We start from the raw sequence: 57,671 nt of genomic DNA on the forward strand, positions 1-57,671 counted from the left end.
AGACTTGAATTTTTCATATGTATTCTCCTTAAATTTAAAATATAAAAGCCGGGGGAGGATATCCCCCGACTACTGTATTAGCGTGCTTCGCCTTCAGATTGCATACCATTGAATGTCCATTCTAGAGATAGAGAGTCCCCTTGGAAGTGGTTTTGGTCTTCTCCATTATCTACAAACTCATACTGAACGTAGAGCGTGTCAGAAGTATTAGCAGCCAGTTTTCCACCACGTTCTGCGAACCATGGTCCAAAGATGTTCCCTTCAATAACATCAGGACTCATAGACTTTAACTCTGATAGAGTCGTAGAATAAATAGGAGCGTCCAGCTTGTCCGCGTTGAACAGGAAGTTAACACGAATATGATCACCAAAATCATTTCCATTATTGTTTCCAGCACCCGTGACTGTATAATCTGTAGCCAGTTCAATAGAACCGATATCCAAGCTTCCACCGTTCACCAAATCAAATGAACGTACCATCGTGTCTCCCGGCTTAAGATTATCTACTGAAATGACAGTTGTAGGTTGAGCGGTTAAATCCAATGTACCAGCCGCGAAGGATCCGCTAGCCTCTGCTGAATCACTGAAGTAGGCAAATGTTCCCCCTCCGACCAAAGACAATCCCAAAGCTGCTGATGCTACACCCAACCCTAATTTCTTTTTCAAACCCATACAAACTTCCTCCCTTTGAAAAATATGTGATATATTGAATCCTTGCTTATGTACAAGGAGTACAACCATTGATCAAACTTTTGCAGATTTTTCTTCTGTTTCTTCCTTCTTCTCTTCAATCTTCGAAAGCTCACGCCAGATTGAGATGCAGCCATAACCAAACAACCCAATGCCCGGTACAACCAGTAGAAGCAGTGATCCAAGTTTTGAATTCGCAAAATCCATCATGTAGCCGATATAAGGAATGGTGAATCCTGTATATTTACCCATCACATTTGGCGCCAGGACAGGTTCTAAATCGACCCCGTCGTTGTTGTCGCCTTTAGTTATATAAGAAACGTTTTCCCCGGATCCTTTCACTTCCATAACCCTGTGAGTAACCAGGACATTTTCCTCACGTAAGAAAGTGATGATATCTCCTTCTTTATAAGCCGTGCCATCTTCTGTTGGTTCAACAGCGATGATGGACCCCGTTTGAAAAGTAGGTTCCATTGATCCGGAAAGAACAGTTTTCAACTGATATCCCATAAACGTCGATTCGCCGCCGGAAACCTTAGATATTCCGACAATAACCACCATGAAAATTAGTACACCATAGAGTACAAAAGTCACCAGATTACTTAGTATCCTTTTCATGTGCATCCCCTTTTTCGCTGTCTTGACTGGACTTTTCTACATCTTCCTTGGTCACGGCTGCATCCACATCACTTGCCTTTTTCTTCTCTTCAGTTTCCTGCTCCTGGCTCGTCACAGAAGCTTCTGAATCACTTTCTTTTTCATTTTTCTCTTTTTTCTCTTCAGGTGTGGAAGAATCTACTGATTGATTCGAGGTTCCTTCTGAAGTTGCGGTATTGTCATCTTCTTCCGTTATATCTGTTTCTGAAGACTTGGAATTTTGCTGATTATCCTTAGGTTCTGATTGAGTATCTGTTGGTTCCTGGTTATCCTCAGGGGGTTTCTCGGATTTTTTTTGAGAAGACCCTTTTTGATCATCTGTTTCTGTATTGGCTTTACGTTCTTTTTCTGCTGCTTCAGATTCTTTTTCCTTTGCCTCAGCTGCTTTAGCGGCAGCTTCTTCAGCCTCTTCCTCTTTCTTCAATTTTTCAATTGCCTTTTCAACATTCTCCAAAGAGGACTTCACTTCTTGTTTTTTTGCATTCATTTCCTTTTTGCTGGTTTCTATCTTTTCCTCAGAACTAATAATCTTATCTTGAAAGGAACTTTCCATGTGTGTAAGTGTCGACTCCCCTATAACCGGCGTATCGGACTGTGTAAATTGATTATGAGAAAAGTAATTCAGGAGGTCGTTTACTTGTCTATCGTCTAAACCATGTTCATTAAAAGCTTCTACTAAATTCTGACCTGCAGATGGGTAAGAGCCTTGCAAGCAGGAAGATATCGTTTTTTCAGGAAGGCTGGAAATCACCTTTAAACTCTCATATACAGCCATACTGTCTGCTTCTAGAATTTTCCGTGAACCTCCCAGTTCTTTTTCTAAATTTTTAAGGTCATCCATGGCTTTATCTACATCTTCAACAAAGTTATTCATACGTTTTTTTTCATTAAGCAATTCATCGACCGAATATTGATCAATATCATCGATATCCTTAAAGTCACCGGAATAACTGTTTACTTTCGGAATTTCATCGAAATGGATATTATATTCATCTACAAGTTTTTTCAATTCCTGCAACTGCTCATTTATGTATGCAGGGAACACCTCGCATGCCTGAATTTCTGAGGTAGATGTATCTTTACTGTTAAAAGCTCCGAAGGTACTTCCCACCAAATGAGAACTTGCTCCAACAATTAAAGAACTGACGGCCACACCTACTGTCAACTGCTTCGTTTTTTTCAATGCTTTCATTCTCCATTGTTCTTTAAATTTAGCCCTTTTAGACTGCAGAGGATTTCACCCCTTTTTGGAAGCGTGTCGTTCTTTCGAGCTACACTTCGTTCTTTATAAAGAATTTGTAACCTGATTATATAGCCCTTACATCCTAAATGGAAATCCCTGAAAAAGGCTTAATTTCTTGATAAAGAACATCAAATCATATTTTTTCAATAAATTACTCCTTTTACCATATAAAAGGGACATTTTTCATGTTTGTGCGTTCTTTATATAGAATGGTATAATACATCATTTCGATAAAACCACCTACATTATCCCCTTAATAAGACTAAATCCACCATCGATTCACATTCATTTAGAAGTCAGAAAAACAGCAAAAAATGCGTCTTCCAAATTAGGAAAAACGCATCATCTCATAAACTATTTAAGTCATCCATACCTCCAGGTAGCTGGATATAATTGGATTTTAATCAATCTAAACTGGACAACTGTAAAAATTCAGCCTCGCAATCATGATCTTTACCAAAGATATGACTTCCTCCGAAACAGCCTTCGTCCCTCCAAGGGCAACCCCTCTTTCAAATACCTTCTGATTCAGCAGATAGCTCATTTCTACAGGAAGACTGTCTGTTTTTGTTAAAATGACCGCCCCGTTGTTTTTTGCGGCGAGCACCGATCCTGTTAATGCATCCGGAAAGCTGTAACCGGTGGCGATGTAGACATTGTCTGCGTCCATTTGAAACCTTCGGATAATTTCAGCCGATGTGCGAAAACGGTTATTTCCAGAGACACGCGTGGCATCAGGCAATTCGTTCATCACTTCATCACTGACCACCGACGAACCTCCGATCACAAAGGAATGATCAACAGAACGGAGAGCTTCCCTGGTAACCTCCGGCAGGGAAGCGGTACGCGTCAACAAAATCGGGTGTCCTTCCTGGCCGGCATAGGGAGCAATGGAGAGAGCATCGGGAAAATTATCGCCGTAGACAACAAATGCTGTATCCGATTTCTCCATCCGTTCTGCAATCTTTGCTGCTGTTTCATAGCGGTCTTTTCCGCCAATCCGCTCAATAGTAAGTCCCATTGCTTTTACTTCTGTTACAACTAATTCAGAAATGACACCCCTGCCTCCAAGAATGATAACTTCGGATGCCTTCAAGCGCTCCATTTCAGCGCGGGTCGTGTCAGTCAGCCGATCTTTTTGTACCAAAAGAATGGGAGCGTCGATTTCTTTTGCCAGAGGTCCGCCTGCAAGCGCATCGGGAAAGTTGTATGCCGTGGATAGGATCACAGTATCCGCTGTTTTCCAGCCTGACTTGGAGATTTCTACAGCTGTTTCGAAGCGGTTGGATCCGGCCAGACGGTCTTTTTCTTCTGCATGTACCCTAGGTGATACTAGCATCATAAAGAATAAAATCACACTTATTAGAACTGATAATAACTTCATTACATCCTCCTATAATGTTTTTCATTAAACATATATATTTTTATAATTTACTCATAATTAACAACCACAATATATATATCGGTAAAAAAGACAGGGGAATAAAAAATATACATGAGAATATTTTCTCATAATAGGTTGCCGCCCCCCTATATAGTATTATAGACTTAGTTATAAAGAATCATAAAAGGGGTAGTTATATGGGGTTTTTAAAAGAACTTGGAAAAGGGCTTGGAGACATTGTAGGTACTGTTACAGGGGAGCCAGTTAAGTGGGTTGGTAAGAAAATATCTGAAAAAGGAAATAAAGAAGCTGGAGAGTGGATTAGTGGAGTTGGAAAAGGGATCCAAACCTCTACAAAATTTGCAGGTGAGAGAATAGGGGAAACGGCCAGTGGCATTTACGGACTAGCTGAAAGTACAATAAAGCAAGACTCTAAACATCAAGCTAATGCATTTAAAGATTTAAATGACGGGGTGGGAAAGACCTTCCAAGGAGTTGGAAACACTATCAAACATACAGCTACTAATATTTCTGAAGTAGCGAATGGTGTTGTGGAGGGTGATGAAAAAAGATGGAAGGAGGGTTTGAAAAATGTCACTACTACTGCCGCTGTTGGAGTTTTAGGTGTTAGCATACTTGATGCGGGAGACGTGATTGATATAAATGGCAGCGAAAGTGGAATACATAGCAATCAAGTAAGTTCTCTCGACAGCACCCCAAATGAATACGATCCAACAGAAAAGACATCGATAGAAAACCCGAACACTCATCATGTAGATGCTCATTATGTAGAAGGGCATTGGAGAGATGGCCAATGGATAGAGGGATACTGGAGAGATGGGGATGGAAATACAGATATAGACACTTATGCCGGATACGAACAATCAAATCCAGATTACAAAGCGTAAATAATTATCTCCCTTACATAACGAAAGTCCCTAATAGTTAAAAAACTAATAGGGACTTTCCCATAAAACAAGCACCATCCTTTCTTAACAATTGAGGAGGGTGCTTGTTTTAATTTAGTGATATTTTTATGTTTCGTGAATAAACACAACTATGCTAATCATATTTGTTAACAATTATTAAACAGCTAACATTAATAGAGTGAGCAATAGCTTTCTTTTCTTATTCAAAATGAAACATCATGCAAACTATTTGCCATTTCGAGATGACTTATAACATGAAAGTAAGAAAAACGAAAAAATACACATCCATTAGAGTTTTAACAAGTCCACTTTAAAAAGAACAATAAGATTATTACCATCCATATGGCACACCCATTTCCCCTATCATCCGGTCAATCATACTCATCATCACGATCAAAAAGAAAAACGCCATCGCCACATTCGTCATTATGACGCCGTAAAACACATCCAGACCTTTAGCTGTTCCACCCGATTGAATCGAGAATAAAAGGGCCGTACTTGCCGTTACGTATAACGCAATACTCACAAAAAAGAAAAACGTCCCGACCGCATTCATTGATAGCAGCATAAACAGATTGGCAACTAGAAGTCCGGTCACAGGAAGAATGACGAGCGACCCGTATTTTGCCAGGACGCTCATATAAGTGATCTCTACCCGCATCCATTTGCCTACACCAAGGTTGACCGCGATAAACATCGCTAAAAAGAGCAGTTGATAGAGGAAAGGCTGCAGGACGAGAACACCAAAGAATACATCCGGCACAGCATCACCGAAGGTCCACACAGCCGCGTTTCTGGCCGCTAAATAAGAAAAGAACGGCATGAGAAAAGCGAGCAGCAGCAAAGCAATAAAACCATTCGCTCGCTGGGAAGCATCCGCCCGCTGACTGGCCCGAAACGGTTCCTGCAGCGCTTGAAGGGCAAAACGGTAAAACTGACGCCCTGTCTGTTTAGCCGTTTCTGTATAATCCTTCTGCGGAGGTAATGCAGCCGCTTCCACAGTCGATGCCGACGCATGCTCCGCAAGAACAGAGGCCCCGCATTTTCCGCAGAATTTACTGTCTTCATTCAATGGATTTCCGCATGTCGCACAATGCATAACATCCCAATCCCTTCATTAAAAATTATCCATCCGAACGATTGGTTTCATTGATCGCTACCTCTTCAATTTTCCATCTGTCGCCCTCTTTCACGACGGTATAATCCTTCGTCCGCTCGTAGTGCGTTTTTTCTCCTTCCGAGTCGGTAAAGATGAACGCTTCATCCGTTGTCACCACATAGCCATCCACTCCATAAGCAGTAGATTTCACAATGTTATTCTCCGTAAACGCATAGGTGAAGCCTTTGCCGGAGATCCCGTCCAAATAGTCCTTAAACTCAGCGGAAGCCTGACTGCCATCCTCGAGGAAAGGAGCAATCATCGAGAAGTCCTCCGCATTCAACGCTTCTTCATAGACCTCCCGGAAATCGAGCACGTGATCCTCGGCCGCTTCGGAGTCATCCGATTCCGGTACGTATTCAAAGACCGATTCCTCCGGTTCCTCCAGTTCTTCCTCAAAATAAAAACTCAGCTCACCCCAGTAGTCGCCATCCTCCGTACGGATCTGTCCGGACTTGACCACCTCTTTCTTATCGTTTGTCCACTCCGCATGAAGGGCCAGCTTGTTTCCGTCCGGCACAGGACCGATGACTCCCAGCTCATTCAGCGACTTCTTCGTACTCTTTCCGTTGACAAAAAGAATCGCTTCCGGCTGGTTGGTATCGACATCATACGTAGTCCCTGCAAAATATAGTTCCATATAATAATCCGATTCCTCCGCCAGCACCTGGTATTCCCACGTTTCTTTGAAACTTCCATATACGTTCGATGCCTCCCCCTTCACCTTATACAGACCAGGGTAGGCTTTGACCGTGACTTCGTCCTCTCCAGCATTCTCCACGGTGATTTTTTCTTTGCCGACTGTAAAGGAAGCCTCGTCCATGTTCGTTAAGAATCTGATCTCAGTCGGAACCGCTTCAATTTCATACGTCTTGTACATCCCAGGGATTACGGCTGTCTTTTTGACAGACAAAATCGGGCTGCCGTATTCATCGCGGATGATGGTATCGAACCGCTGTTGTCCGCTGACGGCATCCAGCATCTGCTCACGGATGGTCTCCCAGTCGTTTTCCTTCAAATACTGCAGGTATTCCTTCTCATTCAGCCATGCTTTTTCATCCAGGGACAACTCACTTACAAAAGCCGCCGCATCATTATTCGTGACCGCACGATCCATCGCCCGAATCTTCGTCGTCGGGTCAAGCATCGATGACAAAATCAAATGAGCAGTCAGCAGCACAACAAAAACCGCCCCTATCGAGATCAGCGTGATTTTCTTTTTCCGCGGCATCGGTGGTCTCGGTGCTTTAGCTTCCGACCGGGTCAGCGGAGCATCCTTGGGTGCACCACATTCGGTACAAAAGGTTTCTTCCCCGCCCATCTCATGACCGCAGTGTTTACATACTTCCATCCAGCGACCTCCCTCGCCCTTGAAGGTGTTTCCCCGCCTGCTATGTACCTTCCTCCCTTCACCTGATTTAGTTCCATATAATGGGGAGTAATTAACTATACTCAAACGGCCGGGGGTGTATGACTGTCCCTTTTTCCATAAAAAAGAAGAGGACATCCCTCCATGGGACGCCCTCTTCTTCCTATTCCTCTATTTACTTTGTAAACTTCACGCAGACCGGCTCGGGCACGAATACATCAGATTGAACAAGCGTCAGCCTGCCGGTTGATTTGTCCCGCTCGAACAACGTCATCGTGTTGGACTTCTGATTCGTCGCAATCAGGAACTCCTCGGAAGGATCCATCACGAAATCACGCGGCCAGTTCCCTTCTGTTGAGGTCCACTCTACAAAAGTAAGTTTCCCTGTATCCTGATCGACTTCGTAAACGGCGATGGAATTATGCCCGCGGTTGCCGGCATAAACAAACTGTCCATCTGAAGAAATATGAATGGCACTGCCATCATTGGTTTCATCAAAGTCCTTAGGGATTGCGGCAATGGCCTGCTGCTCGGTGAAGCTGCCATCCTTCTCATCGTAATGAAGCACAAGCACTTCTGAGCTGAGCTCCGTCATCACATAGGCATACTTTTTGTTCGGATGGAAGGTGATGTGGCGAGGGCCGGAACCCGGTTTCGTGTTGAACACCTGTACCTGACTCAACTCGTCATTGTCTACGGCGTAAGTGATGACACGGTCGCTGCCAAGGTCAATCGCTATCACGTATTTTTCATCAGGGGTAAAGCCTGCATAGTGCATGTGCGGCTTTTCCTGACGCTCATGAGGACCGGTCCCTTCATGCTCCACGATTGAAACTGCAGGATTCAACGATCCATCTTCATTGGTCAGGTAGGAGACCACTTCTTTTGTATGATAGTTAGCCGTGACAACATTGTTGTTCAAATGATCCACACTCACGTGGCACGGTGGAGATCCTGCAGCTGTCTGAGCGTTCAACTTCGTGAGTTCTCCCGTTTCTTCATTGATGGAAAAGGACGTGACGCCACCATTTTCTCCGTCTTTGGAAACCGCATAAAGATTCTTTTGATCATCACTCACGGTGACGTACGTAGGGTTCTGCAGTTCTGCAGCCAACTGAACGTTTTTCAGTTCCTTAGTATCTGTATCAAGCGTGAACTGATAGACGCCTTTACTTTCCTGTTTGGTGTACGTACCGATGTAACCAACATATTCCGGCATAGTAAAACTCCTTTATTGGGGTAATATAAATGAATTTCCGAATTAATTATCTCATAAACTCCCGCAGTCCTAAATCAATACCATCTTTCATAAGTCAAAGTACTTGGTTCACATTTATAAAAACACTCCTGTACACAACTGCTTGAAGCACACAAGCAGCTGCCGCATTTACTTTATCCAACCAACCAAGTAAACTTTATGTAATTACCTATCTTAAAGGAGTTTTCCCCTGTGAATGAAGACCAGCAAACGGTACTGACATTATTCAAACAAAAGCAGACCGACTATGACAAACATATGGAGGCCATCACCCATATATGGGAGGAATACGGTCGGAGAAAACAGCCTGTTATTCAGGATCCTTACTGCTTCGCCGCAGGACTTGAGTACCTCGCTTCAAAAACGTTCCTAGGACCCAAAATTTCGCAAAAGGCATGTGCAGACAAGTATGGCGTCACCTCCCACAAAGTGTCCCAGGCGTACCGCAGGCTCAGTGATACGGCAGGAGATATCATATCTTCCTACTGGAGGGCGGCCGTTGAAGGAAGGTTCCAGACACCGCCCCCAAACTCTAAGCTGTTGGATGAACTGGTTGACCAAGTTCTCCACATGCAGACCTATTCCGGTAATTTCAGCACGGAACTTACCATGGACCAGCGTTTTATGCTCGGGGACCTCTTTTCCAGTTTTTATGGGGCGTCCTTTCAAGAGAAAATCGAATTATGCGTAGAATTGTTTACGATCCACCCGTACCATCCAGACCTTTACATCATTCTCGCAGAATTCTCCCCGTATAATCACAAGAAGAAAAAGATACTGACAAAAGCCATGATCAATGGAGAAAACGCGATGGATCCTTTTATCATGAAAGATTTAACAGGAGAACTCTGGATGGAGGTTGATGCCCGTCCGTATTTACGTGCAAAAGCGGCGTATGCTGAACAGTTGATCCGTGAGTACGACATTGACGGAGGGATCCTTCATTACCGCGAACTGCTGCGATTGGATGAGGGGGACAACCAAGGAATCCGGTATAGGCTTCTTCCGCTGTACTTAGAACATGGATACTACACAGAAGCCAGGGCTTTACTAAATTCCATACAGGAATCCGATACCTTCTTCCTGTTTTATGAAGCCATTCTTGCTTATTTAACAGAAGGGCTGACAAGGAGAACAAGAATTCTCCTTCAAAAAGCCGATCATCACAATCCCTATGTGAAGGAGTTCGTTCTTCACCCCAAGAAACGTCCGGAGGATCTGCCCGACTATTATGGGGTAAGGGACGAATCGGAAGCCGCCGTCGTTGCCGCCGATACGCTCTGGGTATGGAACCAGCATAAATCCTTTACCCAGGCTTTTCTTGACCTTTCATAAATTAAAGAGCCACCATCCACTGCGTAATCATGGATGGTGGCTCTTTTTCGGTGGCACGAATTGGATTTCCGGCATTCAGCGTGAATATCATATAGACAGGATAAAATTACAAATTCAAAAGGTATAAAGTCTTTAATGATCCCTTTCGTCATAAAATGAATCGTTCATTAAACGAAAGGGTGAGAGCATGCCTGATTTCTGTACAAACTGTGGAATGAAATTAAAAGCAGACACTAATTTCTGTGAGAATTGCGGCCAAGATTTCAGTTCATCCATCCCAGCTGTCTCTGAAAACCAATCCAAAAGAAAAAAGTCGGCCTTATTTTTTTGCCTGGCCGGATTCCTTCTGATTTTTATTGCCGGTTATTACAGTTGGGACCACTTACGTGCAAAGAACCTTGATCAAGAAGTTTTAGTTAAACCGGAGAAAGGCAGCGTTCTGGAAGTTGAAGAAGAGAGAAATGAAGACGCGCCTCCAGCATCTCAGGAGAGTGAAGTTGAACATACAAGCGAACCGGAAACTACAGAAAAATCTGTGGAGAATAAAGAAGACCCTTTGGCTCGTTATGAGGAAAAATTAAATAATCTGGCAGATGTCCATCCTTTTGACCTTGGTACATGGACGTTGAACAAGAACGCGCAAGAGATAGAGTTATCGATTGAAAACCCTGACAGCAACGGTATATTTACTTTATATCAATTGTACGACACAGGCGAATACGATGTGTTAAGAGCCTGGGCTCAAGAAGTTTTTTACATAGCTCAGGAGATAGAAGAAAGCACAGGAAGCAATACATCCATTTCTATTTCGACCACCTGTGATCATCAAGTTCCAGAAACCATGTTTCCATCAGACATGCTTTCCTATTCCGGCTCCTGTGGATACTCCCTTCCTATTCTTTACGGGGATACCAAAGAAAATCTTACTTTACTGTTACACACGAAAGTATTCAAAGAAGAGGAAGAGCTGTTATCGAGAAGCTTTCACGTACCATCCATAGTGAATTCCATTAAAGCTGAATACAGCCACATCAATGAAAACCAGAACCTTTACACTCAAGAAACCGCTGCCCCTGATGTGACAGAGTATATCAATGAAAACCGGGTACGCAGGAAATTAGTTGAACAGAAATTGGATGGGTCCACCATTGAATCATTTTATACGGATAATGGCGAACTTTTCTTTATCTACACCGAAAAAGATGGGGAGGAGGACCGCTATTACTTCAGTGATGGTCTATTGATACGGTGGATCGATTCAAGTGGGAGGACCATTGATGCAGGGATTGAAACCGAAGAATTCTTGAAACTTAATCATTACTGGCAGGAACAACTTATGAAGTGGAAAGAGAATGACTTTTATTAAATGTGTTAGATTGGTAAAAATCTAATTTGGGAAGTAAGTATGTTAATCACATATCTCATGTGTTCTTTTGGATTTATCTAATGAATTTTTCACCCCCCTCTAGTAATAAGGAGATTTAAAGAAAGGAAAGATATATTAAATATTTTCAAGTCGATGGGGTAAATTCTTTTGTCCCTTATAAAAGGGGGTGCCACAATATGGGCAACACCCTTTTATCTAATTACTTAACGAACGATTCTCCTTAATCATTTTGATCAAAGGGAAAAACAAGGAAATCGCAGCCAAACTGAGCAAAATCAGAGAAATCGGTCTCGTAAAGAATATTGTATATAAGGAATCGCCGCTGATCACCAAAGCCCGCCGGAAGTTTGACTCCGCCATCGGTCCGAGAATCAATCCCAAAATGAGCGGCCCTAATGGATAATCGAATTTCCTAAACAGAAGTCCGATAAATCCGCTTATGAACATCACCCATACGTCGAATACGCTGTTGTTCAGAGCGTACGCACCGACGATACTGAATAGGATGACTGAAATCCAGATGAATTCTTGCTTAAGCAACAATATTCTTGAAAACAGTTGGGCTCCGAACAAGCCAATAATAATGACGAATATATTTGAAACCAGTAAGAGTCCGAAGATGGTGTGAACGATATCTGGGTTTTCCACAAGCAGATTGGGACCCGGCTGCATCCCGTACATCATAAGCGAGCCGATAAGAATCGCAGTGACTGCATCGCCCGGAAGGCCGAGTGTCAACATGGTCGTAAAGGCACCGCCAATAACGCCGTTGTTCGCAGTACACGTAGCAGCTAGGCCGCTGAGCGATCCATTGGTGAATTCTCCTTTCTTCTTATCCTTAGCAAACTTCTTACTCTGCTCCCACGTAACAATCGACGCTATATCTCCACCCGCACCAGGAATGGCTCCTATGAAAGTGGAGACAATGGAGGACATGGCAAAGGGCTTCATCATCTCCTTATGCTCCTTCCTGTTCGGCAGAATCCGCCCGATATGCTGCTTCGCCTTCTCTAACTTCTGTGGATTCTCAAGCACTTGATAAAAGATTTCTCCGACACCAAACAAACCGATCATAATCGGGATAAAGGAAATACCGTCATAAAGTGCGCTCTGCTCAAAGGTGAAACGGGGTGTGCTGACAATCGGATCGAGCCCGATTGTTGCTATGAATAATCCAATAAACCCTGTAAGCATTCCTTTAATCATTGATTTTCCCGACACCCCGATCATCATCGACAAACCGAAAATTGCCAAGGCGAAGTATTCTGGGGCTCCGAAGCTTAAGGCGAAGCTTGATATAGGTTGGGCGAGCACGATAAGAAAAATCGTACTGATGATTCCACCAAGTCCTGAATAAATGGCATTGATTCCTAACGCAAGTCCTGCTTTCCCCTTCTTCGTCAATGGATAACCGTCGAAGGTTGTCGCCATTGATGCAGGGGTGCCTGGTGTGTTAATCAGAATCGCCGGGATTCCGCTTGCAAATATACCTGTACAATAGATTGAGATAAGCATAGCCAGTCCTTGTTCCGGTGGAAGCCAAAAGGTAAGAGGCGTAAGTATAGCTATACCCATCGTCGCCGTAAGTCCCGGAAGCGCACCAATGAACAGACCGAGGGTACTACCTATCAAAATGAATGTGATCGTGCCTATTTGGAGTAAATCTCCTAAGAAGACCATCGTTCCCCTCCTTCTAGAGTATGATGTTGAAGCCTTCCGTAAAAATGTAATAAACAGACAGGCTGAGGATTACCGATAATAGGACAGAAGAAAGGACTTTTATTTTGAGAATAACCCCCATTAAAAACAGGGTAATTATAGATATGACTAGAAAAGGTAATGTCTGGAATAAAAAAACAAACGCCCCAATGGTGACGATGAATAGCAGAAGTCGCTTGTTCATCACCTGTTGGTATTCTTCTTCCTCCGCTTTATGAAGCGCGAGGAACGTTTCGACCACAGTGAGGACCATGATGACGATCAATGTGACCCGCGGGAAAAAAGCTGGCCCTACTCCCTCTTGCTGGAATGCCGTATTGAACTGCGACGTCTTCCAGAACAAAAATACAGCGATGATGAAGATAGTCGCATTTATCCAAAGGCGAAGATCTTTCACGTCCTTCTCCTCCCTTCATACCTTTACTGATTCAATTCAATGGTCGGAATTAGCTCATTGAAGTAATCGTACTGTTCTTTTGCGTAAGATTTGAATTCTCCGCCGTCTTTATAAGCAGGAGTCATGCCACGATCATCCATTAACTTCTGGAATTCATCGCTGTCTGAAGCTTCTTTAAACGATTCTCTCAACTTCTTTAAAGCTTCTTCCGGGATTCCATTGGGAGCGACGAACCCACCCCATCCAGCAACGGAAACATCATACCCAACTTCCATCAACGTAGGTGTATCCGGTAATGAAACATCACGCTCTTCTCCCATGACCGCAAGCACCTTCAAGTCACCACTTGCAACACCGGCACTTACTTCAGAAGGGCTTACAGAGACAGCCGATATATGCTCACCCATCAGCGCCGTCACCGCGGGAGCCGCTCCTTCATAAGGAACATACTCGACATCAACATCTGCTTCCTGAGCAAAAGCCGCAGCTGCAATGTGCCAGATGGATCCCGTACCGGAATTACCTATCTGGATTTTCCCTGGATTATTTTTTGCATATTGTACGAAATCTTCAATTGTATTGTAAGGAGCATCGGCCGGAACAGTGATTGCCGCCGGGATTGTCATGAGTTGACCTATATACTCGAAATCATCCGGTTTTATATCTGCAAGTCCTAATCCATCAAGCATCGCCATTTCTACAGGCACATATCCGAGCGTATATCCATCCGATTGGGCATTTTTTGCAGCGAGCATTCCGGTTGCACCAGAACCACCCGTCTTATTTGTAATCGTCACCGGAACGCCAAGTCCACTTTCCATTTCTGATGCTATGGTTCTCGATACCAAATCCGAGGATCCACCGGATGCGAACGGAACAATCACTTCGACCTGATCATCCGGATAGTTTGACGCTTCTGAGTTAGAACTGGAACTACTGCATGCGGTTAGAATCAAAGCGAAGAATACCATAATGGATATACTTACTTTTTTGTTCATACTGATTCGCTCCCTTGATTTTATATAGTTTTACAAGAAGCTCCTTCCACTAAGGAAGGCTTCATAACTTTCTTTTGGACATCAAACGGTTCTTCAAGCTTCAGCCGGTTCTTCAGCATGATCGATGCTTCTATTCCGATTCGCTTCATCGGCTGCGTCATCAGCGTCAATTTCGGTTCAATCAACTCCCACTGGGCGTTATCACCGAAGGCTATAAGGGATATATCTTCCGGAATCCGCAGTTCTTGATCCCGAACTGCTTTCAAAACCCCCTTCGTCATCGTATTATTGCAGGAATAAATTGCCGTCGGTGGCTTCGGATTCATTAGTAACTCGATTGTCGCCCGATACGCCTCATCTTCTTTAAAATCTGCTTCCAAAATAAGTGATTCTCTATTATCCATCCCCCGTTCCTTCACTGCATCGACGGCACCATAGAGACGCTCTCTTCCTATCGAATTACGTTCATGACCGTAAATTATGCCGACCGTCTTATGACCAAGACGGTAGAGATAATGAATACATTCATAAGATCCGTAATAGTTGTCATCGACTATCAGATCCGTATCGACTTTATCTACTTGTCTATCGATAGCAATGACCGGGATGTTTTTCTTCTGGATTGATTCAATTACGTCACCATTCTCCCCCGTCGGTATGATAACTAACGCATCGACCTGCTGTTCAATAATAACCTTCAGCGCTTCCCTCTCGAGATATGGGTTATCATTGTGACTGAGCAACATCATATGCGACCCTAACGAACGAATCATCTCCTCGACGTCCTTCGCAATAGACATTAAATACGGGTTGGATATATCCGATGTGAGAACAGCAATTTTATTGGATTTCGAAGCCTTCAAGCTTCTAGCGTTCGCATTGACGCTATACCCAAGGCGCTGAATGGATTTCAAGACCGTATCCCTCGTATCCTTGCCTACGTACCCTTTCTCATTAATCACTTTTGAAACGGTTGCAATCGATACTTGTGCTTCCTTTGCTACATCTTTTATTGTTACTCTTCTCATACTTATACCTCCGTGATCACATGATCTCATAGTTTAATTTAATACACGGAAGCGTAGAAACTTCAATCATTTGAGGACATTTCTCCCTTCATGTGTTTATTCTGCCAATCCTGAAGATCCGACACCAGCGAGTCCCTTTCGGCTTCAGTTAGATCCATGTGCGGTCTTCGCATGCAACCAGCTTGAATGCCCCGGTAATTTAGAGCTTTTTTAAAGTAAGACATGTTTGAGCCAGACTTAAGAATCGTAATAATATCGTTACCGGCCTGCTGCACCTTTTGTGCCTCTTCAATTCTACCTTCTTTATAAAGCTTGTTGATTTTAACAAACGGTTCCGGGAAAGCTCCCGACACACCGGATACAACTCCATCGCATCCCATTGCCAGCGCCGGAAGGAACAATCCATCCGCCCCTGTCAAAACAGAAAACTCCCCAGACTTTACGGTCAGATAATCCTTGATTCTTATAAAATCCGGATAGCTGTACTTGATGCCAACTATGTTCGCGCAATTTTCCGCAAGGTCTCTCACTACATTCACTGACAAATCGTTTCCAGAGCACTGAGGAATATTATATAAGTAAATAGGGAAGTCTTCAGGAAGAGACCAGGATATCGTTTGGTAATATTCGAAGATTTCTTCATCACTTACGTTGAAGAATGCCGGTGATACCACACCGATGCCGTCCGCCCCCGCTTGCCAAGCATGATTGGCGAGCTGCAGAGTTTCCTCCGTGGTCATCGCACCGATGTGTATAAATACATTCACCCGGTTCGCTGCCGTATTAATTACCTGCTCCGCTACGCGCTTCCGCTCTTCCAACGATAGCTTGAACATCTCCCCTGTCGTACCTAGAGGAAACAAACAATCCACACCTTTGTCGATCAGGAAGTTTGTTAATCGCTCAGCAGCCTGTAAATCCACGTCTCCCTTTTCATTCATAGGGGTTACCATCGCCGTTGTTACACCATACAGTCGTTTCAAACTTACCATCTCCTTTTTAGTAAAACGTTTCACCATGGAAATCAAAGATAAATATTATTAAATTGATGAAATATTCATTTTCATATATATAAGGTAAAACGTTTCACTATAATCATAGTAAGAATGCGCTTACATTGCAACCCATTTTTGAATTTTCTTTCATATTATTTTGCGAACACCTTCTATATCCCTTCCCCATACGATCTATCTTTTTGAATTATTTAAACAATTCAAATTGAAAAGATGTGTGAAGCAACTGAAATAGTAATGTAATAACCCTGATACACCAGAATAAATAGAAAAAGCGGGTCGATTCGTTATCAACAACAAATCGACCCGCTTTTTATTCGTTTCCTCTGCAACTACAATTAATCATCTAAGTACCTTAAAAAAAGAACACGTGTGCCATCACAGCTATAATCGGCAGCGTAATCAACGTCCGCTGCAGGAAAATCACTAGAAGGTCGACAATACCGACCGGGATTTTCGATTTAATAAGCAGGATGCCGACTTCAGACATGTAAATCAGCTGAGTCAATGATACAGCAGCAATGACGAACCTGGACAGCTCACTTTCAATCCCGCTTCCAACGACAGCAGGAAGGAACATATCCGCAAAACCAACGAGCATCGCTGGTGCGGTTTCTACCGCAGATGGGATCTGCAGGAGATTCAACAGTCCGACGAATGGATAGGACAGATACGTAAAGACGGGTGTGAACTCGGCTAAAATCAAGGCGAGGGTTCCAAGCGCCATTACTAAAGGCATCAGGCCGAACCATATATCCAGAACGTTTTGGGCGCCCTGCTTGGCTACTTGCTTGAATCCGGTGACTTTCTGCGCTTTTTCCAATGCTTTCTGCAGTCCCCATTGGAAATCAGATGTGTTCTCAGGAACCGCTTCACTGATCTGTTTTCCGACGGGTTCATAGTATTCATCTTTTTTCTTCGATAGAGGAGGGATACGCGGACAAATGACAGCAGCAGCCAACCCGGCCACTACCGTTGTTACATAAAACGGGACAAACATGTGTTCAAGTCCGATGAAGGTAATAACGACTAAGCTGAAGGCGATGGAAGCAACGGAGAAAGTGGTCGAGATGACGGCTGCTTCTCGTTTGGTATAAAAGCCTTCTTCATACTGTCTTGTGGTAATGAGGACGCCAACCGTTCCGCTTCCCATCCATGAAGCGAACGCATCGATGGAGGAACGTCCCGGTAATTTGAAAAGGGGATACATGATTTTCCGGAAGATGGAGCCGACAAATTCCATTAAGCCAAACTCCAGCATTAAAGGCATCAATAAGCCGGCAAACAAAAACCATGTCGTCAGAACGGGAATCAAGGAATAAAGGACCGTTCCCCCGGTAATATCAGCATAGAGCCAGCTCGGACCCCATTCAAAAATCGTACAAATGGCAAATGCAGCGCCCATCGTACGGATGGTCAGCCAAAAGGGATGGACATAAAAGAGCGATTGTAGAAAGCTCGATTTCATGATCCACCCGGGTTTGGCGCCCTTCGTATAAGCCGCCCCGAGAGCTGACAGGGTGAGAATAACCGTCATGAACATATATAGGTACGGTTCAAATATGGTTTGAAGCGATTCTGCCATAATCCCGACACCGATCGTGACTTTTCCGTTGTAATAGATGGGCACTAAAAAAAGCAGAGCGCCAAAAACGGATGGAATGATAAACTTCATGTAATCACTTTTGGCGAACGTCGACGTTCTTTTTTCCTCCCATTGTTCTACTCTTTCCTGTGGTTGCATATGCATCCCCCCTTGCTTGAAATAGATTTATCTGGTCAAAGCCTTCTGTTCTGCTCTTTTTTTCATCGCGACGAGACTGATCATTTCAAAGCCAACCGCAGAAGCAAGACCTGCCGTGATATCACCGGCATCGTACGTCGGCAGCACTTCCACTAAATCGAATCCGACAAGGTTAAGCCCATGCAGGCCTCTCACACATTCCAGCGCTTCAAAGCTTGTCGGCCCTGCGACTTCAGGCGTTCCTGTTCCAGGTGCATAAGCCGGGTCCACAAAATCGATGTCGAAGCTGACAAATACCGGATGGTCCGGCCCAATTTTTTCATGAATGCGTTCGATGACTTTTTCATAGCCCATCTTGCGGACCTTTTTCATCGGGAGGACTTCAAAGCCGAGATCCTCGGCATCCTTATAGTCTTCCGGTCCGTAAAGAGGTCCGCGCAAACCAATCTGTATCGAACGATCCATATCCAGCAGCCCTTCTTCCGCCGCTCTCCGGAATGGTGTCCCGTGCATATACTTTTCACCAAAATAGTTGTCCCACGTATCGCCGTGGCTGTCAAAATGAACAAACGCCATCTTGCCGTATTTTTTATGGAAGGCACGGAGGTTTCCAAGGGAAATCGAATGATCGCCGCCTAAAATGATCGGCGTGACGGATTTCTCAAGAAGAGGTTCCAGTCCTTCGACGATGTTGTCGTATGTACGATGGATGTTGCCTGGGATCACATCGATATCGCCATAATCGACACCAGAGGCATAGTCAAAAATATTGATGTCCTGATCAGGGTTGTAAGGGCGCAGCAGTACGGATGAATTCCGGATATGCTGCGGTCCGCCTCTTTGACCCGTCCGGTTTGAAACTGCCGTATCAAAAGGAACTCCGAGCACAGCGAAATCGACGTTTTCTTCCGTTTTCACAGCTTCCAATCTCATGAACGTGCTCAATCCGCAAAAGCGTGGGGACAATGAAGAATCAATCGGTTTATACATCAAAAAACTCCCTTTTTATTATTTAAAGACCTAATGAAATGTATTTCGTTTCCAGATACTCCTCGATCCCCTGGGGACCACCTTCTCGACCGAGTCCACTTTCCTTGAATCCTCCGAAAGGTGCCTGAGCAGCGGACGGGGATCCGTCATTGACACCGACAATTCCGTATTCCAGCGCTTCCGAGAGGGTTAACGCTTTGCTCATATTTTCCGTAAACAAGTAAGCAGCCAGACTGAACGGGGTATTGTTGGCTTGTTGTACAGCTTCTTCCTCATCACTGAATGATGTGATCGGTACGACGGGACCGAACGTTTCCTCCTTCATGCAGATCATGGACTCATCGACGTTTTTCAAAATCGTCGGCGGCATGATTAGACTTCCTTTAGAAATCGGGGCCGCTCCACCGGTTACAATTTCTGCCCCTCGGGAGCGTGCATCTTCGATATGTCGAGCCACCTTATCACAGGCACTCTGGTTGATGAGCGGGCCGATATCTGTGTCAGGATCCATACCGTCACCTACTTTAAGCGCTTCAACAGCTGCTTTTAATTTGTCGGTAAAAGCATCAACGATGGATTCATGAACAAAGAAACGATTGGAGCAGATGCACGTCTGCCCGGCATTTCTGAACTTCGAGGCCACCGCTCCTGCAACCGCTTTATCAAGGTCCGCATCCGCCAGAACAACAAAAGGAGCCTGTCCCCCAAGTTCCAGGGACACCCGCTTCATCGTATCGGCGGACTTTTTCATAAGCAGTTTTCCGACTTCCGTGGATCCTGTAAACGAAAGCTTCCTTACTCTGGAATCTGAGAGCCACACATCACTGATCGTTTCTGCATCACCAGTCAGGACATTGATCAGCCCTGCAGGTGCCCCCGCTTCTATGGCCAATTCTACTAAGCGGATCGCCGTTAATGGCGTTTCTTCTGCTGGTTTAATAAGGACTGAGCACCCTGCTGCAATAGCGGGCGCGACTTTCCGCGTGATCATTGCCGCCGGAAAATTCCACGGTGTAATAGCCGCTACCACTCCAACAGGCTGCTTTTGAACGAGAATGCGCTTATCAGGCTTGGAGGCCGGGATGGTCTGTCCGTACACTCGCTTTGCTTCCCCGGCATACCAGGAGATATAGCTGTTGGCGTACCCAATCTCGCCCTTGGCTTCCTTCAGCGGCTTGCCCTGCTCTTTTGTCATGATTTCAGCGAGCTCATCGGTGTGCTCCTCTATCAATTGAAACCATCTCGTTAGAAAAGCGGCGCGTTCATCCGCCGTCGTCTTTTTCCAAGCTTGATAGGAACGATGAGCAGCTTCCACCGCCTGCTTTGCTTCTTTCTCACCGGCATCCGGTACAGAAGCAACGATTTCTCCGTTGATCGGATTATAGACCGGGAAGGTTTTGTCTGTCTGTATCTGTTCTCCGTCAATTACGATATTCATAGTCAGCCTCCTTTTTACACATGCTGGGGTGTCGAGCAGTTCTTGATCGCTGTTTCTAAAATGGATAATCCTTCGTCTAATTCTTCATCTGTAATGACAAGCGGCATCAGGAAGCGGATGACATTCCCGTACAAACCTGCTCCTAAGACAAGAAGTCCTGCATGCTGGGCTTCGGAAATGATTTTCTGAGTCAACAGCTTGTCCGGTGCCTTCGTATCCCTGTCTTCTACGATCTCTACAGCCACCATGGCTCCGAGGCCACGGATTTCACCGATACAATCGAGGTCTTCGGATAACTGATGGAACCTGTCTTTGACGACATTTCCGATATGAACGGCCCGCTCATTCAACCCCTCATTTTCAATGACTTCAATCGCCGCAATGGCCGCACGGCAGCCTAATGGATTCCCGCTGTATGTACCCCCGAGTTCACCAGCACCGGCAGCATCCATCACTTCACTTCGTCCGATGACACCGCTGATCGGCGTCCCCGCTCCTAGTGATTTGGATACGGTAATCAAATCCGGTGTCACATCATAGTGATCAATCGCAAAATACTTTCCTGTCCGGCCGAAGCCTGTCTGGATTTCATCAGCAACAAAAAGAATGCCGTGTTCCTCGCACAATCCTTTGACCGCCTGAACAAAGCTCTTTTCAGGAACGATGAAGCCACCTTCTCCCTGCACCGGCTCCATAACGACGGCTGCGATAGATTCAGGTGCGACTTCTGTGAGAAGGAATTTCTTGAATTCTTCGATCATGAACAAGTTGTATTCTTCTTCCGTCATGCCTTCCGGTTTCCGGTATGGATACGGGAAGGGTGCCTTATACACTTCCGGAGCAAAAGGTCCGAAGCCGAACTTATAAGGCTTCACCTTACTCGTCATCGACATCGTCATCAACGTCCGGCCGTGAAAGCCATTTTCAAACGTAACCACGGCCTGCCTTCCCGTGTATTTCCGTGCAATTTTCACGGCATTCTCCACTGCTTCTGCCCCACTGTTCTGCAGGAGCACTTTTTTATCGTGTGTGCCGGGAGCAAGGGCCGCCAGCTTCTCAGCCAGTTCAATATACGGTTCATACATCATCACGTTAAAGCCCGTGTGGATATACTGATCAACCTGATCATGGAGAGCTGCCTTCACGGTAGGATGGCAGTGCCCGACGTTGATTGTGCCAATCGCACCGGCGAAGTCGATGAACGTATTGCCATCCACATCGGTCACCTTCGCTCCCTCTGCTTTTGCCGCAAACGTCGGGATGCCGTAACTGACGGCATTCGGTACAATGTTGTGACGCCTTTCTAAAAGCTCACCTGCCTTAGGACCTGGAAGCTGTGTTTGGATGGACGCGTGTGTTGTCATTATTTTTCCCCCTTCAATTGAAAATGGACGTTCGCTCTGCAAGGTCCGTCAGCGTGGACAGCATATGGGCTTCAATCGCTTTTTTAGCAGCGGCCACATCACGTTTCTTCAGCGCTTTTACAACCGCCAAGTGCTCGGGTACGGAGAGAACCTCATCCATCGGTGTTGTATAAAAGTTGTCTCTTAGAATCAAATAACAGTCAGACCATTGGTTCAGCCTTTGGATTTCCTGAAGAAGAAATCTGTTCCCCGCCACTTGTGCCGGGTACGCGTGAATGAGGGCATTTATACGGAGAAATTCCTCATAATCTTTGTCCTCATAAGCCTTTATTTCTTCCTCTAACAGCCGGTCCATTTGTTGAAAATGTTCACTGGTCATTTGATGAACAGCCAGCTCTGCCGCATAGCTTTCAAGAACAATTCGAAGATTGAACACATCTTCGAGCTCTTTATCCGAGGGACTGCACACAAAAGCTCCTCTATGTGGAACAAGTTCAATCAATCCCTCATTTTCGAGTTTGGTGAAAGCTGCACGGATGGGTGTGCGGCTCATTTCGAGCTCGTTACTCACCCAGTCTTCCGTTACTCGCTGTCCTGCCACCAGGCGCTTCAGCATAATGGCCCGTTTGATTTTTTCGTACGCAATTTCTTCGTTTTTCTTTTTATTCATTTCGCCTACCACCATTGTGTTTAAATATTGTATACAATTTCTATATACAATCAGTCTACAACAAATGTTTTCTGATTTCTACAATTATTCTGAATTTTTATGTGATTAGATTTTAAGTCTGATGCTTACAGCATGCTGAAAGACATAAGAGAGCCTGTGAAATTAAGCTTACTCAAAGGCCAGAGCACAGAAAAAAGAGGCATTATCACAAGCATGTCCCGAAAAGGGAACTGCTTCGATAATGCCTTTGGTTTTATATTGCGCTGAGGAGTTCCGCTTTTCTAAACAGAAATTATAACTCTTATCACACGGTTATGGCTTCATCGACTGGTAGCTTTGATATTTATGAATCGCCTGACCGGCATAAGAAGGTTCATTCTCATACAAGGCATCTAATATGTTCAGCTGATCATTCATATAATCTTCCCCTTCTTCGAAGAAGGACACCTTCTCATAAGGCTCCAGATACTGTGTTTCTACTCCCATTATGACCTTGCTGCCAATCTGATTGGCATATTGGATTTCGTGCCCGGTATGATACGAAATGGAATCTTTTCCTTCTGCAAAATCCCGGTAGGCCATGATGGCCACCCCATCACTCACGGTATCCATGACATGATCTGAAAGAGGCTTGGTTACGCCTTTATACGTGGTTTCATATTTTTCTCCATCAAACCAGAACGGCATAGCAACCATGAACTCAAAATCACTCTTTATTTTAGGGAACTGCACGATAGAGTCGATTACATGCAGCCCTTTCAAGTATTGATCGATGACTTGTGTTCTTTCATCTGTATCCCACTCATCAAGTAAATAAGGTTCAATATCAAACTGGATGCCATCAAATTTCTCGTCTTCTTCAGCGGTCCGGTTGTAAAACAGTACACTGAACAAACGGGATAAGGCGACATGTCTATTTTCCGCTAATGCCCATTCCGCCGCTCCATCTAAAGCATGGACTTCAATTCCGTTGGCATGGGCAAGCTGGATAAACGCTTGGTAATGTTCAGGATGCTTTTGGATATAGGGAAGATCCTCCCTTGCGCCAATGTTCAAGTAAATCATGTTGACACCTTTTTCTTCCGCAAAGGAAACCATCTCTTCCCTGGATTCTTCCGTATTAATATCCTCATTCGGGAACCACGCCCACATCGCTTTGTCTTTGCCGGATGCTGTTTCTGCTGAGATGCTTCCGGGAAGAAATACGAAAACCACAGCCATTGCACATAAACCTGTCAACCAACCTATTCTCTCAGATATTTTTTCCATTAAGACCCTCCTGTATTTTACATACACCTGCGTCTTAAGAAACGAGTTGCCACCCTTGACTATCACACCCTTCTCTGTGATCTATTAAAGCGGGTTCGCCGATGCGATGTTACGATACTCATTGCACCTGACATACCCGTTTTTCCGCGATGAAAAAGGAAGCCTTGCTTCTTCGAGTTCAGGAAGATCTGGAATGTGACCTTCCAAATAGTCTGAGAGCTTTCGTCCTGTTGTCCGAATTCTCGCCATTAACCCTCCATATCGAATGTCCAGAACTTCCCATCCGAAAGGCTTATTCACTTTCATCCACTGTTCGTAATGCATATCTCTTAACCGCTCGACCTCTTGAAACAGGCTGGGCAGAAGTTGTTCTTTCAGATGTTGCAGGGTTTGATGATCTTTTTCCTCATAAGCGGTCTTCAACTGACGGTTGAGTTCGCTTTTCAGGCTTAAGACCGCACACATTTGACTGGGCACGTCCAGAATCCAACTCCAGAGCCCCACCTTTTTCTTAGCCCTCTCCAATTGACGATGGAGGTCTCCATAATAAGTGTTCAAAGGCCGGCCTTCCGCTTGTTTATCAAACAAACCGACGAATGGGTCCTGCCATAACAGATATTTGGATGGATTAGCAGGCTCCAACTCCCCCTCCTCATACCCTGGAGGTTGATCCAGCTCTCCGATTTTTAGAAAAGCTTCCATATCTGCTCCTGTGCAGAAAGCAAATCGTTCCCTGACCTTCTTCCTATCCGGCTCTACAGCATAGCCATGTTCAGCAACCAGCTGCAGTCCTAAAAGACTTTGAAAAGGGTTGGTTTCCGCTCCGTTATCCCCCCACAGGGTGGAGAATACTTCTTGTATGCCTTCTTTTTTACAAGCCTTGTAGGAAGACTCGATGACACGGAATGTTTTTGGATAATGAATCGAAATACCGTTCCAAGTCCAGATCCCTCCAGCAAATAAAGGTTTCGTCCCGAACGATTGATGCTTTTGCATGAATGCCCGGTAAAACGCCTCATCCTCATGATAGTAATCCCAGTAGACGTACTGAAGATCTTTAGGCATCTCTTGGATGACCTCATCCGGGATGCGGGCATCCAAATCGTAATAGTGTCCTTGGTCAGAAGCCATCCGGAAGTACATGTCACTCCATATCATTGGATCAAGCCCTTTGTTCCGGGTGATATGCAAGACTTCCTTTAGATGATCGTTCATGATCTCAAAGCTTGGACGGTATCCGTGCTTCTTCCAATATTGTCCTCGCCCTAACAAGTGCGCCTCATCCATACCGATATGGATTCGTTTCGTCCGGAATGACTGCATCACGGAGGAGATCATCTGCTCAATCAATGCATACGTTTCTTCTGCTCCTGTAAGCAGAATGTCGGATGTATCTTTCAATGCCTCATTCCCGTCCCACTGTAAGAAGGTCGACAGGTGAGCAAGAGTCTGAATGCTCGGAATCAATTCAATCCCGAATTGATCCGCATAATCGTCCAATTCCTTCAGTTCTTCCTGACTGTAACGCCCCCGCCTATAACCAAAGTACGGCTGCTCTTTGATTTCGTATGTATCTTCCATATAAAGCATCAGCATATTCAATCCCATAACGGCCATCATCCGGATGATCGTTTTGATTTGGTTCGTCTTCATGACACCATTCCTGGAACAGTCGAGCATGATTCCATTCATGGTGAACTGTGGGGTTTCCTCAATAGTGAAACTTGAGGTGTGAGCTGCTTTTTCCAACAATAATCCCAACGCCCTGAAGAAATGAATCGGCTGATTGAAAAAAATAGTTCCTTCCTCTTCATTCAAGGTGACCTTCAGGTTCTTATGCCCCCACCGTTTCACCTGAATCCTGAAACCACCCTCTTTGTTGAATGAGCATCCATAAATTTCTGCAAGCTCCTCCAGGGCTGCTTGAAATTCTCCACTATCCCCTTCCATCCTTACGTTCACAAGAGTTCCCCCTTCCCTTGGTACGAATGAGATACCCGTACAGCCTTGGATTCCTGATCCGATTGGTAGATGGATTCAATGACTTGAATGATAGACTTGCCGTATACCCCCGTATTTTCAATAGGAGCTTTCCCTGTAATTCCATTCACCAACTCGATTAATTGCTCTTGAAAAGGGTGGTCCAGATTAGAGGCATACAGTTGCTCATACTTTCCATCTTTACTCACCCACACCCCTTTTCCTATCTCCACTTTCATCATCCCGTTTGTGAAGACAAATTCCGTGAGCTGCTTAGGGACCGGGTTATAACCTGATATTGAAACGCTGACGGGAATCCCTGATTCTGTCTCCATGTGAAGCAATCCAGCTCCCTCAATCCCTGGTGACGTATACGACAAGTTGGCGGTAACTTTCGTAAACGGCTCATTCACCACCCATTGAATCTTATCAATGCAATGAGCTCCGATGTTCATGATGATGCCACCCCCGGAGCAATCTGGATCCAGAAACCATTCCGGCCGGTCATCTGTAAAGTAGTTGAGGTGACGCGTCTCATTGATGAACACCAATTCTCCCAGCTCAAGCTCTTGAATCACCCGCTTCGCTCTCTTGTTTTCCTGGAAATAGTGCTGGATATGTCCCACCAGCAACTGTACGTTGTGCTCAGTTGCAGCTGCCAGAACCTCCTCACATTCTTCAGAGTTCAGGGCCATCGGTTTTTCCAGCAGAAGGTGACAGCCTTGCTGGGCAGAGAACAGCGCCGCCTCCTTATGCAAGTGGTGAGGAAGGGTGATGATGACCATATCCGGTGTGGTTTCCTGGATCATTTGTTTGTAATCGGTATAACCATTCAGCCCGAACTCTCCAGCTAAAGCCTCTCTTTTGGAAGAGTCTATCTCCGCTAAGGCCACTGCTTGAAGTTCGTCCAGGGATTGAATAGCTTCCAGGTGCTCTTTAGCAATCAGTCCTCCTCCGATGACTCCGACGTTTAACATCACCTTTACACCTCCTGCTTTTGTAGTTGTTTCCTTAAGTAAGAGAAATCTCTTACTGCATTCTCATAAATATCCTTCGCCGACTCGTCCGCTTCAGCTACTCCTTTAGTGAATTCCATAGAGAAGCTTCCCTGATACTCTTCATCTTTTAGCATTTGAAGACGTTCCTGGATGAAATCAGGTTCTTCTTCCAGGGCATGAAACACACCGTTTTTAAAGAGACTCACATGAGCATGAGCGATTTTTCCTCCTAAGTGATTGAACCATCCTTTCAAATCCACCTGGACATGAAATGGATGGATGACCGCCTTGACCTCCAATGGGGCGAGTTGTTCAAGAACCTCCCGTGCAGTTCTGGGATCTTCCATGACTGTCCCTGGGTGGCACTCACATAACAGGGCGCAATAGTCAGGGATCTGTTTTTTCCAATCTTTAAGATTACGAATATATCCATCCAGCGAGGCTTCCGAATCTCCGAAGTTGAACTTCACTTGCTTCGGGTGTAACCGGCCAATCATGGCGGCAGCTTCTGCTCTCTCTTTGTCCTGATCGTCATCAAAACCGACATAAGAATTATAAATTTCAACCGGTAATGAATGATCTTTGAGAGCTCTTACTTCTTCGTTCGAGCTTTTCAATGCATGGTTCTCCCATAATTCAATCCCATCAAAACCATCGGCCTTCATCCTTCCCATCCACTCACTAACACGAAGGGAGGGGGTGCGACCTGCCTCCCATCGATTTCTTTCGAAGAGGACGGTATTCATTAAAAATCGACTCATCGTACACTTCCTTTCATTAACAATCCATTCAGCCCAGGGCAGACAGGGAAGTCAGTCCTTCTTCAAACGAAGATAAATCCACTTGATAGATATATCTCGGACGCCCTCTTCCTCCGGACTGCTCTTCTCCGATGATTTTGGCGAGACTGTGGGTTTCCAGTGTCGTAAGAATCCGGCGTGCACTTCTCAAGGTGATGGAAAACCCCTTCGCTAATTCCGCAGCTGTCATTTTATCCCGGTCTAATGTACGGCATAACCCGATCAGACGATAGATGGTCGCTCCACTGATGCCTGTATTTTTCATGTGTTTCAGTGACTTTTGACCTTCCAGTCTGTAAGGAAACGAATGCTCCAGGCAACTCCATCGGTCGACAAGTTTTTGTATTTCTCTCCGGATGCAGGAGTGGGTGGGCGTGATCAGATGGGTTTCCTCCCCCATCGTCTGAAAAGCTTGGAAGACGCGAGGATGAGTGGTGATGATACTTGTGATATGTTGATTTTCCAAACCACGCTTATGATGGGTGAGGATATCGTTCACCTTCATCTCTTTCCTGTGTTCAAAGATTTCCAGGTTCTCAAGCGGGAGGTTTTCCTCCATAACCTGCATACGGATTTCTTCTTTACTCCTATAGTCAACGCTCCACTTCCCTTCTGAATCCCGGCTTTGACTGAACAGACACTTGGTCAAGGCAGCATTCAGGGCGATTGGAGAGCAAGTCAATTCATGGAACGTTATTCCAGGGTACTTCCTCTTCAGGTTCTCACTTTCAAACATGGGGGTCAGAACAGCATCAAAGGTGGATAAAGAGAGACTCTCCAAACTTGGATCTTTATCTGACTCTTTCAAAAGAGGGGTCAATGAAAGGAGAGGAAATTCTTCGCCTACTCGCTCTACTTTATTCCAAATCTCTTTTTGTCCGACAAACAACACACTTTTTTTCATATGAAGTCACATCCTATGAACAGGAATCGCCAAGCTTTTATTTCAGACCTGATGAACTGGCCCCGCGGACAAAGAACTTTTCCGTAAACAAGAAGACGATCAGGATAGGGATCAATGTCATCAATGCCGCGGCCACCAAGTACTGCTCCTTACCGAACCAGGCGCCGGACATCGACAGCACTCCGATCGGCAGCGTGAACTTCTCTTCTGAAGATAGGTAAATCACAGGGGCCATGATTTCGTTCCATTTGGTCATGAAGGTGAAAATCGTCAGTGTCGCTAACTGTGGCTTACACATCGGCAGGAAGATCCTCCAGTAAGTTTGGAACGGAGAACATCCATCCAACTTCGCTGCCTCCTCATAACTCTTAGGAATCGATAGGAACGCCTGCCTCATCAGGAAAACCCCGAACGGCTGAGCCAGCCATTCCAAAATCCATAAGGGAACGAGCGTGTCTAAGAAACCCATATTCCTAAAGATGATAAATTGCGGGATAATCATAACCACCGGCGGGATCATCAAGGTGCCGAGCACCATGACGAACAAAGAATTTTTAAAAGGAAATTCCAGACGGGCAAACGCATACGCCACCATGGAACAGGAGAATAATGCACCAAGGACAGACAACAACGTCACAACCAGACTGTTCCACCCGTATTGAGCGAAGTCCGTCATTCGCCAGACTTCTATATAGTTCTCCCATTTAAAAGGATTGGGAATCCATTCAACCGGTATCGCTGTATATTGCGTGTAGGATTTTAAAGAGTTCAAGGCCGCTGCCACAAAAGGCGTCAGCATGATCAGCGCACTGAACGTAATGATTAGATAACTGATAATCTTCCTTTTCCTATTGGGATTCTTCATAGATAACACCTCTAGATCCTCTATTTCTCATAGTGCACCCACTTGTTCTGCAGTTTCACTTGAACGAGCGTAATGGCGAATAAGATCAGGAACAGCACCCAGGCAATGGCCGAGGCATAACCCATCTTCAAGAAGGCGAACCCTTGCTGGAACAAATAAAGCATAAGTACCATACTTGCATTATTCGGACCACCTGCTGCCGTAATGTCTCCGGAGTTCCCTGTCATGACATAGATTTGTTCAAACGCTTGGAAAGTCGTGATGGTACTCAGGACAAGAACGAGGAACGTCGTACCAGAAATCAAGGGGACCGTTACATGCCTGAACTTCTGCAGTACGCCTGCCCCTTCGATATCTGCTGCTTCGTAAAGATCTTCCGGAACATTCTGCAGCCCGGCCAGGAAAATAATCATCATATAGCCGATGCCTTTCCAAACAGCGACGGCGACCAACACCGGAATGACAAGGGCTTCATCGTTCAACCATTGCTGCGGCTCCATTCCCAGTTTCAATAACAAGTCATTGGCCAATCCAAAACGGGGGTTGAAGATGGCATCCGCCACATACAACACGACCGTCCAGGAAGAAATGACAGGAATGAAGTGAGCCATCCTGTAAAGCTTCAATCCTTTCAGACTTTGATTCAAAGCCGCAGCTAAAATCAAAGCGAGGATCGTCTGTGTCGGAACAAACAGGACGGTAAAGTAAAAGGTGTTCCATAACGACTTCCAGAAAACCGGATCGTTGATTAATTTGTCATAATTATCAAGTCCGATCCATTGCGGAGCGTTCAGCATATCGTACCTGGAAAAACTGAAGTATAACGATGCAATTAACGTAAAGGCAATAAAGACGATGAACTGAATGAGGTAGGGGGAAATCATGAAAAGCCCCCATTTCCCCTCATCCGACAACCACTTCTTCTTCGGTGATTTAGGTTTCTTCTGCTTGGCTAATGTTAACTTGGATTTCTTTTGTTTTTTCTCCCCTTGCTGCTCGGGGAGTTCATCCTTCGGTTTTAAGTTATCGCTCATATCAGCCACACACTTTCTTCACTATTGGTTTTCGTAAAATTCATCCAATACTTTCTGCACTTCCTCGTCTGCGTTTTCCAGCGCTTCCTCTACACTCGTTTCATTAAGAAAGGCTCGGTTGATATTGTCACCAAACTTCTTCACCCATTCCGACCAAACCGCGTTGACGTCCAACGTACCCGCATGCTCAAAGCTGTCCAGGAATGCCTGCTTATTGGCTGGTTTGTCCCCGGATCCTAAGAACAGGTCAGAGTTCGCGACAGATTTCTTCACAGGCACCGCTTCCCCTAAAGCCGCCCATTCTTTTTGCACTTCGTCTTCCTGGACCCAATACTTCACCCATTCCCATGCCGCTTTCGCTTTTTCATCGGACGCACTGTTACTGATGACCCATGAGTTAGCGATGGTCGGTGAGAACCTCTCTCCATCGGGACCCTTCGGAAGAACCGTTACATCATAATTCACACCTGTTTCATTAGCGGCGAGCGTCCTTGCATAAATCCCGATCCGCATCGCTGCTGTTTCACTAGGGAATGGAGACATCGGACTTTGAAAGGCTTGAAGGTCGGAAGGGTCTGTGAAAATTCCACGTTCCATTCCATCGACGATATAGTTGACCGCTTCCTTGTTTTCTTCCGAATCAACGATCGAGTTTCGTAAATCTTCCCCGAGTACGCCTCCACCATAAGACTTCATCACAGGCATCCAGCCTTCTGTAATATTGAAGAACGTTAAACCATACTGCTTCACACTATCCGGTTTGAACGAAGCATCGTCTGCTTTTTTACCCGCAGTATCCATCGTCAACTTGGCACCGGCTTCTTTCAGGTCTTCCCACGTCCAGTTTTCGTCTGGATAATCAACATCCGCTTGATCGAACATGTCTTTGTTGTAGAAGAGGGCACCGATCTGTATTCCTTGAGGAACGCCCCAATACTTTCCATCTGCGTCTTTATTGAAATCCAAACCATAGTATTCATCTTTGTTTAAATCTTCATTGATCCACTCCGTCAGGTCCTTCGCTGCTCCACGTTCTGCATATTTCTGTACAAACACCCCGTCGGACAACCAGACATCAGGTGCGGTTCCTCCTGCGATTTGAGTATCCAGCTTTTGAAAGAACTGTTGATACGGAGCATTCTGCGTGTTGACCTTGATGTCCGGGTGTTCCTCCTCAAACTTCTCGATTAGTTCATTCATTTTCTCATCCGCACTGCCTGAGGAATAAAATCCTAAGGTGATTTCCGTTTGATCAGAACTCGCACCGGCTTCACCACCTGATTCATTCGAGCATCCTGTTAGAATGAACACAAAAGCCATAATAAGGACAGAAATCTTCAACCACTTGCCTGCCATCTTGTTTCCCCCTTCACGTTTGTTATCGCTTACATACACTATTCTAAAGCGGTTGATAAAAAATAAAAATGTCATTCCATTTGAAAGTTTGTGTTTTTTTCAATAAAATTATAAATATTCAGAATATTAATCAGGAGGGGGGTGAAGCATGAATTTTTCACTGTTGAAAAAGAACTCGATTCACACGAAGCTTTTTATGATCATTCTTGTGTTTGTATGTATTCCCCTCTTGATCCTCGGTTTCTTCTGGTATGGAAAATCAACGAAAACGATTGAAAATAACGCCGTCCAAAACAGCCAGCACCTTCTGGCTCAAACGAATGAATACCTGGACTTTTACTTGAATGACTTAGAACAGTCCACCGCACCGATCGTTTCGATGTCACCGATTCAAAGATACTTGGAGTTATCCCCCGGATCCACCAGCCGTTATGAACGGTTTACATTGGATAAGGATATTAAAGAAGAGGCCTTTTCCAGTATTTTAGAAGGAAGGTCGGATATTTTTGGTATTTCCCTCATCAACAAATTCGGAATGCAGATCAACAATTACAGCCAAGTCAATCACTTCCTGAATATGGACCGGATCCAAAATAGAAATCAGGAACTTCTGGAACAAACCGAACAGTTGGACGCTTATCAGATCATGAATATCGACTTCATCCATGATACACCTGTATTAACCGTCGTCCGCAAAGTGTACGATGTTCAAACCTTCGACACTTCCGGTTTACTCATCATCAATCTGCGCCTCAATCAAATCGATAACATTATCAATGAAGTCACCGAAAGCCACTTCAACCGTGTCTGGATCGTCAATGAAAATCATAAAATCATATTCCATCCTGATCAGACAGAACTTAACCAAACCTTTGATTATGAAGAGAACCAGACGGAAAGCCAGAATTTCCTGATCAACCAAATCGAAGACAAACGGACCCTCATGGTCATGGATCGATCCGATCAGTCCAACTGGACGATGATTGCCAATGTCCCGATGCAGGCTGTCATGACCAATTTGATGAGTTTCAGGAACCTTACCATATGGATCGGCCTTGCGCTCATCGGTGTAGCCTTACTGTTTGTCGGAGGCTTCTCCTTCTCTTTGACCTATTCATTGATCAACCTGCAGAAGCTTATGAAAAAAGCGCAATCCGGGCGGTTGAAATTCAGTAAAATCAAACCTCTCCGTTTTTATCGGAATGACGAAGTCAGTGACCTGTATGACAGCTTTTACAACATGACAGACGAGCTTAATCGACTGATTGAAGAGATCCACCACTCGAAGTTGAAGGAAAAGGAACTGGAAATCAAAAACAGGGAATCGGAGCTGAGAGCGATGCAATCACAGATCAACCCGCACTTTCTTTACAACACACTTGAACTTATCAACTCCCATGCCATTATTGAAAATCAGTGGATGATCAGTCGGATGACGACCTCTTTAGCAGACATGTTCAGATATAATGTCAGCAATTCCAAGAAAGTCGTCACCCTGAAGGAGGAAATCCAGCAGATTCAGTCGTATCTTGATATTCAACAAGAGCGCTTCGAAGACTTAAACGTCGTGTATGATTTCAAAGAGGAGGACATGAAGGAGGTCCTGGCTGCACGCATCACTTTACAGCCAATTGTGGAGAATGCTTTCATCCATGGGTATGAAGATCACGGATCCGCTCCCTCTTTCATCGGCATTTACGGGAAAAGAAATGACCACGGGTACTCCGTGTATATTGTAGATCATGGGAGTGGCATGGACCGGTCAACGAAAGACACCTACAATCAGGCTTTCCTTACCAATGAAACCTCGGATGAGAAGAAAACGACGAAGAGAATCGGTATGAACAATGTCCACAGACGTCTGCACGCGACGTTTGGACAACCGTATGGTTTAACTATTGAGCGATCCAATGAGAAAGGAACGGTTATCGTCATCACCCTGCCCTATCTGACTCATGAAACGAAGAAGGAGGCCTGACCATGTATCAAGCGATTACTGTAGATGATGAGAAGTTGATTAAAAGAAGCATCGCTGCGTTGATCCGTGCGAATGACACAGGATTTGAAATCGCAGGAGAAGCGAAGGATGGGTGCGAAGCGCTGCACTTGCAGAAAGAAACCACTCCAGACCTGGTTATTACGGATATTCGTATGCCGAAGATGAATGGGTTGAATTTTATCAAAGAGGTGAAGGAAAGAAACCCGCATACGAAATTCATCATCATCTCCGGATATGACGAATTCGAATATGCCCAGACAGCAATTCGGTATGGGGTGGTCGATTTCCTGCTTAAACCGATCAAGCCGGATCAGTTTTTATCTTCATTAAAGAAGGTTTACCGGCAGCTGGAACATGATCACACATCTTCCAAACAGCGAAGCGAATGCTTGCTTATGATCAAATCGTACGCAGAAAGTCTTGGTGAACACCTTTGGTTGCTGGAGGAGGAGCAAGTCTTCCAGACAACAGAGGAGCTATCAGAGAAGTTGAGTCACTTACAGGTTCATCCGGATATGATGCGGGGGATGTACTCAGATTTAACGGTGTATTTACAGGGGGAGCTGGAGGCTCATCATTCACCTTTTCATTCTCATCCGTTGTTCATTGATGTCGATTTTTCACAGGAGAGGATAGAAATGACGGCCGAACTGAATCGTTTGTGCCACGCTGTTCTCGAGGAAATCAAATCCTTCCGGAACATCGGCCATCGAAACAGCATTCGGACGGCTGTTCGATATATTGAAGCGAATTTCACAGAAAAGAACCTCACGTTAAGTGAAGTGGCGGATACGATCCATATGTCTTCCTCGTATTTCAGTATGGAATTCAAATCAGAAGTCGGTGTGAGCTTCAAGCAGTACCTGACGAATTTAAAAATAGAGAAAGCAAAAGAACTACTCAATAATCCTTTATATAAAACCTATGAAATCGCTGAAAATCTAGGTTATAGCGACTACCCTCACTTCACGAAGACTTTCAAAAAACAGTTGGGAATGACACCTACGCAATACAGAAAAAGAAAAGGAATCAGTTGAAAATCCAAGCTTTTCAAACCGTACAGCTCCCCCTCAAGCAGTCCGGTAATGAAGCGCCTCCTGCGGTAAAGGTGTAGATGATCTGCAAGTTCCTGAAAGTTTACACGAAACCCTGCAGGAGGCGAAAGGATTCCTTTTTAATACAACGTAAGGGAAAGAAGGTTCCTAGACTTTAACGATAAATGGATCTTCGGCATCACTACTGCGCTTAACCAAGAGCACCTCCCCGGTCATTTGTGTACCGGCAAATTGAAAGCTCTTCGGCCCATCATGGGAGAATAACAGGACCTCGCTTTCTTCTCCCCTTTTCACTTCAAAGGCTGTCACCTCATCCTTGGACATCTTCTCTGAACGAGTGTTATAAACGTCCAATTCATGGATCTCCATGTCTGGGTTTTCCTCATCACGATAAGGGTTCAGGATGGCTGCGAACGTCGTCTGTCCGCTCCCTTTCTGTCGAGTCACCATTTTCATAGACTTCGATTTTTGGTTGTAGTCTCTGGAAATCCAGCAGTCTTCTTGAGTCATCGAGACATTCTGAAGATAGGTCATGTCCAAATGCCCTCCTTCTCCCCCATGGATATGAACCTTACGTTTGGAAGAGTCATAGTGAAGGGTGGTATGTTCAGCGAAATGGAAGTGCTGGGCAAATTCATGAACATCCCTGGACTTGAACGTATCGACCAGCACCCAATAATGAGGTTTGACGAACAGCAGCTGACGCTTGACCTGAACAGGGTCTTCGAGCCTCAAATATCCATTGTGACCACTCTGGACGTAATCGAATTCCTTATTCCCTCTCCAAAAGCTGTCCACAGGCTGGGCGACATCTTCCCAGTGCCATGAACCAAGATAAGTGGAAATCGAACGTCCATCCACACTGCACGTGTTGTGCTGGAAAGACTCCTTGAAATACTGCCGGTATTCGTCCTCCTTGTACGTGTACCGCCCTGGATCTATGATCATATCCGATCCATGAACAATTAAATCGAAATGGAGAAAATCATCGTGGCCGTGGGCTCTGATAATGTCCATATGACCCCCATCAAAAAGGAGGTAATGATGATCAGGAGACCATCCGCTCCGCATGATACTGTATCCACTTTGCTCCAGATGGGTCGACTGGAAATCGGGTTCAGCTGCTTCCAGTCCCTCATACACATCAAAGCCGTTTTTCCCGTAATACCAAATGCCTTCATAATCCAGGACATCATACCCCTGATGCTTTAAATCCGTCCTTTCATACAACAGGGAACCGCGGCTCAATACATCCCGGATATCCGTATGATCACTGTCACTCGTCATCGGCTGATAACCACTCGGCTTCACAAAAGAAAGCGAAGCCGTGAACATGCGGTTCAACGTATCCTCCATAATGTCCGGAATCGACTGTCGATTCTTTCCGGCCAACAGGACCGTTTCAAATAAACAGTGCAGGACTTCATGATGATACATCGGACTTTGTTCATTGTGCATCCCATCTTCAAAAACTTGAAGATGGCACATCGCAGCCATTCTCTCCAAAGCCAGCTGCATCCATTGATCTGAACCTTCTAGCTGGGGAAATAACAAAGCAATATGAAACAAGCCATTCGTCTCTAAAAATCCCCAGTTGCTCTGTCGATCATGAGCGGTATAGGCGATACTCAAATATTTCCCATGAAGAGCAAGCGCCTCCTCAAACAGCTTTTCTTCCGCTCCTCCCCACTCCTCGGACTCCCTGACGCAGAAATACCCTTTGATCCAGTTACAGCTCCGGATGCCGCTATCGAGCTTCCTCCACGTATCCTTGACATTATAATGACGGGACCGGCTTTCGAGTATTTCTTCTTCTGTCAATGGGTTCTGACGGATCCAGTCTTTCATCAGCCGGATGTAATGACTCGCAAAGCCCTCCTCTCCGGTTAACCAGTAGGCCTGCCCGAGTTCTGCCATGAAGCGCGCGCGGTTCAAGTTCACCGTCCACTCAAAATCATCCTGAAACTGGAACGTCCAATCGATTTCATTCGGGAAAGTGACCGGGGTTTCACAGCGCTCCATGTCCCAACGGTGAGTAAATACAAACGTGTTTTCACCCGCAAGACGAGCCCGTTCGATCACTTCATCTGCTTCTCCTTTCCAGTATCGGAGAGTCAGATCCCTGATTTCATTGCGGTCTTCATGCGAATAAAAAAATTGTCGTACATCTGTGGATGAATGGTTTCGTTTTTCATCTGTCGGCATTATAAAACCCCTGATTGAATGTGATGTCTTACAAATGCATCATCATGTAAATGTGGATAGTTTTCATGAATGCGGTCGATTTCTTTTTCCTGACCCGGACTGAGCCGCTCGTGTTCCATCAGACAAAGGCGTTCCCGCAATAAGCCTTGGCGCCTCAATATTTCATTGATCCCGGCAATACTTCCTTTGAATCCATTCGCCGCATCAAAAATAGCTGCATTCGCATCCGTCAATTCCACACCTGTCGTTAACAACTCAGCAGGAATGAGCCCGTTCTGTTTCGCTTCTTTTGCTTGCTCAAGCAGCGTGACCGCTTTAGAGGTCCACACCGCCCACTGCCCAAGCAGCCCGCCGACAATCGATTTTGCTACCACTTTTCCATCGACTGGAAATCGAAAAGTCGTCAGAAGATCATCCACAATATGGTCATCATTCCCGGTGTACAAAGCGATGTCATCCCTTCTTTTCGAATGGCACACAGCCCTCACTACATCAATGGTTTGATATCGGTCAAAGGGAGCAAGTTTAATGGCACACACGCCCGGAATATCGGCAAAAGCACACCAGAATTGATAAGAGAAGACACGTCCACCGACGGCGGGCTGCAGGTAAAAACCGAAGACCGGCATGATTTCTGCCACGGCCTTGACTCTTTCTAAATGCTCTTCTTCATTTAAATGGGAAAGTCCCCCCATGCTTACAAGCGCAAGGTCATACCCCAAATCTTTGGCTGTTTCCGCTTCCTCCCGCGCTTGTTCCACCTCTCCTACGACGCCGGCCACTTTAATGAACGGGCGGGACAAATTTGCTTGGTCGATTTCTTCAACAGCCAACCGCAGCACCGTTTCGTACAAATCAATGCCTTCGTCCCTGATTTCGAATTGAGTCGTATGAACACCGACCGCGACGCCACCGGCTCCGCATGAGATGTAGTAATTCGTCAAAGCCCGCTGTCTTTCTTCGTCCAGCGTACGATCCTTGCGCAAAGCAAGCGGGTGGGCCGGTATGACCGTCCCTTCATGCAGCAACGCACGAATGGAGGATGATAAGGTCTGCTCCATTAGTATCGCCCCTTTCGTTCTTGAAAGTGAGTCGGTTTATCCAGCACCTGCCCCTGACCTTTCACCCAATCTGCTGTCCAATCCAGCATTTGACGGATGCCGATGTTCGGGTAACCGAATACTTCATGAGCTCGAGAAGCATTGCTCAACAGGGCCGTTTCCTGCTCCTCTCCAACAAAAACCGGCTGTCTGTGGAGCTTCTCACCAAGCCTCTCTGCGAGCCATCGGACAGATAGTGTCTCCGGCCCCGTAAGATTCAAGGTGACGGGAGGAGAATCACAATGTAAAAGGGAACGAATAGCTGCCTCGTTCGCATCCCCCTGCCAAATGACATTCACATGGCCCATATTCAAATCGATTGGAGTGCCTTCATTCACCGCCTTTGCGACTTCCAATAAAACACCGTAACGCAGATCAATGGCATAATTCAGACGCAGGTGTAACAAAGGTGTTCTATATTTATGAGAAAAATGAGTGAAAACACGCTCCCGTCCCAGAGCGGACTGGCCATACTCACCGACCGGACCCGTGGCATGCTCCTCCGACGCCCCACTATGACCGACCGAAGTCTGAGGGTACACATTCCCCGTAGAAAAAGACACGATCCTGGAATTCTTGAACTTCTCCGCCACTCTCCCAGGTAAATAAGCATTCATCGCCCACGTGAAATGCTCATTCCCAGCCGTTCCGAATTTGTTCCCTGCCATGTATAGGACATTATCCATCTCAGGTAAGGCCTGAAGTTCTTCCTCATTCAATAAATCCGCAGCGATGGTCTCAATCCCATGTTCATGCAGCTCTGCTCGCAATGTTTCATTAGAAAACCTGGAAACTCCTATCACCTTTTTCTGCACTTGGGCCTGGTCCATTGCATTTTTAGCAAGTTTCGCTAACGTCGGTCCCATTTTTCCGCCTACCCCTAAAATCAAGATGTCTCCATCGATTTTCGTTATATCGTCCACTAACGCCTCTGATGGTGTACACATGACTGACTCGAGTTCTTCTATCGTTTCCACATTGAAACCTCCTCATAATAATTACTCCTCTTATAAGAAAGTTTAGATAACTGCATGTGTTAAAACAACGACTTAAATATGTCCCTTTTTATTCAATGAAGAAGCCCTGGGGCGTCCTAAACCAAAGGAATTCGTTCGCTTACCTCGATGAGATTATATGAACCAGACAGAGCGTCGGACGAATGAGCATTTGCGTACTCCCGAGGGAAAGGAGAGTCCATTTAGTGAAAATGTGGGGAATGAAATTCTGGAGCTATGCAACAATACAATGCAAAGACAAATCATTAACTAAGAACAGGTAAAACACCACCAACTTGTCAGTCATGGCTTGGTAGTGTTTTTCTATGGATTATTCTGAAAAACTCTAAAAAGTGCCTCGTAAATTGGTTAATCCCTTACCCAAAAAGGACACCAAATAAAATTAATTTTCTCACTTTTCTATCAAATCCATTGACACTTATCCTTTGCCCTGCTAACATGGCACTTAACCAAATAAAGGAAGAACATCTTATCCAGAGAGGTGGAGGGACTGGCCCTGTGAAACCCGGCAACCGCTATATTGATAGCAAGGTGCCAAATCCTACTGAGTGAATGCTCAGGAAGATAAGAGATGCTTACAATCTCTAACCTCTCTATCTTTGATAGAGAGGTTTTATATGTTTCCAATTGAATACCGATTTCTTATCCAGAGAGGCAGAGGGACTGGCCCATTGACGCCCGGCAACCAGCAAGCAGACGCTTGAAAAGGTGCTAATTCCTGCAGGAGATGATCCTGGAAGATAAGAAGAGCCGAGAGCCCTCTTCTTATTTTTGTGAAGAGGGCTCTTACTATTATAAAAACAGGAGTTGTTCCATATATGACGACAGTACTTCTAGACGGCATCCGCACCCCCTTCGGTAAATGGAAAGGGGCTTTGAAAAAGAAATCCGCAGCAGAACTTGGGTCTCATGCGCTGAGCGCTCTATTAGAGAGAAACCCGGCCGCGAAACAAGCCGATGGTGTGCTGCTCGCCCAGGTGATTCAGGCGGGAGGCGGCCAAAATCCTGCGAGACAGGCCGCTTATCAAGCGGGGGTGGATATCGGTACGCCCGCTATCACACTGAACAATGTCTGTTTGGGAGGCATCGCTACAGTTACCGACGCCTCTCGCAGGCTGCAATTGAAGGAAGGAGAGCTGTACATTGTCGGCGGATTCGACTCGATGACGAATGCTCCTCATACCGCTCCTGTCCGGGCTTCTTCCGGACTTGGTCACAGCACGCTGAAGGACACCTTACTGAACGACGGGTTGTGGTGCGCCTTGTGCGATGTGTCGATGGGAGCACTGACCGATGAGAAGAACCACTCCTTCGAGATCAGCCGGGAGGAACAGGATGAATACGCCGCCCTTTCCCAGCAGCGGGCAGCGGACGCTCAGGAAAATGGCTGGCTGGAGCCGGAAATAAGTCCTTTTACTGAACGACTCGCAGAAGATGAAGGCATCCGTAAAGGGACGACAGCCGAAAAATTATCGAATCTACCTCCCGCCTTTTCCAGCGAAGGCACGATCACCGCAGGCAATGCCTCTCAAATGACGGACGGCGCGAGCGTTGGGATCGTTACCACGAAGGAAAAAGCGGAAGCCCTCGGCCAACAGCCGTTGGCGGAAATCATCGACTGGTCAGAGATTGCCGGGCCGGATCCGAGTTTACAAACGAAGCCATCACAGGCCATTCAGAAGCTGTTAGACAAACACCAGTTGACCACGGACGATATCGATTTGTTTGAAATCAATGAAGCCTTTGCCAGTGTCGTGATTGCCAGCTGCCGGGAGCTCGGAATTGATTATGACCGCGTCAATGTGAACGGCGGCGCGATCGCTCTCGGCCATCCTTTAGGCGGGACAGGCTTCCGGCTCGTTCTGACGCTTGCCCATGAACTGAAACGACGCGGCGGAGGCAAAGGCATCGCTTCCCTCTGCGGCGGTGGCGGCCAGGGGATGGCCCTGTTGATCGACGTTCCCCATTCATAATTCGAAAGGAGACAAGTCCCATGAATACACCCATTACAGCTCAGCGTTCCCCTTACCTATGGGAACCATCAAACGAACGAATCGAACAGTCGCATATCAAAGCTTTTGCTGACTATACCAATCAGGCGCTCTTCCCTTATGAACGGTTCCACCGCTGGTCCGTTTCCCACCTTTCCGAGTTTTGGTCAGCCGTATGGGATTACGCAGGGATCATTGGAGAAAAGGGAGACCGTGTGTTTGTTCCCGGTCCTTCGATGCCGGATAGTGCATGGTTTCCGGACGCCCGCTTGAATTTCGCTGAAAACCTGCTGCGCGGGTCGCTTGACCGGATCGCGGCCTATGAAGCGAATGAGGAAGGCCTCGCCCGAAGCATCACGCTGCAGGAACTGAAACAATCCGTGGCCAAAGCCCAGGAAGGGTTCAAACAATTGGGGGTCCAGGAAGGTGACTGTGTCGCCGGCATCACGACGAACGATATCCAGGGACTCGTCGCTCTGCTTGCCACGACATCATTAGGCGCCACCTGGACATCCTGCTCCCCGGACTTCGGAACAAAAGGAATCGTCGACCGCATTGGTCAGGTGAAACCGAAAGTATTGATCGCGGCACTCTCCTATCAATATAAGCAGAAGCCCTTCGATATCGAAGATAAAATCAAACAGACGACCGAGCACTTGGAAGGACTATCCGCGGTCGTCACGGTCGGAGGAGAAACGTCGATTGAAGACATCCCGACTCTATCCTGGAGCGAGCTTTGCCGCAATGAAGCCGAAGAGCCTGCGTTCCAACCCGTTCCCTTTAATCATCCCCTGTATATTTTATATACATCCGGAACGACGGGGCTTCCGAAAGCGATCGTCCATTCTGTCGGAGGCACCCTCCTGCAGCATGTGAAGGAACACCAGCTCCACTGTGATGTCCAGCAGGATGATGTGTTGTTCTGGTACACCAACACCGCCTGGATGATGTATCCGTGGCTCGTTTCCGGACTCGCCAGTGAAGCGGCCATCCTGTTGTATGACGGCTCTCCCGTAAGAAAGGATTCCCTCACCCATTTATGGGACATTGCGGATGAAGCCGGCATCACCCATTTCGGCACAAGCCCGAAATATTTAGACACACTGATGAAAGAAGAAGTTGATTTGAAAAGCAGTCATTCTCTTCACTCCTTGAAAAGTGTGCAGTCGTGCGGAGCTCCCCTGGCACCCGAGCAGTACACCTGGATCTATCAAACCATCAAAGAGGATCTGTTCCTCGCTTCCATTTCCGGCGGAACGGAAATCATCGGCTGTTTCGTGATGGGCTCTCCGGTCCACCCTCTGAAGCAGGGAGAAATCGCCTGCAAAGCGTTAGGGATGGCCGTGGATGTCTTGGATGAGCGCGGCGCATCGGTTTACGAAGAAAAAGGCGACCTTGTGTGTACGAAACCATTCCCAAGTATGCCGCTCACCTTCTTCGGTGAAGGCGGCGAAGAACGCTACAGGAAGAGCTACTTCTCCAAGCGGCCGGGAATTTGGACACACGGGGACTTAGCTGAACAAACCATCGATCAGTCCTTCATCATTTACGGACGGGCGGATACGACCTTGAATCCCGGCGGCGTCCGGATCGGGACGGCAGAAATCTACGGGGTCGTGGATCATATCAAGGACATTCAAGACAGCGTCGTATTCGGATTACCGAAGGATCATGATGAAGAAATCGTCCTCTGCATCGTGACCGAGCAGCTGACGGAAGACTTAGCGAAAGACATCCGCGGACAGATCAGGAAGAAGGCTTCTCCACGCCATGTACCGAAGCGGATTTATCAAGTCGAGGAAATCCCCCATACCATCAATGGAAAAAGAGTCGAAGGAGCAGCGAAAACAGCCGCTTTGGGAGAAGAAGTGAAGAATGAAGCTTCTCTGCGCAACCCATCCAGTCTGCAGGCGTTCCGCAAGCTCTCAGAAAGGACGTTCGTGTAATGACCACCGCCATCAAAGGGGCGATCACCGGCATCGGTGAATTGAAGCCCGTCCGTTATTCAGAAGGAAAAACCACCTTAAGCTTGATCGCAGAATCCGTCCGCCTCGCCGTCCAGGATGCCGGCCTTTCCAAGGATGACATCGACGGCCTCCTCGTCGGACCTCAAGTCGGGGAGACGCCGCAGCATGTGCCGGCGACGGTTTCCGAATACTTAGGAATCGATCCCACGATGTCCAACACCGTCGATCTCGGCGGAGCGACCGGGCCGGGGATGATCTGGAGAGCAGCCGCCGCCATCCAGGCAGGCATGTGTGAAACCGTCGTCTGTGTTTTGGCGAACAAAAATGAACGAGGGGAAACGCTACGCTCCCCCAACCGCAATCCGATCCGCGAATTTGATGTACCTTTTGGGGCTTCCGGAGCGAATACGTCCTATGCCCTGCTGAAACGTCAGCATATGGAAGAATACGGCTCCACTCAGGAAGACTTTGCAAGAATCGCTTGGTGGCACAGAAAAAATGCCCAGCTGAACCCGGATGCCATTTTTTATAATAAGCCGCTTGACCTTGAAGATATTCTCGCCTCTCCGATGATTTCCGATCCGCTTCATATGCTGGAAATCGTCATGCCGGTGGCCGGGGGCGCAGCCGTTGTGGTCACTTCTCCGGAGAAAGCAGCGAACGGGAAGCATAAACCGGTCTACTTAAAAGGAGCGGGGGAAAAAATCACCCACCGCGCGGTCAGCCAGGCACCATCCCTGGACGCCCTGCCGTTCAACGCTTCGATTCCAAGAGCACTGGAACATGCCGGGACAAACGTGGAAGAGATCGACCTTTTCTCCCTGTATGACTGTTATACGAGCGTCGTCGCCATCACCCTGGAAAGTGCAGGATTGTGTAAGCCCGGGGAGTTCGGAGAGTTCGTCAAAAACCACACCTTCGGACATGACGGGGATTATCCATTAAACACCCACGGCGGCCAGCTGGGCTTCGGCCAGGCCGACCTGGCCGGTGGCATGTCCCATGTCGTAGAAGCCGTCCATCAATTGCGAGGCGAAGCCGGGAACCGTCAAATCCCGGATGCCGCACAGGCCCTTGTGACAGGAAACGGCGCCACGTTAAGCGAAACGACGGCGCTTGTGTTAGGAGGAGAACAATGAGCCAGCAGCCAAACATTTCACTGCCCGGTCCAACGATCACCCCCATCAGCCAGCCTTTTTGGGAGAGCATCCAGGCCGGACATCTCAGCCTTCAGCAGTGTGACAAGTGTGAGCAGTGGGTCTTCTATCCCCGCGCGCACTGTCCCCACTGTTTTCATGATTCGTTAACATGGAAACAAGCATCCGGACGAGGGAAGTTGAAAACTTGGAGCGTCATCCATCGTGCGGGACATCCCGCCTGGCAGGCCCATACGCCTTATGTCGTCGGCGTCGTCGCCCTTGAAGAAGGACCTTCCTTATTAACGCACGTCCTGGTAGAAGAAAACGCCTTAACTCATAACCTGAACGTCGAAATCGACATCACTGACGTCGGTCCGCACCCCTTGCCATTCTTTAAAAAACAGGAGGAAACCACATGATCCTTACGTACTTCATTGCAGTAGCCCTATTCTGGCTGCTGGGATTAATCCTATGGAAGAATTTCTACACGACGAAGAAAGGAGAACATTAACCGATGCTTACAAGCTCCAGCGTATTACTATGGACCGTCATTATTTTACTAGCTGTATACTTTGCCGCTGTGACGTGGGTCGGTAAAAAAGGCCGGGCGCACAGCCAGTCGATGGCCGGCTTTGCAACGGCCCGCGGAAAAGTGAGCCCCTGGCTTGTCGGCGCAAGTTTCGCAACCAGTTACGCCAGTGCCAACCTGTTCATCGGTGTTCCGGGACTCGCCTACGAACACGGAACGGCCGTCCTCTGGTACACCCTCGGCTGCTTTGGTGTCAGCTGGGTGGGACTGCTGCTCTTTGCCAAAACGTTCTGGCGGTACGGAAAGAAATTCGGCCACGTGTCGACCCTTCCCGAGTGGCTTGGGAAGCGTTATAACTCGAAAGCCCTGCAGGCGATCGTTTCTTTACTGATCTTATTCAATGTGTATTATATCGTCGGGCAGAACGTCGGGCTTGCGACTATCTTTGAAACCGTCATCGGCATCCCCTACTCCTGGGGCATCATCATCGGTGTCGCCATCACGATTTTGTACATCGGCCTTGGCGGCGCCTTCGCACAGATCATTACCGACGGCATCCAGGGCATTCTGATGGCGGTCACTTCGATTTTCATCGTCGTATCCTTTTTCTGGACGATCGGTGGAGGGTGGAACGTCTTCGGTGTGCTGACCGACCGCCTGCACAGCATCGATCCGAACCTGACCGCCGCCATTGCTGACAGCGGCCCCTATAACAGTGCGCTCGCGATCATGGCCGTCCAGTTCCTGCTCTTCAGTTTCGTCCTGATGCCGCACCTGTTAAACAAAGTGCTCTCGATTGAAAAAGAGGAAGACCTGGCTCCGTTCACCTTATCCGCCGGCCTCGTGTTGTGCATCATTTCCACGCTGATGGTCCTCGGCGGACTCGCCGCCCGCGTCCTGTTCCCGAGCCTGCAGAGTGCCGATGCAGCGATTCCGACCTATGTCATTGAGGCCTTCCCGAGTTTCATCGCAGCCATCATGATCGTCGGCATCATCTCTGCGATCTTATCGAGCACAGACAGCCTGTACCTAGGCATTACGACAAGCATCGGCAACGACTTGTACCGCGTAGTCGCACCGATCCTGTCCTCGAAGAAAATGTCCGTCCAGGAGATGGACAACAAGTCGTTGAAAGTGGCTAAAGGATCCCTGATCGTCGTCGGCCTGCTGTCTCTCTACTTCTCGCTGGAACGACCAGAGTCGCTGGCCTTCCTGATCCAGTTCAGCTTCTCCGCGATCATATCCGGGATCATCGCACCGATCACCCTCGGGTACTTCTGGAACCGGGCGAATCACTACGGCGCGATTGCCGCTGTGGTGACAGGCGCTTCCTTATATGTCGCCTTTACAACGCTGAACGTATTCGGAAATATCTTCATTGCCATGTTCTTCAGTGCCGCTGCGGCCTTTATCATTATGGGCGTTGTGAGCGTGTTGACTGGTAAAGCGAAGGAAGAAAATCTGGTGTTGGAGAGATCCAGTTAATCTTCCATATATCAGAAAAAAATCTATAAAAGAAGCGTATCACCTCTGGTAGAAACCTAAGGATGGTACGCTTCTTTTCATGTTAAATGCCAATCAAGTAAAAAAAGACATTCTCGTTCTCACTAAACCTAACGCTAGCCTTTATGATCCCGCTATTCCCCATAAAAAAGTAACCATTATTTAAAGAAAGCGGCAACTTGACTCATCGTCTATGGTTGTTCCTTCCAATCCATACGATGATTTTCTTATGAAACCAATACCTCATACACTCATCCAAAAAGCAGTCGGAAAACATTTAAGGGATCTACGGTTAGCGCAGGGGCTCTCCCAGGAAGAGCTGGCGTACCGGCCGGGCATGCATCCGACGTATATCAGCGGCATAGAACGAGGACGAAGAAACCCGTCCATTACGAACTTTTACTATTTAGCTCATGCGCTGGACGTCCACCCTAAACAACTGATCCCTTCCATTCCATTAGACAAAAAAGGGGAGGAAAACGATGACTGATTCTTTAAAGAAAGAGTATTTACTCCTCCCCTCCTCAACTTCTTCCATCTATATTGAATTCCTCGGCCAAAATCCTGTTATGGCCATGACCTCTTGGAAACAGACCCATATTAAAGCGGAAGCCCCTACGAAATCAGAAGCCATTCAAGAGATATTAGTTATAATTAAACACGGTCCTTATTCTTTCTGAATTACGGACTTCCAACATGCATTTAATAGCGTAGTATGCAACACAAACTGTTGATACTACGATATCCTTTAATGATCTAACATTCTAGAGGTACACCAAAAAATGATTCTAAAATCATCGACACTTAAGCTACTTCTTCTCTAAATAAACTAAATTTTCAGAAGTCATCTGAAAATTGCCAATGTAATTAGGTTGAGTAGCGACATACTTTGTATTTATTTCAGTGACAATATAATCTCCTTTGTATTTGTGGTGGTCAATACTTACAATTGCCCCTTCGTTTGGTACCACCTCGGTCTCACAAGTAATAGGACTATTATGAATTATAAACTTCACTTCCACATGACCAACTCCTTTTTAAATAATTCCTTTTTCACATAAACACTAACTAAAAGAATTGTAATTTACAAACAATTGCAAGCAACTGTGTTAAAACCCTAAATGTATCGCCTTCTTCACCATTCAAGAGTATTATATAGTGGGAAAAGATAATACATGAAAATGCATGTAACTGCTAGACTAAATTCAACAGTTTCTGCTTGGAGGTTCAAGGAGTGGAAAGGTTGGAAAAGCATGTTTAAGTTCATCAGTTAAAAAGAGGAGTGTTCAGCATAGCGGCGATTGTCAGGAAATGAGACCTTTCGAGAAATATAGTTTATACGTACCTAGAGATGGAATTTCAAGAAGCAAACGAATAGAGGGCCCTCCGGAATGGGTCCACTCTATCAATCGGATTTTATCGTGGATCGTTAACCCTGAAATGAAGAATTGATTCTCTGTACCTAGGTATTTCATAGATTTGTAAATATATCCTCGAATCCTCCCGCAATAGGTCGGCCACCATGTATAATGAAACTACATGATTTTAATGGAAAGGTGTGGGTCTATGAACAAGAAGTATGTCCTGCTTGTACTGGCAGGTATTTTGATTATCGGCGGCATGGCCTTCTTTACAATGAATGCTGTACAGGCCGATACAGCCGAAGAGATCTATAAAAAAGCAAAAGCTGCTTTTGAGAATGAGGAATATGAGGAAAGTGCAGAGCTTTATCACGATGTGCTTGATATGGACCCTTCTCATGAAAAGGCACGGCTTGAACTCGGGGAATCATACATAGCTTTATCTGACTATGAAGCAGCCGTAGAGGTTCTAAACGATGGAATCTATGAACTTCCGGAACGCGCTTCCAATTACACGGCTTTATCCGATGTCTTCCTCATGCAAAAAAAAGTAGGAAAAGCCGTCAGTACTCTTGATAAAGGCTTGAATTACAGCGAGAAAGAACCCATTCAGGAAAAGCTGGACCAAATCAATGACAAGATTTCCGTTCATTTGGAACGATCAATGGTCCAGGAAGGGTACAAACGGGATTTGGAACTCGTTTGGGAAGACAACGACGGAAACCTTGTTCCTCTGGAGGCAGACTGGGAAGTGGAGGATCCTTCCATTGGAAAGATTGTCGTAGATGAAGAAAGTGGAGTGAATCAATTCTCCGCTGATGCCACTGGAAAAACCATCGTATCAGCGGTCTGGGAATCCCTTACCTATTCAAAAGGCGTGGAAGTAGCCGAGCAGGTGCTGGATGAGGTAACGGTCGATCCGGAAAACATTGAGCCTCTGGCGGTCGGACAATCGGTAGACATTTCTGCATCCGGGGTCGATGAATCCGGAGAGGATATGGACATCTCACCGGATTGGTCCACAGAGAAAGACCTGATTGAAATTGACACAGATGGAGCTTCCGACGAAATATCGATAACCGCTGTTGAAGAAGGAATCGATACCTTAACGTTGGAATACCAAACCTATACCAAAGAGATCAAAGTGAAAGTGCAAGGCGATGAAAACATAATCGAAACGAGTGCTGAAGGATATGGCAGCGTCACGATATATCCTGAGATGGACGCCTATCCAACCGGCGAAGAAATCACCTTTGACGCTCATCCGGAGGACGGATGGGAATTTGTCCGCTGGGAAGGGGATATCGATTCCGATGAAACGGACGCTTCCGTAAATTGGACAGTGGAAGGTTCCATGGCTGTGACCGCTGTATTCGAGCCGGTAAGCTATGATCTGAATTTATCCATAGAGGGAGAAGGTAGAATCGTCCGAGACTCCCTGGCCACCACCTACAGCCATCTGGCTGATGTGTCTTTAAGACCAAGAGCCGCGGACGGATGGGAATTTGTCCGCTGGGAAGGATCGTATGCAGGAACGGAAGCGGATATCCATGTCAGTATGGATGAAGATAAGTCTTTAACCGCCGTGTTTGAAAAGAAAGCAGACGAAGAACCGGAAGAACCCGTAGAAGATGAACCACAACCTGAAAAAGAACCCGAATCAGATCCTGCGCCTGAGCCTACTATGTATCAATTAAATGTAGGGATAAACGGGCAGGGGAACATTCATAAAGATAAGTCAGGAAGCCAGTTCAGCAAGGGAACGATGGTGAACTTAAGCGCCGTACCTAAAGAAGGATGGACGTTTGCTGGATGGAGCACGGGAAGCTATTCTTCCAACATCAGTATCACGATGAACAGCGACCGGGCAATCTCAGCGAATTTCAAGAAGAAAGCGGAGCCGGAACCGGATCCAGAACCAAAGCCGGAGCCAGACCCCGAACCTGAACCGGAGCCGGAACCAAAGCCCGAGCCTGAAACAGAGCGATTCACACTTTCTACTTCCGTGGAAGGAGAAGGATCCGTTGAGGCTTCCGAAAAGGATGTACAGGCAGGCGGTAACGTCACGGTCACCGCTTCACCTGCAGAAGGCTGGACGTTTGTCCGGTGGAAGGGGGACCTTAGTGGTTCGAAGCGGTCTGCGACGTTCATGATGGATAAGGACAAGAGTGTAACTGCTGTATTTGAAAAGAAAGAAGAATAAAAAGAGGAAGAGGCTTTCAGCCTCTTCCTCTTTATCTTTCCCAGGATGTTCCTTCTTTGATGACTTGCGCAGGAAAGCCGGCAATGACCGTATTTTCCTGCTTGAATTTCTTGGTCACAACAGAACTGGCTCCAATGATACTGTCATTAGGGATTTCCGCTCCTTTGAGTATCACAACTTCTGCCCCAACCCACACATGATCTCCAATAATCACAGTCTCTGCATCATTGATAGCCTTCCCTGATTCCACTTCAATGATCGGATGAGAATCAGAAGTACGGACTTTGATAGCTGTTGAGAATAAGCAGTCTTCTCCGATTATGATATCCTGCCCATCTCTGGCCAGAAGAGTCGCATTCCCAAAAGTGGTCTTATCCCCAATCATCACTTTTTGATTGTCCCCTGTGATAACTATCTTTCCAACAACACTGCAATTTTCACCAATAGAAACTAAGTTATTATTTCCCTTAATTTCTATTTGGAGCTTCCTGCAGGAAGACCCTTTACCAACAACAATGTTATTGTCTGTCCCGCTTATGTTAATATCCAGGTTATAATTTTTAGATCGATCATCAATTTCAAGAAAGTTTTTTTTCCCTTTTACATTCGTTTTTAACGTCTGTGGTTGTTCTCTTAGCTCCATGAAAAAGGCCCCTTCCAAAACATTAGTAGGTTGATGAGTAGTTATATTGAAGTGAATTTATTCTACAGTAATCACTGGTTTCAATGTTCTTTGCAACTGTTCTTCGATTTTCTTCGATGCGTTCAAATCAAAAGTTCCATCACTCAACTGATCAGCAGCCCAATTCCAACCTTCATCGGTCAGAGAGTTCTCTCCAGAATGAATCAGTTCAGTAATCTTATTCTCGAGTTCATTAAAGCTGTATACAGCAGGCAGTCCGGCCTTTTCCCAGAACAAATCAAAATCAATGTACTTGATAGCGAGAGATGGTTGGTTCAACAGAGCTGCTTCAAAGAGCATTGTGCTGTTGATCGAAAGAATAGTATCAGCATGCAGGATAGCATCCTGTGGTGCAATTGGTGTATTATCCAGCCCTTCCAGATAGACGTGGGACATGGACTGCAGTTTCTCAAGCATCGGCTTATCGATGAGCTTATCACCCAGGGCAGGTGGAAGACGGAGAATCAACTGATAATCATTGCTCTCACTGATTTTCACTAAATCTTTTATAATTTTGTTCTGAGCAAACCGTGCATCCTCTTCATGATACTGGGAATCGAGCGGCTGCATAACGAAGAGCATTGTTTTCTTGTTCACATCAAATTTGATACTACTAAAGAATTCTTCCTTCGTGATGGCAGGCTGATAGTTCTTATTCACATCGAACTTCGGAGTACCCACGTTAATGATACGGCTCTCGTCATATCCTCTGGAAGCGAAAATATCCTTTTGAATATTTCCCCATGCTAGTACGTAATCCGAAACCGGGCAGTCAATCCCAGTGACGACATCAAGGTAATACATATCCATTTTAGCGAATACAGACTCATGTGGGATTAGGAAAGTCGGAATCCCTAATTCTTTACAGGCTTCAATAAAGATGTAGATCGGCGCAATCCAGTCAAGCGTGACGGCCACACCGTCTACTCCCATATAATGTTCAGCCAGATGAGCCTTGATATGCTTTTTCAAACGAACGCGGTTTTCCCTTGCATAGCTGTTGATTTTACTTCTGTAAGCAGAATCATCTACGTTCTTAAAGTAGCGGAAAGGAATAAAATTCAGATGGGTCCGATCATCAATGATTTTGATGTGACCGTTCGTGGACCGCTCAATCCAAGGCATATACAAAATATTGAGTCGTCCTTCTTCGATTGCATCAGCAGCGGTTGGGTCCATCTCCAGGTACGTATCGGAAAAGCTCTCCCACTGATTCACACTCTCTGATATAAGAGAGTGAATCGCAGACACATCTTTAACTTTACTTAAGTTCAGTTTGCCGGTCCTTATATCGCAGTGATAGACCTGATTATTGATCAACAGGTTCCTTTCACTCTCATTCGGTTTCTTCCATTGCAAATGCTTGCGTCCAGATACTCCTTCTTCTTCAACAAACAAATCCCACGGGCCGTCATCGATAGATTCCTGTTTAAAGAAGATCTGCTTCGTCAATATGGAAAATGTCAGTTCTTTCTTATCATAATCAATGCTTTTCGGCTTTAATCTGATAAACCCGCCTGTAGAAGAATTCTCCATGTAGAAGCTTAATTGATCATATTTCTCTTTATCTCGAATGTTGGTTTTTACTTTCATCGTAATGTTGCCGACCTTAGTGAATTTAATGTGACTAACAGAGAATGTTGTTTCTTTCGGTTGGAACTTATCGATATAATACCGAGCGTTTTCCTTATAATTATAGGTTGGGTTAATATCGATCATTTTCTGAACAAGTCTCTTCACAGATTGAGCATCTGCATCCGGGTAATAGGTCTCTGCAAAGTAATGGAACCTCAGGAAGTATAAAAACTTCTCAATGAGCGTTGTGTTTACTTTTCTCGTTACGAGGGATTTGAATTGAGTAATTAAGTTATACGGGGTCACGTTTTCTACGATACCATCGATATTGTAAAAAGCGTCTCCTAATGTCACAACGTTACGGTTGTACATTAAAGCTTCGATACCAACAGTGGAATTGATCGTTATGACCATCTTGGCGTGCCTGACCAGCTGCGTGGAGTCCCCTTCTTCAAGCAGGACAGCGGTTTCCCCGTAGGTTTTGCATACCTCCCGCAAGCCTTCCAGGTAGAAATTATCCCCATCATTTTTATAGTGGGGATGGATTTTGAATACCACCTTCAGCTTCGTATTATTAGCTTTATTATAATTGGTAACAGCCGTCAGACTATAGAGCATAAGTTCTCTCATCGTTTTAATTCTACGGGAATGAGAGATTGTTTGAGAATCTGTTTCTAACTGGAAGGGTACAAACACATACTCTCCCTTGATTGGACGGGTTTCAGGATCAGGTACGGGAGCCGGGGCTTCCGTGGACGAAGGCTTGGTATCATCATATTTCCGGCTTAACGTATCATCTATTTCGGCAATTTCGGGCTGGTAGAGGTACGTATTGAATTTATCCTGATCCATTTCCAGGTCTTCATAGAAGTCTCTTGTTCGGGGCACAGAGTTTTCAAAGTTCACTCCATTGGCATCCACCATAAGTGTGTGAGGACGGAAGTATCCATTTTCCATGACTACAAGTTTCTTCTTATTCTTTTTCGCATAATGACTCATCGCCCGCGGGATATATCCGGCTCCCCATACAACAATCATATCTATATTGAATTGTTCATCGTATTCCCTGAGGTTCTCGAGAATGCGGAGGGTGTTATGTTTGAAGAGTCTGGTTTGGTCTTTATTTTTCGTTTTCTTGAACTTTTCTACATCAAAATTAATAATATCGTTTAATTCTTTATCCGAGTACTTCTCGTATTCATTGTACTGGAAATCAACATGGCTTTTCAGTTCCACCATTGGTACATCAATGCCAAGCTCCTTAAAGGTAGCGAGGTCTGTAATCTCATTTCTATACAAGTAATAGCATTGATGACCTTTTTCTTTGAATTCATCCATGATTTTCTTCAAAAATATAGGCTGACCTGTAAACTTCCCTTTGATTTTCATAAAGCTTAACCCGTAAATAAACACATTCATATCTCTCACTCCCGCCCTTAATGTCTACCTCAAGATTTTATTTTTCATAAAGACCAGTGTACTTCTTACATAGCCCTTTTTCGCATTTAAAGGCATATCTTTGTATCTGCCTTTCACTTTGACGTAGAGCTGGTCTTTCAATGACTCATATTTTTGAGAAAAAGATTTATCCCCATTAAAGTTGAGAAAGAAATGTTTCTTATAGCTCATTTGTACGCTTTCGTATTGAGGCATTTTATTTTTCCCCAGCGTACTGTGATTTTTAGTAAAAGGCAGGATGATGTTCCTTCCATCTACCTCAAACATGACCATGAGTTTAAATTGCATATACTTTTTGTAATCCGGGAGATCTCTTATATCGATAACGGCTTTAAACCCGGAATAATCATAGTTGTCATGTTTACCGGCGAATATGAACGTAACGTCTTTTCTAGTTTTCTTCTCTAATTCTTTCACAACAATCGCTTTTCGATTACGAGGGCTTTGGTCTTCGAAAAGGAGACGTATGTTTTTTATTCTTTTAGGACTGATCTTCCTTAAGAAGCAGAATCCTTCTATAATGATTTGACTGCCTTCCATTCTCAGGCTTTCAATCTCATTCGTCATCTTATATTCGTGTTTCTTCTTAAGATTGAATTGATTCAGTTCTACAGTCTCGATCATACGATTGGCTGTCATACCTTTGTTTCCTCCCCTTTCGAAACCTTGTTTTCACTTAAATATTGAATGACATCAAAAATACTGCCCCGTTGGTTTGTATATGGATTTAAATATCTTGGATATAACATGTAAGCCGCTGCAAACAGCTCTGTGAATGTCCGTCTTCTGGTTCTACGTGCGATATACTGACGATCGTGGGTCAATCCCCACCCTGCGTAAAATGGCATGCCGAAGCAGTGAACCTCCTTATTCATGAGTAAAGCCTCAAAGCCTAATTGGGAGGTGACGACATACACTTTATCCACTTTCTCCAACAGGGACAGTGGATTGCAGTTATCATAAATAAATACTGTATCTTCCTGAACATCATGCTGCTCTATATTCGCCTGTTTTTTACCGGTAATCACATCCGGATGTGTCTTCACATACACATCATGGTGCGGATTATCCTGAACAGCTTTTTCATACATTTCTTTAAACAGTTCTTTACTACCAAGGCCTAATTCTATCGACATATCACCAAGCGTTTGATCAACAATAAGCACTTGTTTACGACCGGTAGGCTTAAACACATCAGGTTCGACCATCGGAGCATGATTATATTTACTAAGGTAATGCTTTCGAATTAATTGGATTGCTTGATCCGCTTGGTCAAGAAGCTTCGGTGACTCCCAATCACGCGCATTCAATATGTTTTCAAGTCTCGAGGGTCTTGTTGCGTCATAGTAAATGCCCACATCATCTACACATATAGAAAGGGAAGGGGATCCATCCACACCTAATCCCACCGATCTTAGGAACCCGTCTTCCATACCTAAGTATGGAACATGATATTTCGCACTGAAGTCCTGGGCTTTTTTCGCACTTGGCTTCATTCCCCAGCCTGCTATGAAACTCAAATTCTCAGCGTTATCTTTCGGTTTTTCAATAATTTCTCCGTTCACAAAGCTTTCCAGATGTGGAATGTCCAGCATTCCTTGGGACAGAACACCGATTCTGCTATTGTTTTCTCCATCAATCTCAAGGTATGGAGCAGGGTCTTTCTTTGGATCAAGAGGTCCTCCATCCACTGTTGAATGAGTCGTTACAGGATCTTTGCAATGATTTCTATTCCCTTCCACCCTGTTTACCTGCTTCATCATTTCAACGGCCTCTTCTGGCTGGATCAATTGAGAAGAGAATGGATGGTAGTAGGCCGTATGCATAAGCCCTGCTGCCGCAAATACTTCAATTGGTGTATGAGTTCGTTTTCTATCTAGTGAGGCTATATCTTTGGTGAACCCCCAGCCTGCGTAATAAGGGGACCCGAGCACCGTAACCTGCTTTCCGTATAACGCTGCTTCCAGACCACCATTCGAATCAATGGTATACACTTCATCCACAACAGAAAGCCAGTCCTTCAATTGTGTAGGTTCTTTTAATAGGACAGCTGCGTGTTCCATATCCCTGTAGGTAAAGGTATCTTCCCCTGATTGAATATCCTCCGGATGCGGTTTGAAAATCAATTGGGCATCCGGTTCGTTTATTCGTGCATACCAAATCAAGTCTTTATTGGTGGTTTCTGTGAATGACCCTGTATACCTCGGAGAAGCTTCATTGTTTCCTAAAACCAGGACCGTTTTTCTTCTGCTTCCATTATATAGGTGATCAATGTCACTGCCAGGCGTCTGGTTATACCCAGAAAGTCCTGAAGAATGATAAGAGTGAATGAGGTCATGAGATTTCTGCGTTACATCATCCGCCTCAAAGTCATAATCATTCAGGAATGAAACCAGCCCATTTGCCTGTTCTTCATGACAGTTAAATTGAGCAGTCGTCAAGGAAGAGGAAATGGTATTATGATGATTCCCTACCGTGGCAAACAGCCCTCTGTTGATCAACTGAATGTTCCATCCGTTCTTTTCTGCCTTATGGATTTGGGTTCGATATTTAGCTTTGTCCCGCACAAACAGCGTGATATCGATACCAATCATTCTCTCTGCTTCTTCCATTTGAACAAAAGTATGTTCTGGATACAGGGTGCTTAACACTTTCTCTTGATCTTTCGTAAGCCCCCACATTACAGCATACTGTTTCTCAGAGTGTGATTGGTTGATATCTCTTAGTTCTTTAATAAGAGACACAGCTTCCTCCGCTTCGATATCCGCTCTTGTAAACGGGTGCTGATACTTTGGATATAGAATGTAGGCAGCAGCAAAAACTTCTTCCAAGGATAACGTTCGTTGTCTGCGGGATACTTCCTGACGGTCGTCGGTAAGCCCCCACCCTGAATAAAACGGAGCTCCAAGGGTAGTTACTGGAATCTCTCTCATCAATGCTTCAAATCCGGATAGAGAAGTAATAGTATACACATGATCAATGGTTTTGAAGGAATCGCTTAAACTAAGAGGAGTCACTATAACGTTGGCAATAGACCTCACGTCGTCTGGATTGGATTGTCTCGGTCTTTTATTAAATAGAACATCAGGATGAGGTTTATAAATAATTTCAGCATTTGGATTTTCCGATTTCGCTATCCAGACAAGCTCGTTGTTTGTCATAGGTTTAGAGCATCCGCGTTTAATGGACTGATCATCTTCCACCTGACCAACTACTAAGATTCTCTTTTTCCGTTTCTCCCCATAAATCTCATGTACATCTTTGGATTCGACGTTATTGTACTTGCTGATAGAGAGATCATTTAGTTTCTGAATTAGCTTTTTGGCTCTTTCTAATAATAGTGGATCAGCTTGAAAATCATATGTATTAAGAATATCTTCCAAATCACTAGGTTTCTGCGCATCATAATACAGAGCCTGCGAATCCAGGCAGATGGAGAGCGGCTTGCTCTTCGACGCTCCTAAATCCACCGATCTGATAAACCCGTCTTCTAGTCGGTAGTAGGGAATGTCTTTATTCTTGACGTATTTTTCGATTTCAGGGGTATCCTTGTAGCCCCATACAACAAAAATCACGTCCTTGTACCGATGCAGTTCATTTTTAATCGTGTGGATATTCATACCATCCGGTAAAAACTTCACTTCATAATCATGCAGGAAGGATTGAATGTGTGCGTACTTCCATTTACTGAAGCCCAAAAGAACAGCGACGGGCTTCTCAGTCTTTACTTTGGGCATGATCTTCTTCTGTAAAACAGCTAATTCCATAAAGAGGGTGTTGCCGATGACTTTTTTTAGTTTTTTTCTGTATTTCTTCACATTTATTCCTCCCTGAATATTAGCTCTTTACTATAGAATCAATCGCTTCTTCAATACTGATTTTCTTTTTTGTATGAGGATTGATATAAGCTG

At 45.5% G+C, this 57,671-nt stretch carries 47 protein-coding genes and 2 riboswitches (2 of these 49 only partly in view); of the genes, 13 read left to right on the forward strand and 34 right to left on the reverse strand.

What is annotated here, in order from left to right; genetic code table 11:
* The 5 genes from ACXAGL_RS04035 to ACXAGL_RS04055 all read right to left on the reverse strand — a co-directional run.
* Positions 1–17: the beginning of a TasA family protein gene (locus ACXAGL_RS04035; protein WP_474989979.1), read on the reverse strand. The gene continues 667 nt to the left of window position 1, outside the view; only the first 17 of its 684 coding nucleotides appear in the window; its start codon is at positions 15–17; its stop codon lies off the left edge, out of view.
* Between the two features lie 60 nt (positions 18–77).
* Positions 78–671: a CalY family protein gene (locus ACXAGL_RS04040; RefSeq protein ID WP_474989981.1), complete on the reverse strand. Its 594-nt coding sequence runs from the start codon at positions 669–671 to the stop codon at positions 78–80.
* A gap of 72 nt (positions 672–743) precedes the next feature.
* Positions 744–1,307, reverse strand: coding sequence for a signal peptidase I SipW (gene sipW, locus ACXAGL_RS04045; protein ID WP_474989983.1), 564 nt, complete (start codon positions 1,305–1,307; stop codon positions 744–746).
* Complete coding sequence (locus tag ACXAGL_RS04050; RefSeq protein WP_474989985.1) at positions 1,288–2,538, reverse strand: hypothetical protein; 1,251 nt, start codon at positions 2,536–2,538, stop codon at positions 1,288–1,290. Before ACXAGL_RS04050 ends, sipW begins: the two co-directional genes overlap by 20 nt.
* A gap of 460 nt (positions 2,539–2,998) precedes the next feature.
* Positions 2,999–3,973, reverse strand: a complete 975-nt coding sequence (locus tag ACXAGL_RS04055; protein ID WP_474989987.1) for a cell wall-binding repeat-containing protein — start codon at positions 3,971–3,973, stop codon at positions 2,999–3,001.
* Between the two features lie 197 nt (positions 3,974–4,170).
* On the opposite strand from ACXAGL_RS04055, the gene ACXAGL_RS04060 reads away from it, so the two are divergent.
* Complete coding sequence (locus ACXAGL_RS04060; RefSeq protein WP_474989989.1) at positions 4,171–4,881, forward strand: hypothetical protein; 711 nt, start codon at positions 4,171–4,173, stop codon at positions 4,879–4,881.
* A 352-nt stretch (positions 4,882–5,233) separates the two neighbouring features.
* Here ACXAGL_RS04060 and ACXAGL_RS04065 read toward each other — a convergent pair whose 3' ends face one another.
* The 3 genes from ACXAGL_RS04065 to ACXAGL_RS04075 form a co-directional block, all read right to left on the reverse strand.
* Positions 5,234–6,001 (reverse strand): zinc-ribbon domain-containing protein, encoded by a 768-nt coding sequence (locus ACXAGL_RS04065; protein WP_474989991.1) that lies wholly within the window; start codon positions 5,999–6,001, stop codon positions 5,234–5,236.
* A gap of 25 nt (positions 6,002–6,026) precedes the next feature.
* Positions 6,027–7,412 carry a TcaA NTF2-like domain-containing protein gene (locus ACXAGL_RS04070; protein WP_474989993.1) on the reverse strand — a complete coding sequence of 462 codons (1,386 nt, stop codon included), beginning with the start codon at positions 7,410–7,412 and terminating at the stop codon, positions 6,027–6,029.
* Between the two features lie 193 nt (positions 7,413–7,605).
* Entirely contained in the window at positions 7,606–8,649 is a 1,044-nt protein-coding gene (locus ACXAGL_RS04075; protein WP_474989995.1) for a lactonase family protein, read from the reverse strand.
* A 231-nt stretch (positions 8,650–8,880) separates the two neighbouring features.
* Between ACXAGL_RS04075 and ACXAGL_RS04080 the strand changes: the two genes are divergently transcribed.
* Complete coding sequence (locus ACXAGL_RS04080; RefSeq protein WP_474989997.1) at positions 8,881–10,023, forward strand: hypothetical protein; 1,143 nt, start codon at positions 8,881–8,883, stop codon at positions 10,021–10,023.
* Positions 10,024–10,210: 187 nt separating this feature from the next.
* Positions 10,211–11,389 carry a zinc-ribbon domain-containing protein gene (locus ACXAGL_RS04085; protein ID WP_474989999.1) on the forward strand — a complete coding sequence of 393 codons (1,179 nt, stop codon included), beginning with the start codon at positions 10,211–10,213 and terminating at the stop codon, positions 11,387–11,389.
* Between the two features lie 216 nt (positions 11,390–11,605).
* Here the strand turns inward: ACXAGL_RS04085 and ACXAGL_RS04090 are convergent, their stop codons facing one another.
* From ACXAGL_RS04090 to ACXAGL_RS04175, 18 genes are all read right to left on the reverse strand, one after another.
* Positions 11,606–13,090, reverse strand: coding sequence for a tripartite tricarboxylate transporter permease (locus ACXAGL_RS04090; RefSeq protein WP_474990001.1), 1,485 nt, complete (start codon positions 13,088–13,090; stop codon positions 11,606–11,608).
* Positions 13,091–13,103: 13 nt separating this feature from the next.
* Positions 13,104–13,526, reverse strand: a complete 423-nt coding sequence (locus ACXAGL_RS04095; protein ID WP_474990003.1) for a tripartite tricarboxylate transporter TctB family protein — start codon at positions 13,524–13,526, stop codon at positions 13,104–13,106.
* Between the two features lie 23 nt (positions 13,527–13,549).
* Entirely contained in the window at positions 13,550–14,524 is a 975-nt protein-coding gene (locus ACXAGL_RS04100) for a tripartite tricarboxylate transporter substrate binding protein (RefSeq protein ID WP_474990005.1), read from the reverse strand.
* A gap of 20 nt (positions 14,525–14,544) precedes the next feature.
* Complete coding sequence (locus ACXAGL_RS04105; protein WP_474990007.1) at positions 14,545–15,552, reverse strand: LacI family DNA-binding transcriptional regulator; 1,008 nt, start codon at positions 15,550–15,552, stop codon at positions 14,545–14,547.
* Positions 15,553–15,614: 62 nt separating this feature from the next.
* On the reverse strand, positions 15,615–16,535 hold the full coding sequence (locus ACXAGL_RS04110) for a dihydrodipicolinate synthase family protein (RefSeq protein WP_474990009.1): 921 nt from the start codon (positions 16,533–16,535) through the stop codon (positions 15,615–15,617).
* Positions 16,536–16,920: 385 nt separating this feature from the next.
* A complete protein-coding gene (locus ACXAGL_RS04115) occupies positions 16,921–18,309 on the reverse strand; it encodes a YjiH family protein (RefSeq protein ID WP_474990011.1) in 1,389 nt (462 codons plus the stop codon).
* Between the two features lie 27 nt (positions 18,310–18,336).
* The gene (speB, locus tag ACXAGL_RS04120) at positions 18,337–19,299 is read right to left on the reverse strand and encodes an agmatinase (RefSeq protein ID WP_281658662.1); all 963 of its coding nucleotides are present in this window, start codon (positions 19,297–19,299) and stop codon (positions 18,337–18,339) included.
* 22 nt (positions 19,300–19,321) lie between these two features.
* Entirely contained in the window at positions 19,322–20,737 is a 1,416-nt protein-coding gene (locus ACXAGL_RS04125; protein WP_474990013.1) for an NAD-dependent succinate-semialdehyde dehydrogenase, read from the reverse strand.
* Positions 20,738–20,751: 14 nt separating this feature from the next.
* Positions 20,752–22,101, reverse strand: a complete 1,350-nt coding sequence (gene gabT / locus ACXAGL_RS04130; protein WP_474990015.1) for a 4-aminobutyrate--2-oxoglutarate transaminase — start codon at positions 22,099–22,101, stop codon at positions 20,752–20,754.
* Between the two features lie 13 nt (positions 22,102–22,114).
* Positions 22,115–22,771: a GntR family transcriptional regulator gene (locus ACXAGL_RS04135; RefSeq protein ID WP_474990017.1), complete on the reverse strand. Its 657-nt coding sequence runs from the start codon at positions 22,769–22,771 to the stop codon at positions 22,115–22,117.
* 312 nt (positions 22,772–23,083) lie between these two features.
* Positions 23,084–24,040 carry a hypothetical protein gene (locus ACXAGL_RS04140; RefSeq protein ID WP_474990019.1) on the reverse strand — a complete coding sequence of 319 codons (957 nt, stop codon included), beginning with the start codon at positions 24,038–24,040 and terminating at the stop codon, positions 23,084–23,086.
* Positions 24,041–24,124: 84 nt separating this feature from the next.
* Positions 24,125–26,002 carry a family 20 glycosylhydrolase gene (locus ACXAGL_RS04145; protein WP_474990021.1) on the reverse strand — a complete coding sequence of 626 codons (1,878 nt, stop codon included), beginning with the start codon at positions 26,000–26,002 and terminating at the stop codon, positions 24,125–24,127.
* On the reverse strand, positions 25,999–26,997 hold the full coding sequence (locus ACXAGL_RS04150) for a Gfo/Idh/MocA family protein (protein ID WP_474992333.1): 999 nt from the start codon (positions 26,995–26,997) through the stop codon (positions 25,999–26,001). Before ACXAGL_RS04150 ends, ACXAGL_RS04145 begins: the two co-directional genes overlap by 4 nt.
* Before the next feature lie 5 nt (positions 26,998–27,002).
* Complete coding sequence (locus ACXAGL_RS04155) at positions 27,003–27,779, reverse strand: sugar phosphate isomerase/epimerase family protein (RefSeq protein ID WP_474990023.1); 777 nt, start codon at positions 27,777–27,779, stop codon at positions 27,003–27,005.
* Between the two features lie 28 nt (positions 27,780–27,807).
* The gene (locus tag ACXAGL_RS04160) at positions 27,808–28,722 is read right to left on the reverse strand and encodes a hypothetical protein (RefSeq protein WP_474990025.1); all 915 of its coding nucleotides are present in this window, start codon (positions 28,720–28,722) and stop codon (positions 27,808–27,810) included.
* A gap of 37 nt (positions 28,723–28,759) precedes the next feature.
* A complete protein-coding gene (locus ACXAGL_RS04165) occupies positions 28,760–29,587 on the reverse strand; it encodes a carbohydrate ABC transporter permease (protein ID WP_027954870.1) in 828 nt (275 codons plus the stop codon).
* A gap of 20 nt (positions 29,588–29,607) precedes the next feature.
* Positions 29,608–30,621 (reverse strand): carbohydrate ABC transporter permease, encoded by a 1,014-nt coding sequence (locus tag ACXAGL_RS04170; protein ID WP_474990027.1) that lies wholly within the window; start codon positions 30,619–30,621, stop codon positions 29,608–29,610.
* Between the two features lie 21 nt (positions 30,622–30,642).
* Positions 30,643–31,977 (reverse strand): ABC transporter substrate-binding protein, encoded by a 1,335-nt coding sequence (locus ACXAGL_RS04175; protein ID WP_474990029.1) that lies wholly within the window; start codon positions 31,975–31,977, stop codon positions 30,643–30,645.
* A gap of 148 nt (positions 31,978–32,125) precedes the next feature.
* Here ACXAGL_RS04175 and ACXAGL_RS04180 point away from each other — a divergent pair, with 148 nt between their 5' ends.
* Both ACXAGL_RS04180 and ACXAGL_RS04185 read left to right on the forward strand, forming a co-directional pair.
* The gene (locus tag ACXAGL_RS04180; protein ID WP_474990031.1) at positions 32,126–33,955 is read left to right on the forward strand and encodes a cache domain-containing sensor histidine kinase; all 1,830 of its coding nucleotides are present in this window, start codon (positions 32,126–32,128) and stop codon (positions 33,953–33,955) included.
* Between the two features lie 2 nt (positions 33,956–33,957).
* Positions 33,958–35,013, forward strand: coding sequence for a response regulator transcription factor (locus ACXAGL_RS04185; RefSeq protein WP_474990033.1), 1,056 nt, complete (start codon positions 33,958–33,960; stop codon positions 35,011–35,013).
* Positions 35,014–35,178: 165 nt separating this feature from the next.
* On the opposite strand, the gene ACXAGL_RS04190 is transcribed toward ACXAGL_RS04185, so the two are convergent.
* The 3 genes from ACXAGL_RS04190 to ACXAGL_RS04200 are packed head-to-tail and all read right to left on the reverse strand — an operon-like array spanning position 35,179 to position 39,313.
* Complete coding sequence (locus ACXAGL_RS04190) at positions 35,179–37,236, reverse strand: alginate lyase family protein (RefSeq protein ID WP_474990035.1); 2,058 nt, start codon at positions 37,234–37,236, stop codon at positions 35,179–35,181.
* Complete coding sequence (locus ACXAGL_RS04195) at positions 37,236–38,297, reverse strand: dihydrodipicolinate synthase family protein (protein WP_474990037.1); 1,062 nt, start codon at positions 38,295–38,297, stop codon at positions 37,236–37,238. Before ACXAGL_RS04195 ends, ACXAGL_RS04190 begins: the two co-directional genes overlap by 1 nt.
* Entirely contained in the window at positions 38,297–39,313 is a 1,017-nt protein-coding gene (locus ACXAGL_RS04200) for an NAD-dependent epimerase/dehydratase family protein (protein WP_474990039.1), read from the reverse strand. Before ACXAGL_RS04200 ends, ACXAGL_RS04195 begins: the two co-directional genes overlap by 1 nt.
* A gap of 505 nt (positions 39,314–39,818) precedes the next feature.
* Positions 39,819–39,923: riboswitch (SAM riboswitch) on the forward strand.
* A 68-nt stretch (positions 39,924–39,991) separates the two neighbouring features.
* Positions 39,992–40,099: riboswitch (SAM riboswitch) on the forward strand.
* A gap of 71 nt (positions 40,100–40,170) precedes the next feature.
* On the opposite strand from ACXAGL_RS04200, the gene ACXAGL_RS04205 reads away from it, so the two are divergent.
* From ACXAGL_RS04205 to ACXAGL_RS04240, 8 genes are all read left to right on the forward strand, one after another.
* Complete coding sequence (locus ACXAGL_RS04205) at positions 40,171–41,325, forward strand: acetyl-CoA C-acyltransferase (RefSeq protein WP_474990041.1); 1,155 nt, start codon at positions 40,171–40,173, stop codon at positions 41,323–41,325.
* Positions 41,326–41,345: 20 nt separating this feature from the next.
* Positions 41,346–43,289, forward strand: coding sequence for an acetoacetate--CoA ligase (locus ACXAGL_RS04210; protein WP_474990043.1), 1,944 nt, complete (start codon positions 41,346–41,348; stop codon positions 43,287–43,289).
* The gene (locus tag ACXAGL_RS04215; RefSeq protein WP_474990045.1) at positions 43,289–44,449 is read left to right on the forward strand and encodes a thiolase family protein; all 1,161 of its coding nucleotides are present in this window, start codon (positions 43,289–43,291) and stop codon (positions 44,447–44,449) included. Before ACXAGL_RS04210 ends, ACXAGL_RS04215 begins: the two co-directional genes overlap by 1 nt.
* Positions 44,446–44,868, forward strand: coding sequence for a Zn-ribbon domain-containing OB-fold protein (locus ACXAGL_RS04220; RefSeq protein WP_474990047.1), 423 nt, complete (start codon positions 44,446–44,448; stop codon positions 44,866–44,868). Before ACXAGL_RS04215 ends, ACXAGL_RS04220 begins: the two co-directional genes overlap by 4 nt.
* A gap of 95 nt (positions 44,869–44,963) precedes the next feature.
* Positions 44,964–46,463, forward strand: a complete 1,500-nt coding sequence (locus ACXAGL_RS04225; RefSeq protein WP_474990049.1) for a sodium:solute symporter family transporter — start codon at positions 44,964–44,966, stop codon at positions 46,461–46,463.
* Positions 46,464–46,710: 247 nt separating this feature from the next.
* Positions 46,711–46,971, forward strand: a complete 261-nt coding sequence (locus tag ACXAGL_RS04230) for a helix-turn-helix domain-containing protein (RefSeq protein ID WP_474990051.1) — start codon at positions 46,711–46,713, stop codon at positions 46,969–46,971.
* Positions 46,964–47,161 carry a hypothetical protein gene (locus ACXAGL_RS04235; RefSeq protein ID WP_474990053.1) on the forward strand — a complete coding sequence of 66 codons (198 nt, stop codon included), beginning with the start codon at positions 46,964–46,966 and terminating at the stop codon, positions 47,159–47,161. Before ACXAGL_RS04230 ends, ACXAGL_RS04235 begins: the two co-directional genes overlap by 8 nt.
* An 886-nt stretch (positions 47,162–48,047) precedes the next feature.
* Positions 48,048–50,045: an InlB B-repeat-containing protein gene (locus ACXAGL_RS04240; protein WP_474990055.1), complete on the forward strand. Its 1,998-nt coding sequence runs from the start codon at positions 48,048–48,050 to the stop codon at positions 50,043–50,045.
* A gap of 31 nt (positions 50,046–50,076) precedes the next feature.
* On the opposite strand, the gene ACXAGL_RS04245 is transcribed toward ACXAGL_RS04240, so the two are convergent.
* The 5 genes in view from ACXAGL_RS04245 to ACXAGL_RS04265 are tightly spaced (at most 57 nt apart) and all read right to left on the reverse strand, a layout consistent with a single transcriptional unit that may run on beyond the window.
* Positions 50,077–50,688: an acyltransferase gene (locus ACXAGL_RS04245; RefSeq protein WP_474990057.1), complete on the reverse strand. Its 612-nt coding sequence runs from the start codon at positions 50,686–50,688 to the stop codon at positions 50,077–50,079.
* Between the two features lie 57 nt (positions 50,689–50,745).
* Entirely contained in the window at positions 50,746–53,721 is a 2,976-nt protein-coding gene (locus tag ACXAGL_RS04250; RefSeq protein ID WP_474990059.1) for a capsular polysaccharide export protein, LipB/KpsS family, read from the reverse strand.
* 24 nt (positions 53,722–53,745) lie between these two features.
* Positions 53,746–54,399: a hypothetical protein gene (locus ACXAGL_RS04255; protein ID WP_474990061.1), complete on the reverse strand. Its 654-nt coding sequence runs from the start codon at positions 54,397–54,399 to the stop codon at positions 53,746–53,748.
* On the reverse strand, positions 54,396–57,578 hold the full coding sequence (locus ACXAGL_RS04260) for a capsular polysaccharide export protein, LipB/KpsS family (protein ID WP_474990063.1): 3,183 nt from the start codon (positions 57,576–57,578) through the stop codon (positions 54,396–54,398). The genes ACXAGL_RS04255 and ACXAGL_RS04260 overlap by 4 nt, the downstream gene beginning before the upstream one ends.
* A 19-nt stretch (positions 57,579–57,597) precedes the next feature.
* Positions 57,598–57,671, reverse strand: partial view of a capsular polysaccharide export protein, LipB/KpsS family gene (locus tag ACXAGL_RS04265; protein ID WP_474990065.1) — the 3' end only. It continues 1,024 nt past the right edge of the window; the window shows 74 of its 1,098 coding nt (coding positions 1,025–1,098); its start codon lies off the right edge, out of view — the gene reads right to left on this strand; it ends in the stop codon at positions 57,598–57,600.

It is taken from the genome of Halobacillus sp. ABA4_118 (assembly GCF_056160205.1).

What these genes read in the sequence shown, in the direction of transcription:
- ACXAGL_RS04115 (WP_474990011.1), bottom strand. Translation starts at nt 18,309, where the DNA reads ATGCAACCACAGGAAAGAGTAGAACAATGGGAGGAAAAAAGAACGTCG.
- ACXAGL_RS04240 (WP_474990055.1), top strand. Translation starts at nt 48,048, where the DNA reads ATGAACAAGAAGTATGTCCTGCTTGTACTGGCAGGTATTTTGATTATC.
- ACXAGL_RS04220 (WP_474990047.1), top strand. Translation starts at nt 44,446, where the DNA reads ATGAGCCAGCAGCCAAACATTTCACTGCCCGGTCCAACGATCACCCCC.
- ACXAGL_RS04065 (WP_474989991.1), bottom strand. Translation starts at nt 6,001, where the DNA reads ATGCATTGTGCGACATGCGGAAATCCATTGAATGAAGACAGTAAATTC.
- ACXAGL_RS04125 (WP_474990013.1), bottom strand. Translation starts at nt 20,737, where the DNA reads ATGAATATCGTAATTGACGGAGAACAGATACAGACAGACAAAACCTTC.
- ACXAGL_RS04070 (WP_474989993.1), bottom strand. Translation starts at nt 7,412, where the DNA reads ATGGAAGTATGTAAACACTGCGGTCATGAGATGGGCGGGGAAGAAACC.
- ACXAGL_RS04165 (WP_027954870.1), bottom strand. Translation starts at nt 29,587, where the DNA reads ATGAAGAATCCCAATAGGAAAAGGAAGATTATCAGTTATCTAATCATT.
- ACXAGL_RS04060 (WP_474989989.1), top strand. Translation starts at nt 4,171, where the DNA reads ATGGGGTTTTTAAAAGAACTTGGAAAAGGGCTTGGAGACATTGTAGGT.
- ACXAGL_RS04250 (WP_474990059.1), bottom strand. Translation starts at nt 53,721, where the DNA reads ATGAATGTGTTTATTTACGGGTTAAGCTTTATGAAAATCAAAGGGAAG.
- ACXAGL_RS04255 (WP_474990061.1), bottom strand. Translation starts at nt 54,399, where the DNA reads ATGACAGCCAATCGTATGATCGAGACTGTAGAACTGAATCAATTCAAT.
- ACXAGL_RS04235 (WP_474990053.1), top strand. Translation starts at nt 46,964, where the DNA reads ATGACTGATTCTTTAAAGAAAGAGTATTTACTCCTCCCCTCCTCAACT.
- ACXAGL_RS04205 (WP_474990041.1), top strand. Translation starts at nt 40,171, where the DNA reads ATGACGACAGTACTTCTAGACGGCATCCGCACCCCCTTCGGTAAATGG.
- ACXAGL_RS04230 (WP_474990051.1), top strand. Translation starts at nt 46,711, where the DNA reads ATGAAACCAATACCTCATACACTCATCCAAAAAGCAGTCGGAAAACAT.
- ACXAGL_RS04215 (WP_474990045.1), top strand. Translation starts at nt 43,289, where the DNA reads ATGACCACCGCCATCAAAGGGGCGATCACCGGCATCGGTGAATTGAAG.
- ACXAGL_RS04090 (WP_474990001.1), bottom strand. Translation starts at nt 13,090, where the DNA reads ATGGTCTTCTTAGGAGATTTACTCCAAATAGGCACGATCACATTCATT.
- ACXAGL_RS04175 (WP_474990029.1), bottom strand. Translation starts at nt 31,977, where the DNA reads ATGGCAGGCAAGTGGTTGAAGATTTCTGTCCTTATTATGGCTTTTGTG.
- ACXAGL_RS04180 (WP_474990031.1), top strand. Translation starts at nt 32,126, where the DNA reads ATGAATTTTTCACTGTTGAAAAAGAACTCGATTCACACGAAGCTTTTT.
- ACXAGL_RS04210 (WP_474990043.1), top strand. Translation starts at nt 41,346, where the DNA reads ATGAATACACCCATTACAGCTCAGCGTTCCCCTTACCTATGGGAACCA.
- ACXAGL_RS04245 (WP_474990057.1), bottom strand. Translation starts at nt 50,688, where the DNA reads ATGGAGCTAAGAGAACAACCACAGACGTTAAAAACGAATGTAAAAGGG.
- ACXAGL_RS04190 (WP_474990035.1), bottom strand. Translation starts at nt 37,236, where the DNA reads ATGCCGACAGATGAAAAACGAAACCATTCATCCACAGATGTACGACAA.
- ACXAGL_RS04160 (WP_474990025.1), bottom strand. Translation starts at nt 28,722, where the DNA reads ATGAAAAAAAGTGTGTTGTTTGTCGGACAAAAAGAGATTTGGAATAAA.
- ACXAGL_RS04170 (WP_474990027.1), bottom strand. Translation starts at nt 30,621, where the DNA reads ATGAGCGATAACTTAAAACCGAAGGATGAACTCCCCGAGCAGCAAGGG.
- ACXAGL_RS04055 (WP_474989987.1), bottom strand. Translation starts at nt 3,973, where the DNA reads ATGAAGTTATTATCAGTTCTAATAAGTGTGATTTTATTCTTTATGATG.
- ACXAGL_RS04225 (WP_474990049.1), top strand. Translation starts at nt 44,964, where the DNA reads ATGCTTACAAGCTCCAGCGTATTACTATGGACCGTCATTATTTTACTA.
- ACXAGL_RS04085 (WP_474989999.1), top strand. Translation starts at nt 10,211, where the DNA reads ATGCCTGATTTCTGTACAAACTGTGGAATGAAATTAAAAGCAGACACT.
- ACXAGL_RS04100 (WP_474990005.1), bottom strand. Translation starts at nt 14,524, where the DNA reads ATGAACAAAAAAGTAAGTATATCCATTATGGTATTCTTCGCTTTGATT.
- ACXAGL_RS04150 (WP_474992333.1), bottom strand. Translation starts at nt 26,997, where the DNA reads ATGTTAAACGTCGGAGTCATCGGAGGAGGACTGATTGCTAAAGAGCAC.
- ACXAGL_RS04075 (WP_474989995.1), bottom strand. Translation starts at nt 8,649, where the DNA reads ATGCCGGAATATGTTGGTTACATCGGTACGTACACCAAACAGGAAAGT.
- ACXAGL_RS04185 (WP_474990033.1), top strand. Translation starts at nt 33,958, where the DNA reads ATGTATCAAGCGATTACTGTAGATGATGAGAAGTTGATTAAAAGAAGC.
- ACXAGL_RS04140 (WP_474990019.1), bottom strand. Translation starts at nt 24,040, where the DNA reads ATGGAAAAAATATCTGAGAGAATAGGTTGGTTGACAGGTTTATGTGCA.
- ACXAGL_RS04195 (WP_474990037.1), bottom strand. Translation starts at nt 38,297, where the DNA reads ATGGAGCAGACCTTATCATCCTCCATTCGTGCGTTGCTGCATGAAGGG.
- speB (WP_281658662.1), bottom strand. Translation starts at nt 19,299, where the DNA reads ATGTATAAACCGATTGATTCTTCATTGTCCCCACGCTTTTGCGGATTG.
- ACXAGL_RS04135 (WP_474990017.1), bottom strand. Translation starts at nt 22,771, where the DNA reads ATGAATAAAAAGAAAAACGAAGAAATTGCGTACGAAAAAATCAAACGG.
- ACXAGL_RS04050 (WP_474989985.1), bottom strand. Translation starts at nt 2,538, where the DNA reads ATGAAAGCATTGAAAAAAACGAAGCAGTTGACAGTAGGTGTGGCCGTC.
- gabT (WP_474990015.1), bottom strand. Translation starts at nt 22,101, where the DNA reads ATGACAACACACGCGTCCATCCAAACACAGCTTCCAGGTCCTAAGGCA.
- ACXAGL_RS04105 (WP_474990007.1), bottom strand. Translation starts at nt 15,552, where the DNA reads ATGAGAAGAGTAACAATAAAAGATGTAGCAAAGGAAGCACAAGTATCG.
- ACXAGL_RS04155 (WP_474990023.1), bottom strand. Translation starts at nt 27,779, where the DNA reads ATGAGTCGATTTTTAATGAATACCGTCCTCTTCGAAAGAAATCGATGG.
- sipW (WP_474989983.1), bottom strand. Translation starts at nt 1,307, where the DNA reads ATGAAAAGGATACTAAGTAATCTGGTGACTTTTGTACTCTATGGTGTA.
- ACXAGL_RS04040 (WP_474989981.1), bottom strand. Translation starts at nt 671, where the DNA reads ATGGGTTTGAAAAAGAAATTAGGGTTGGGTGTAGCATCAGCAGCTTTG.